At 69.7% G+C, this 56,465-nt stretch carries 53 protein-coding genes and 1 tRNA gene (2 of these 54 cut by a window edge); 36 read left to right on the forward strand and 18 right to left on the reverse strand.

What is annotated here, in order from left to right; translation table 11 throughout:
• On the forward strand, positions 1-277 hold the end of the coding sequence (locus H8B08_RS08610) for a class I SAM-dependent methyltransferase (RefSeq protein WP_187449787.1). 818 nt of this gene lie to the left of the window's left edge; only the last 277 of its 1,095 coding nucleotides appear in the window; the start codon falls outside the window, past its left edge; its stop codon occupies positions 275-277.
• Here the strand turns inward: H8B08_RS08610 and H8B08_RS08615 are convergent.
• Together H8B08_RS08615 and H8B08_RS08620 are read right to left on the reverse strand one after the other, a co-directional pair.
• The gene (locus H8B08_RS08615) at positions 274-1,353 is read right to left on the reverse strand and encodes a PA0069 family radical SAM protein (RefSeq protein ID WP_187449788.1); all 1,080 of its coding nucleotides are present in this window, start codon (positions 1,351-1,353) and stop codon (positions 274-276) included. The two genes, H8B08_RS08610 and H8B08_RS08615, sit on opposite strands and share 4 nt — an antisense overlap.
• A 53-nt stretch (positions 1,354-1,406) precedes the next feature.
• Positions 1,407-2,342, reverse strand: coding sequence for a TraB/GumN family protein (locus H8B08_RS08620; RefSeq protein WP_187449789.1), 936 nt, complete (start codon positions 2,340-2,342; stop codon positions 1,407-1,409).
• Between the two features lie 140 nt (positions 2,343-2,482).
• Between H8B08_RS08620 and H8B08_RS08625 the strand changes: the two genes are divergently transcribed.
• The 4 genes from H8B08_RS08625 to H8B08_RS08640 are packed head-to-tail and all read left to right on the forward strand — an operon-like array spanning position 2,483 to position 4,546.
• The gene (locus H8B08_RS08625) at positions 2,483-2,932 is read left to right on the forward strand and encodes an SRPBCC family protein (RefSeq protein ID WP_187449790.1); all 450 of its coding nucleotides are present in this window, start codon (positions 2,483-2,485) and stop codon (positions 2,930-2,932) included.
• Positions 2,919-3,260 (forward strand): helix-turn-helix transcriptional regulator, encoded by a 342-nt coding sequence (locus H8B08_RS08630; protein WP_187449791.1) that lies wholly within the window; start codon positions 2,919-2,921, stop codon positions 3,258-3,260. Before H8B08_RS08625 ends, H8B08_RS08630 begins: the two co-directional genes overlap by 14 nt.
• Before the next feature lie 30 nt (positions 3,261-3,290).
• Complete coding sequence (locus H8B08_RS08635; RefSeq protein ID WP_187449792.1) at positions 3,291-3,974, forward strand: TIGR04283 family arsenosugar biosynthesis glycosyltransferase; 684 nt, start codon at positions 3,291-3,293, stop codon at positions 3,972-3,974.
• Positions 3,971-4,546, forward strand: coding sequence for a DUF2064 domain-containing protein (locus H8B08_RS08640; RefSeq protein WP_187449793.1), 576 nt, complete (start codon positions 3,971-3,973; stop codon positions 4,544-4,546). Before H8B08_RS08635 ends, H8B08_RS08640 begins: the two co-directional genes overlap by 4 nt.
• Here H8B08_RS08640 and H8B08_RS08645 read toward each other — a convergent pair whose 3' ends face one another.
• Positions 4,547-6,211: a lytic transglycosylase domain-containing protein gene (locus H8B08_RS08645; RefSeq protein WP_187449794.1), complete on the reverse strand. Its 1,665-nt coding sequence runs from the start codon at positions 6,209-6,211 to the stop codon at positions 4,547-4,549.
• Between the two features lie 84 nt (positions 6,212-6,295).
• The gene (locus H8B08_RS08650; RefSeq protein ID WP_187449795.1) at positions 6,296-7,099 is read right to left on the reverse strand and encodes a uracil-DNA glycosylase; all 804 of its coding nucleotides are present in this window, start codon (positions 7,097-7,099) and stop codon (positions 6,296-6,298) included.
• A 123-nt stretch (positions 7,100-7,222) separates the two neighbouring features.
• Between H8B08_RS08650 and H8B08_RS08655 the strand changes: the two genes are divergently transcribed.
• The 10 genes from H8B08_RS08655 to H8B08_RS08700 all read left to right on the forward strand — a co-directional run bounded on the left by H8B08_RS08655 (position 7,223) and on the right by H8B08_RS08700 (position 20,740).
• Positions 7,223-8,896, forward strand: a complete 1,674-nt coding sequence (locus tag H8B08_RS08655; RefSeq protein ID WP_187449796.1) for an electron transfer flavoprotein-ubiquinone oxidoreductase — start codon at positions 7,223-7,225, stop codon at positions 8,894-8,896.
• 38 nt (positions 8,897-8,934) lie between these two features.
• The gene (locus tag H8B08_RS08660; protein WP_187449797.1) at positions 8,935-10,617 is read left to right on the forward strand and encodes a tetratricopeptide repeat protein; all 1,683 of its coding nucleotides are present in this window, start codon (positions 8,935-8,937) and stop codon (positions 10,615-10,617) included.
• The gene (locus H8B08_RS08665; protein ID WP_187449798.1) at positions 10,614-11,483 is read left to right on the forward strand and encodes a 4-(cytidine 5'-diphospho)-2-C-methyl-D-erythritol kinase; all 870 of its coding nucleotides are present in this window, start codon (positions 10,614-10,616) and stop codon (positions 11,481-11,483) included. Before H8B08_RS08660 ends, H8B08_RS08665 begins: the two co-directional genes overlap by 4 nt.
• A 105-nt stretch (positions 11,484-11,588) precedes the next feature.
• The gene (locus H8B08_RS08670; RefSeq protein ID WP_187449799.1) at positions 11,589-12,128 is read left to right on the forward strand and encodes a hypothetical protein; all 540 of its coding nucleotides are present in this window, start codon (positions 11,589-11,591) and stop codon (positions 12,126-12,128) included.
• 126 nt (positions 12,129-12,254) lie between these two features.
• Positions 12,255-12,959 carry a fasciclin domain-containing protein gene (locus tag H8B08_RS08675; RefSeq protein ID WP_187449800.1) on the forward strand — a complete coding sequence of 235 codons (705 nt, stop codon included), beginning with the start codon at positions 12,255-12,257 and terminating at the stop codon, positions 12,957-12,959.
• A gap of 87 nt (positions 12,960-13,046) precedes the next feature.
• Positions 13,047-13,940 carry a glycine--tRNA ligase subunit alpha gene (locus tag H8B08_RS08680; RefSeq protein ID WP_187449801.1) on the forward strand — a complete coding sequence of 298 codons (894 nt, stop codon included), beginning with the start codon at positions 13,047-13,049 and terminating at the stop codon, positions 13,938-13,940.
• Positions 13,937-14,305: a hypothetical protein gene (locus H8B08_RS08685; RefSeq protein ID WP_187449802.1), complete on the forward strand. Its 369-nt coding sequence runs from the start codon at positions 13,937-13,939 to the stop codon at positions 14,303-14,305. The genes H8B08_RS08680 and H8B08_RS08685 overlap by 4 nt, the downstream gene beginning before the upstream one ends.
• 1 nt (position 14,306) lies before the next feature.
• Positions 14,307-16,484 carry a glycine--tRNA ligase subunit beta gene (glyS, locus tag H8B08_RS08690; protein WP_187449803.1) on the forward strand — a complete coding sequence of 726 codons (2,178 nt, stop codon included), beginning with the start codon at positions 14,307-14,309 and terminating at the stop codon, positions 16,482-16,484.
• 41 nt (positions 16,485-16,525) lie between these two features.
• Complete coding sequence (gene ppdK / locus H8B08_RS08695; protein ID WP_187449804.1) at positions 16,526-19,213, forward strand: pyruvate, phosphate dikinase; 2,688 nt, start codon at positions 16,526-16,528, stop codon at positions 19,211-19,213.
• 279 nt (positions 19,214-19,492) lie between these two features.
• Positions 19,493-20,740 carry a M48 family metallopeptidase gene (locus H8B08_RS08700; protein ID WP_222934372.1) on the forward strand — a complete coding sequence of 416 codons (1,248 nt, stop codon included), beginning with the start codon at positions 19,493-19,495 and terminating at the stop codon, positions 20,738-20,740.
• A 60-nt stretch (positions 20,741-20,800) separates the two neighbouring features.
• On the opposite strand, the gene H8B08_RS08705 is transcribed toward H8B08_RS08700, so the two are convergent.
• The 4 genes from H8B08_RS08705 to H8B08_RS08720 form a co-directional block, all read right to left on the reverse strand.
• Positions 20,801-21,919 carry a beta-ketoacyl-ACP synthase III gene (locus H8B08_RS08705; RefSeq protein WP_187449806.1) on the reverse strand — a complete coding sequence of 373 codons (1,119 nt, stop codon included), beginning with the start codon at positions 21,917-21,919 and terminating at the stop codon, positions 20,801-20,803.
• A 102-nt stretch (positions 21,920-22,021) separates the two neighbouring features.
• Entirely contained in the window at positions 22,022-22,996 is a 975-nt protein-coding gene (locus H8B08_RS08710; protein ID WP_370545442.1) for an NAD regulator, read from the reverse strand.
• On the reverse strand, positions 22,993-23,505 hold the full coding sequence (locus H8B08_RS08715) for a tyrosine phosphatase family protein (protein WP_187449807.1): 513 nt from the start codon (positions 23,503-23,505) through the stop codon (positions 22,993-22,995). Before H8B08_RS08715 ends, H8B08_RS08710 begins: the two co-directional genes overlap by 4 nt.
• A 3-nt stretch (positions 23,506-23,508) precedes the next feature.
• Entirely contained in the window at positions 23,509-24,156 is a 648-nt protein-coding gene (locus H8B08_RS08720; RefSeq protein ID WP_370545443.1) for a YfbR-like 5'-deoxynucleotidase, read from the reverse strand.
• Between the two features lie 77 nt (positions 24,157-24,233).
• On the opposite strand from H8B08_RS08720, the gene H8B08_RS08725 reads away from it, so the two are divergent.
• The 9 genes from H8B08_RS08725 to rplA all read left to right on the forward strand — a co-directional run bounded on the left by H8B08_RS08725 (position 24,234) and on the right by rplA (position 29,479).
• Positions 24,234-25,040 carry a universal stress protein gene (locus tag H8B08_RS08725; RefSeq protein WP_187449808.1) on the forward strand — a complete coding sequence of 269 codons (807 nt, stop codon included), beginning with the start codon at positions 24,234-24,236 and terminating at the stop codon, positions 25,038-25,040.
• A 24-nt stretch (positions 25,041-25,064) separates the two neighbouring features.
• Positions 25,065-25,439 (forward strand): hypothetical protein, encoded by a 375-nt coding sequence (locus tag H8B08_RS08730; protein ID WP_163260911.1) that lies wholly within the window; start codon positions 25,065-25,067, stop codon positions 25,437-25,439.
• Between the two features lie 89 nt (positions 25,440-25,528).
• Positions 25,529-26,311 (forward strand): SPFH domain-containing protein, encoded by a 783-nt coding sequence (locus tag H8B08_RS08735; RefSeq protein ID WP_187449809.1) that lies wholly within the window; start codon positions 25,529-25,531, stop codon positions 26,309-26,311.
• A gap of 70 nt (positions 26,312-26,381) precedes the next feature.
• Positions 26,382-27,011: a YitT family protein gene (locus H8B08_RS08740; protein ID WP_187449810.1), complete on the forward strand. Its 630-nt coding sequence runs from the start codon at positions 26,382-26,384 to the stop codon at positions 27,009-27,011.
• Positions 27,012-27,186: 175 nt separating this feature from the next.
• Positions 27,187-27,262, forward strand: a tRNA-Trp gene (locus H8B08_RS08745).
• Between the two features lie 102 nt (positions 27,263-27,364).
• A complete protein-coding gene (gene secE / locus H8B08_RS08750) occupies positions 27,365-27,667 on the forward strand; it encodes a preprotein translocase subunit SecE (RefSeq protein WP_187449811.1) in 303 nt (100 codons plus the stop codon).
• A gap of 10 nt (positions 27,668-27,677) precedes the next feature.
• On the forward strand, positions 27,678-28,250 hold the full coding sequence (nusG, locus tag H8B08_RS08755) for a transcription termination/antitermination protein NusG (RefSeq protein WP_163260907.1): 573 nt from the start codon (positions 27,678-27,680) through the stop codon (positions 28,248-28,250).
• Positions 28,251-28,353: 103 nt separating this feature from the next.
• Positions 28,354-28,785 carry a 50S ribosomal protein L11 gene (gene rplK / locus H8B08_RS08760; protein WP_163260906.1) on the forward strand — a complete coding sequence of 144 codons (432 nt, stop codon included), beginning with the start codon at positions 28,354-28,356 and terminating at the stop codon, positions 28,783-28,785.
• A 4-nt stretch (positions 28,786-28,789) separates the two neighbouring features.
• Entirely contained in the window at positions 28,790-29,479 is a 690-nt protein-coding gene (gene rplA / locus H8B08_RS08765; protein ID WP_187449812.1) for a 50S ribosomal protein L1, read from the forward strand.
• A 70-nt stretch (positions 29,480-29,549) separates the two neighbouring features.
• Here the strand turns inward: rplA and H8B08_RS08770 are convergent, their stop codons facing one another.
• On the reverse strand, positions 29,550-30,797 hold the full coding sequence (locus H8B08_RS08770) for an arginine deiminase (RefSeq protein WP_187449813.1): 1,248 nt from the start codon (positions 30,795-30,797) through the stop codon (positions 29,550-29,552).
• A gap of 33 nt (positions 30,798-30,830) precedes the next feature.
• Entirely contained in the window at positions 30,831-31,544 is a 714-nt protein-coding gene (locus H8B08_RS08775) for a glutathione S-transferase (RefSeq protein ID WP_187449814.1), read from the reverse strand.
• A gap of 2 nt (positions 31,545-31,546) precedes the next feature.
• Here H8B08_RS08775 and H8B08_RS08780 point away from each other — a divergent pair, with 2 nt between their 5' ends.
• The 6 genes from H8B08_RS08780 to rpoC all read left to right on the forward strand — a co-directional run bounded on the left by H8B08_RS08780 (position 31,547) and on the right by rpoC (position 42,732).
• Positions 31,547-32,110: a hypothetical protein gene (locus H8B08_RS08780; RefSeq protein WP_187449815.1), complete on the forward strand. Its 564-nt coding sequence runs from the start codon at positions 31,547-31,549 to the stop codon at positions 32,108-32,110.
• 326 nt (positions 32,111-32,436) lie between these two features.
• A complete protein-coding gene (gene rplJ, locus H8B08_RS08785) occupies positions 32,437-32,952 on the forward strand; it encodes a 50S ribosomal protein L10 (protein ID WP_187449816.1) in 516 nt (171 codons plus the stop codon).
• Positions 32,953-33,000: 48 nt separating this feature from the next.
• Entirely contained in the window at positions 33,001-33,384 is a 384-nt protein-coding gene (rplL, locus tag H8B08_RS08790) for a 50S ribosomal protein L7/L12 (RefSeq protein ID WP_163260899.1), read from the forward strand.
• Between the two features lie 185 nt (positions 33,385-33,569).
• Positions 33,570-34,007 (forward strand): energy transducer TonB, encoded by a 438-nt coding sequence (locus H8B08_RS08795; RefSeq protein WP_187449817.1) that lies wholly within the window; start codon positions 33,570-33,572, stop codon positions 34,005-34,007.
• 351 nt (positions 34,008-34,358) lie between these two features.
• Positions 34,359-38,432, forward strand: a complete 4,074-nt coding sequence (rpoB, locus tag H8B08_RS08800) for a DNA-directed RNA polymerase subunit beta (RefSeq protein ID WP_187449818.1) — start codon at positions 34,359-34,361, stop codon at positions 38,430-38,432.
• A 106-nt stretch (positions 38,433-38,538) separates the two neighbouring features.
• Positions 38,539-42,732, forward strand: a complete 4,194-nt coding sequence (gene rpoC / locus H8B08_RS08805) for a DNA-directed RNA polymerase subunit beta' (RefSeq protein WP_187449819.1) — start codon at positions 38,539-38,541, stop codon at positions 42,730-42,732.
• 92 nt (positions 42,733-42,824) lie between these two features.
• Here rpoC and H8B08_RS08810 read toward each other — a convergent pair whose 3' ends face one another.
• Positions 42,825-43,634 (reverse strand): glycosyltransferase family 25 protein, encoded by an 810-nt coding sequence (locus H8B08_RS08810; protein WP_187449820.1) that lies wholly within the window; start codon positions 43,632-43,634, stop codon positions 42,825-42,827.
• Positions 43,635-43,827: 193 nt separating this feature from the next.
• On the opposite strand from H8B08_RS08810, the gene H8B08_RS08815 reads away from it, so the two are divergent.
• Entirely contained in the window at positions 43,828-44,613 is a 786-nt protein-coding gene (locus H8B08_RS08815) for a glycosyltransferase family 25 protein (RefSeq protein WP_187449821.1), read from the forward strand.
• A gap of 7 nt (positions 44,614-44,620) precedes the next feature.
• Here H8B08_RS08815 and H8B08_RS08820 read toward each other — a convergent pair whose 3' ends face one another.
• Both H8B08_RS08820 and H8B08_RS08825 read right to left on the reverse strand, forming a co-directional pair.
• Positions 44,621-45,682, reverse strand: a complete 1,062-nt coding sequence (locus H8B08_RS08820) for a glycosyltransferase family 4 protein (RefSeq protein ID WP_187449822.1) — start codon at positions 45,680-45,682, stop codon at positions 44,621-44,623.
• Positions 45,683-45,699: 17 nt separating this feature from the next.
• Positions 45,700-46,764, reverse strand: coding sequence for a glycosyltransferase (locus tag H8B08_RS08825; protein WP_187449823.1), 1,065 nt, complete (start codon positions 46,762-46,764; stop codon positions 45,700-45,702).
• A 210-nt stretch (positions 46,765-46,974) separates the two neighbouring features.
• On the opposite strand from H8B08_RS08825, the gene H8B08_RS08830 reads away from it, so the two are divergent.
• Both H8B08_RS08830 and H8B08_RS08835 read left to right on the forward strand, forming a co-directional pair.
• Positions 46,975-48,090 (forward strand): histidine kinase dimerization/phosphoacceptor domain -containing protein, encoded by a 1,116-nt coding sequence (locus H8B08_RS08830; RefSeq protein ID WP_187449824.1) that lies wholly within the window; start codon positions 46,975-46,977, stop codon positions 48,088-48,090.
• On the forward strand, positions 48,087-48,524 hold the full coding sequence (locus H8B08_RS08835; RefSeq protein WP_187449825.1) for a response regulator: 438 nt from the start codon (positions 48,087-48,089) through the stop codon (positions 48,522-48,524). Before H8B08_RS08830 ends, H8B08_RS08835 begins: the two co-directional genes overlap by 4 nt.
• A 7-nt stretch (positions 48,525-48,531) precedes the next feature.
• Here the strand turns inward: H8B08_RS08835 and H8B08_RS08840 are convergent, their stop codons facing one another.
• From H8B08_RS08840 to H8B08_RS08860, 5 genes are read right to left on the reverse strand one after another with little or no spacing between them, the layout of a single operon-like run.
• Positions 48,532-49,275 (reverse strand): class I SAM-dependent methyltransferase, encoded by a 744-nt coding sequence (locus tag H8B08_RS08840; protein ID WP_187449826.1) that lies wholly within the window; start codon positions 49,273-49,275, stop codon positions 48,532-48,534.
• Complete coding sequence (locus H8B08_RS08845; protein WP_222934374.1) at positions 49,272-50,498, reverse strand: ABC transporter permease; 1,227 nt, start codon at positions 50,496-50,498, stop codon at positions 49,272-49,274. Before H8B08_RS08845 ends, H8B08_RS08840 begins: the two co-directional genes overlap by 4 nt.
• Positions 50,495-51,175: an ABC transporter ATP-binding protein gene (locus H8B08_RS08850; protein ID WP_370545444.1), complete on the reverse strand. Its 681-nt coding sequence runs from the start codon at positions 51,173-51,175 to the stop codon at positions 50,495-50,497. Before H8B08_RS08850 ends, H8B08_RS08845 begins: the two co-directional genes overlap by 4 nt.
• Positions 51,176-51,185: 10 nt before the next feature.
• Positions 51,186-52,754 carry an efflux RND transporter periplasmic adaptor subunit gene (locus H8B08_RS08855; RefSeq protein ID WP_187449827.1) on the reverse strand — a complete coding sequence of 523 codons (1,569 nt, stop codon included), beginning with the start codon at positions 52,752-52,754 and terminating at the stop codon, positions 51,186-51,188.
• A gap of 7 nt (positions 52,755-52,761) precedes the next feature.
• Entirely contained in the window at positions 52,762-53,475 is a 714-nt protein-coding gene (locus H8B08_RS08860; RefSeq protein ID WP_187449828.1) for a hypothetical protein, read from the reverse strand.
• A gap of 323 nt (positions 53,476-53,798) precedes the next feature.
• Here H8B08_RS08860 and rpsL point away from each other — a divergent pair, with 323 nt between their 5' ends.
• The 3 genes from rpsL to fusA form a co-directional block, all read left to right on the forward strand.
• Positions 53,799-54,170: a 30S ribosomal protein S12 gene (gene rpsL, locus H8B08_RS08865; RefSeq protein ID WP_163261398.1), complete on the forward strand. Its 372-nt coding sequence runs from the start codon at positions 53,799-53,801 to the stop codon at positions 54,168-54,170.
• Positions 54,171-54,196: 26 nt separating this feature from the next.
• A complete protein-coding gene (gene rpsG, locus H8B08_RS08870) occupies positions 54,197-54,670 on the forward strand; it encodes a 30S ribosomal protein S7 (RefSeq protein WP_187449829.1) in 474 nt (157 codons plus the stop codon).
• A 105-nt stretch (positions 54,671-54,775) separates the two neighbouring features.
• Positions 54,776-56,465 carry the 5' portion of an elongation factor G gene (fusA, locus tag H8B08_RS08875; protein WP_187449830.1) on the forward strand. It continues 389 nt past the right edge of the window, so only the first 1,690 of its 2,079 coding nucleotides appear in the window; the start codon lies at positions 54,776-54,778; the stop codon falls past the right edge of the window.

Raw genomic sequence — 56,465 nt, forward strand, 5'->3', positions numbered from 1 at the left:
CGCCGAGATCGCGCGGGGGCTGAAGCCGGGCGGCCTTCTGGCGCTCGCCGACTCCGTCCAGCCGCAGGACGAGCCGGGACTGGCGCGGCTGCTGGAGGCCTTTCCGGCCTTCTTCCACGAGCCGTACTACGCCAGCTGGCAGGCGACCGACGTCGAGGCGCTGTTCGGCGAGGCGGGCCTCAGCCCGGCCGGGTCCGACAAGGCGTTCCTGACTAAGGCGTGGCTGTTCGAGAAATCTCCTCCCCCGCTGCGCAGGGGAGGAGACGGGAGCGCCTAACCGAACAGGCTCATCTGGTCCCCGGCCTTGGGCGGCACGCGGAACTGGCTGGTGTCGGCCTCGATGGTCCGCTCTCGGTTCAGGCCGTAGCGCTTGCAGGCCAGGGCGAAGCGTTTGGCCAGCAGGTCGGCGACCGGGCCGGTCCCTTTCATGCGCGTGCCCCACTGGGCGTCGTAATCGCGCCCGCCGCGGGTCTGGCGGACCAGGGACATCACCCGTGCCGCGCGGTCGGGGCGGGCCTCCTCCAGCCACTCGCGGAACAGGTCCTTGATCTCCAGCGGCAAGCGCAGCGTCACGAACATGGCCCGGGTCGCGCCGGCCTCGGCCGCGCGCTCCAGGACGCTTTCCATCTCGTGGTCGTTCAGACCCGGAATGGCCGGGGCGAAGCCGACCCCGACCGGCACGCCGGCGTCGGCCAGCCGCTTGATCGCCTCGAGCCGCTTTTCCGGCGTGGCTGCGCGCGGCTCCATGGCCCGGGCCAGCTTGCGATCCAGCGTGGTGATCGAGACGTAGGCCCCGGCCAGCTTGCGCTCGGCCATGCGCGAGAGGATGTCGACGTCGCGCACGATCAGCGCCGACTTGGTGATGACGCTGAGCGGGTGGTTGTAGCGGTCCAGCACCTCCAGCACCTGGCGGGTGATGCCGAGCTTGCGCTCGATCGGCTGGTAGGGGTCGGTGTTGCCGCCGATGTGCACTTTCTCGCACTTGTAGCCGGGCTTGGAGAGCTCCTTCTCCAGCAGCGCCGCCGCCTCGGGCTTGAAGAACAGCTTGCTCTCGAAATCCAGGCCCGGCGACAGGCCCATATAGGCGTGGGCGGGACGCGCGTAGCAGTAGGTGCAGCCGTGTTCGCAGCCCCTGTAGGGATTGATCGACCGGTCGAAGCCGATGTCGGGGCTGTCGTTGCGGGTCAGGATGGTCTTGGCCCGCTCGGGGCTCAGCAGGGTCTCGATCTGCTTCGGCTCGTCGTCGTCGGGCAGCCAGCCGTCGTCGAACGCCTCGCGCTTGTCGCTTTCATAGCGGCCGGTGGCGTTGGAGCGGGCGCCGCGCCCGCGGGGCAGGGCAGGGTGGATGGCCATGCCCGCACTCTACGCCCGCCTCGGGAACGAAACAAGAACGGATGGTGCGGCGATCAGCCCTCGCCCGGGCCGGTCACCTTGAGGCCGCGCGCCTTCAGCGCGGCGATCACGCCGTCCTCGGCCAGCAGCCGGCGCAGGGGCACGACCGCGACCGCGTGGCCGGGGGTGTTCAGGGCGTTCGCGATGGCGGCGGTCTGGTCGTTCAGGGCGCGTTTGCGCAGCTCGACGCCGCCGGACAGCAGCAGCAGGCAGCGGTCGAACTTGCGCGGCGCGCTGATGGCGGCGGCGACGTCGCCGCGGGCCCAGCCCTCGGCGGCGCGCCTGGCCGGCGCGTCGCCGGCCTCGAGGTCGTCGAGGATGGCCCCGAGGCATTGGTGTTGGACGGCCGGGGTCAGGTTCGCCAGTACGCGTTGTACGGCCGGCACGGCCTCGTATCGGGTGCTGCGCACCTTGGCCTTGGCCTTCTTGGCCGACTTGCGGATCTGGGGTTCGACGCTGGTCCAGCCGCGACCCGTGTCGCTCGCCAGCCGCGCGCCGGCGACCAGCGGGATCCACTCCGCGTAGCGGCTCGCCGGCCGCCCGGCGCGTTCGCGCGCCGAGACGAAACGCGCGCGCAGGTCCGCCGGCAGGTTGGCCTCCATCGGCGTCTCGGTGCGCAGCTGCTTGCGAAGCTTCACCAAGGCCGGGACGTCGCCGAGCCCGGCCGCCAGGCTGACCCCGTCGATCAGGGTGTGGGCGCCCTTCAGCCGGTTTTCCAGTACGGCGTGATCCCATGTCATGCCGGGCGGCAGCTGCCCGTCGGGGGCGCCCAGGATGTAGACCGTGCTGTCGCCGTCGGTGACCTTCCACCAGGCCGGGCCGGGCAGGCGGGCCCTGACGATCAGGTCTTCCACGACGGCGGCGTCGGGATCCTCCAGCGTCTGGGCGGCGGCGGGACCCGCGGACAGCATGAGGACGACGGCGAGGGCGGCGAGCGAGCGGACGATCACGGGCGACTCCGGCGATTGGCCGAGCATTGGTCTGCGAGCTTGCGGCGAAAGCGTGACCGTAGGAAATTCGAAATCGCGCAACCATTCAGTTGCGGGATTGTCTGGATCGGGCTATCAACCCCGCAACCAGGAGGTTGCTGATGTCCGACCGCATCGAAAAGACCGTGGACCTGAACGCCCCGCTCGAGCGTGTGTGGCGGGCCCTGACCGACGCCGACCAGTTCGGCCAGTGGTTCCGGGTGAAGGTGGAAGGCCCGTTCGTGCCGGGCGAGATCGCGCGCGGACAGATCACCCATCCGGGTTACGAGCACGTGGTCTGGCAGGCGCGGATCGTGCGGATGGACGAGGCGGCGCGGGTGTTCGCCTACACTTGGCACCCCTACGCCGTGGATCCGAAGGTCGACTATTCGCAGGAGACGCCGACCCTGGTCGAGTTCAGCCTGGAGCCCACGGACAGCGGCACGCGCCTGACCGTCGTGGAGTCCGGCTTTGACGCGGTCCCGGCTCACCGCCGCGCCGAGGCCTTCCGCATGAACGACGGCGGCTGGGCCGCCCAGATGCAGAACATCCGCGCCCATGTCGAAGCCTAACGTCCGGCTGCGCGAGCGGGACCCGGCGCCGGTGTTCGCGGCGCTGGGCGACCGCACGCGCCTGGGCCTGCTGGCCCGGCTCAGCGACGGCCAGGCGCGCTCGATCTCGGCCCTGTCGTCCGACACCAGCCTGACCCGCCAGGCGGTCACCAAGCACCTGCATGTGCTGGAGGAGGCGGGCCTGGTCAGCAGCCTGCGCGTCGGCCGCGAGAGCCGCTTCACCTACCGGCCCGAGCCGATCGCCGACGCGCGCTCCTACCTCGACGAGGTGTCGGCGCAGTGGGACGGCGCGCTGGGGCGGCTGCGCGCGCTGGTGGAGAGCGATTGACCGGAGCCGCAGCCGCGCTTTGATCCCGGCGTGATCTCGGTGGTGATTCCGACCCTGAACGCCGGACCGCGGCTGGCGGAGACGCTGGCGGCGCTGGTTCCCGGCGTGGTCGAAGGCCTGATCCGCGAGGTGGTGATCGCCGACGCCGGCTGGACCGACGAGACGCGCGCGCTCGCCGACGCCTCAGGCGCTCGGCTGGTCGAGGCCGAGCGGGGCCGGGGCGCGCAGCTGCGCGCCGGCTGCGCCGCGGCGAAGGGGCCGTGGCTTCTCATCTTGCACGCCGACACGCGGCTGGAGCCGGGCTGGATCGAGGCGGTGCGCGACCACCTGCAGGCCTGGCCTGACCGGGCCGGCTACTTCCGCCTGGGCTTCGACGACGCGGGCGCGGCGGCTCGCCTGTGGGCGGCCGGGGTCGCCGTGCGCAACCGGCTGTTCGGCCTGGTCTACGGCGACCAGGGGCTGCTGCTGCCGCAGGCCCTCTACGACAAGGTTGGCGGCTATCCCGACTGGCCGCTGCTGGAGGACGTCGAGATCGTGCGCCGGCTCGGGCGCGGGCGGCTTCGGCCGCTGGCGGCCCGGGCGGTGACCAGCGCCGAACGGTTCCGGCGCGAGGGCTGGCTGGCCCGCACCGCGGGCAACTGGGCGATCCTGGCTCGCTTCCTGGTCGGGGCAGACCCGCGAGACCTCGCGAAACGCTACGAGCGCGGCCGATGAGCCGCCCAACCGTGATCGTCTTCGCCCGCGCGCCGGCCATCGGGGTCGGCAAGTCGCGGCTGGCGCGCGACGTCGGCGCGGTGGAGGCGTGGCGCGCCTACCGGACCATGACCGCACGACTGCTGCGGCGGTTGGCGGACCCGCGCTGGCGGGTGGTGGTGCGGATCACGCCCGACGCGGCAGGCCTGTCGGGCTTCGTTTGCGAAGGGCAGGGCGGCGGCGACCTTGGGGCGCGGCTGGAGCGGGCGATCCGGGCGCATGCGCGCGGGCCGGTGGCGGTGATCGGCACGGACGCGCCGGACGTCACGCCCGCGCGGATCGCCCGCGCCTTCGACGCGGCGCGTCCGACCGGCGCGGCCATAGGTCCCGCGGAGGATGGCGGCTTCTGGATTCTGGCCCTGTCGCCGTCGAAGGCGCGGCGCATCGCCTTTCCGGGCGTGCGGTGGTCGACGCCGGACGCCTTTGCGGACACGCGGGCGGCGCTGGCCGGAGAAGCGGCGGTGCTGGAGGTTTTGGCGGACGTGGACGACGGGCCGGCGCTCAGGGCCTGGCGGCGGCGCGCGCGGCTGTGATCACTTCTCGCCGTTGATCAGGGCGGCGGTGGCGAGGGGCTGCGGCGCCCCTTGGGTGTCCAGGCGCATGTCGACGCGCTTGGCGCCGGCGGCGACCGCGTCCAGCGACTTGGTGTCCTGGCCCATGATCCGACGATAGGCCCAGTAGGCGGCCATCACCTCTTCGACGTACACGCGGGTCTGCGGGACCTGAATGCTCTCGATGAAGGTCAGGACGTCGGCGTCGGGGCCGAGCTGCTTGGCCGGATCCATGACCCGCAGCGGGCCGCCGTTGTAGGCGGCGATCACGCGCAGCATGTCGTTGCCGACCGGGCCCTGGCTGGCCAGGTAGGCGATGTAGGCCTGCCCGACGCGCAGGTTGGTGGCCGGGTCGAGCAGCAGTTCGGGCTTCTTGGCCAGCTTGTCGTCGCCGGTCAGCCAGGCGGCGGTCGACGGCATGACCTGCATCAGGCCGTAGGCGCCGACGTTGCTCTGGGCGGACGGATCGAAGCGGCTCTCGCGGCGCATCAGGGCGTAGAGCAGGGCCTTGTCGACCGTGAACGGCACGTCGACGCCCAGATCGGGCATCGGATAGTCGCGCGCGTCCACCACGTCGCGGGTTCGGCTGGCCGACAGCTGGTCGTTCAGCGCCATGGCCAGCGCGGTCCAGTCGGCGCGCTCCGGCTCGGTGCGGGCGGCCGCCATGCCGGCGCGCAGCTCCAGGCCCGCGTCCATGGTCTGGCCCAGCTGGGCCAGGGCCACGGCGCGCTTGGCGCGCGGGTTGGTCTTGATCAGCTGCTGCAGGGCGGGCGTGGCGAGGTCACCGCCAGCCGCGGCGGTCTTCATGACCACCGGCTGGGCGGCTTGCGCCAGGTAAGGCTGGGGGCCGGTGCGCAGCGCCGGCTCGAGGCCCAGCTGCCGCTCGGCGATCATGCCGTAGAAGGTGTGCGGGAACTGCGCGGCCACGCGCAGCAGCTCCGGCGCGTCCTGGGGCGTTCCCCGGGCGACCGCCGAGCGGGCGGCCCAGTAGGCGCCGCCGGAGCGCACCCACGGGTCCTCGGTGACGTCCAGGGCGATCATTTCGAAGCGGCGGAAGGCCTCTTCGTAGTCGCGCTGGCGCCAGGCGGCGAGGCCCGCCACCCACCAGTCGCCGGTCTCGGTGGCCAGCTTGCGCGCGTTGGTCAGGTCGCCGGCGTTCAGCGCCTCACGGGCGGCCTTCGGGGTCAGCGGCTCGAACCGCTCGCCGGTCTGCACCGCGTTGAGGACCGCGTCGATGCTCTCCCAGGTGCGCTGGCCCGCTGGGGTGACCGTGGTCGGAGCGACCCCGTCGATCGAGGTCTCGGTGGGCTTGCGCTTGGCCGCGAGCGCACGCACGCGCTGGGCGCCGGGCAGGTCGGCGTACTTGTCCAGCCACGCCATCAGCTCGGCGTAGGTGGCGGTGTAGGCGGTCGGGTGGAAGAGCTTCTGGAACTCGACGAAGCCGAGCAGGCTCTTGTCGGAGACCCTGGCGGTGTTCTGTTCGGCGGAGGCGAAGTCGCCGCGTTTCACGGCGTCGAAGGCGGCGGCGTACAGCTGGGCGTCCCAGGGCGACAGGGCCTTGGGCGCTTCCGCGGCGCGCGCAGGGGCGCCGGCGACGACGAACATCAGGGCGGAAAGCGCGATCGCCGCGCTCCGTACCGACTTCATCCGAACCCCTCTGAGCCGACCCGAACCCCGTCCCGGGCCTCAGGCTCGTTACCACCTACGGCGTGACCTTTCAGGTTGTAACGCTCAGGAGGCGAGCGGATCAAGCCGTGCGGTCAGCGACAAAAGATCAGCCCAAGCTTTCTTCTTGGCTAACGGCTGGCGCAACAGGAACGCCGGATGCAGCGTCGGTAGAGCGGGCAGAGCCAGCGCGCCGTCCTCGGCGCGCCACTCGCCCCAGCGGCCGCGCAGGCTGAGAATTCCTTCGTCTTTTTTCAGAACCGAGCGCGCGGAGGCGGCGCCGACCACGAGCAATAGTCGCGGCCGGGTCAGGCTGATCGTCCGTTCCAGGAACGGCGCGCACACGTCCTGCTCCTGCGGCGAGGGCGGTCGGTCGCCCGGCGGGCGCCAGAACACCGTGTGGGTGATCAGCGCCCGTTCGGTCAGGCCGGCGGCGGCCAGCATGCGGTCCAGCAAGCGACCCGGCGCGCCGGCGAAGGGCCGGCCCTGCGCCTCGTCGTCGGCGCTGGGCGCCTCGCCGATCACCACGACGTCGGGCGTCGTGCTGCCGCGCATGAAGACCGGCCGTTTGGCGCCTTCGTAGGCCAGCGGGCAGGTTTCGAAGCTGGCGAGGGCGGCTTCCAGTTGTTCCAGGCTCTGGGCGTCCGCGGCGAGGCGTCGCGCCTCGAGCAGGGCGTCGGACAGGTCCGGCGCGCCGCGCAGGACCGGAGACACCGCCTGCAGCACGGGTTTGGCCGGTTCCGGGCGGGGCGGGGCGAGGGTGCGGTCGACCGGTTCGTCGGCGAACGCGGCTTCGACGCCCGCGTCCCGCCAGAAGGCGAACAGGCTTTCGAGCGCGCGGAGATCGACGGGGTCTGGAGAGGAATGCACAGGCGCTTACATGGACAGCAAAGCGGTCGGCCTTGACCGCCCTTGCGTCACATTCGGATAAAGCCGCTGAACGATCAACCGGCGCGCCTGCTTCGCGCGCCCTTTCAGACTGAAAGTACGACGATGGCCGACCAGCCGGCGCGCGAGTCCATGGAATACGACGTCGTCATCGTGGGGGCGGGCCCGGCCGGCCTGGCCGCAGCGATCCGCCTCAAGCAACTCGCCGCAGAGGCGGGCACGGAGACCTCCGTGGCCGTTCTGGAAAAGGGTTCGGAAGTCGGCGCGCACATCCTGTCCGGCGCGGTGATCGACCCGGTCGGCCTGACCGAGCTGTTCCCCGACTGGAAGGAACGCGGCGCGCCGCTGGAGACGCCCGTCCGCAAGGACAAGTTCCTGGTGCTGGGCCCGCAGGGCGAGCTGGACATCTCCTGGCTGCCCACCCCGCCGTGGATGAAGAATCACGGCTGCTACATCGCCTCGCTCGGCAACCTGTGCCGCTGGCTCGCGCAGCAGGCCGAGGCGCTGGGCGTCGAGATCTATCCGGGCATGTCCGCCTCGGAGCTGGTGTTCGACGAGGCCGGCGCGGTGAAGGGCGTCGTGGCTGGGGTGTTCGGCGTCGACCGGGAAGGTCACGAGAAGCCCGACTACCAGCCCGGTATCGAGCTGCACGGCAAGTACACCTTCCTGGGCGAGGGCGCGCGCGGTTCGCTGTCGAAGATCGCGATGGCCAAGTACGACCTGTGCGCCGGCCGCGAGCCGCAGAAGTACGGCCTCGGCGTCAAGGAGCTGTGGCAGGTCCCCGCCGACAAGTTCCAGCCGGGCCTGGTGCAGCACACCCTGGGCTGGCCGCTGGACGACCAGACCGGCGGCGGCTCGTGGATGTACCATTTCGGCGACAACTACGTGTCGATCGGCTTCGTGGTGCACCTGAACTACAAGAACCCGTACCTGTCGCCGTTCGAGGAGTTCCAGCGCTTCAAGCTGCACCCCTCGATCCGCCACCACCTGGAGGGCGGCCGGCGTGTGTCCTACGGGGCGCGGGCGATCGTCGAGGGCGGCTACCAGTCGGTGCCGAAACTCAGCTTCCCGGGCGGCGCCCTGATCGGCGACTCCGCCGGCTTCGTGAACGTGCCGCGCATCAAGGGCAGCCATAACGCCATCTCGACCGGCCGCCTCGCGGCCGACGCCGCCTTCGCCGCCCTGCAGGCCGGCCGCGCCGGCGACGAGCTGGTCGCGTACCAGAGCGCCTACGAGGGCTCGCGCGTGGCCAAGGAGCTGCGCTCTGTGCGCAACGTGAAGCCGCTGCTGTCCAAGCTGGGCAACACCTGGGGCATGCTGGCCGGCGGCGTCGACATGATGACCAACTGGCTGCTGGGCGGCTTCTCGTTCTTCGGCACCATGAAGCACGGCAAGACCGACGCGGCCTCCACGGGCCTGGCGGCGGACTACAAGCCGATCGCCTATCCCAAGCCCGACGGCGTGCTGACCTTCGACCGGCTGTCCTCGGTGTTCATCTCGAACACCAACCACGAGGAGGATCAGCCCAGCCACCTGAAGCTGATCGATCCGAACATCCCGATCGAGATCAACCTGCCGAAATACGCCGAGCCGGCGCAGCGCTATTGCCCCGCGGCGGTTTACGAGGTCCTCTACGACGAGACGGGCCACAATCCGCGCTTCCAGATCAACGCCCAGAACTGCGTTCACTGTAAGACCTGCGACATCAAGGACCCGTCGCAGAACATCGTCTGGACCACGCCGGAGGGCGGCGGCGGTCCTAACTATCCGAACATGTGATCCGACGGGTCGCGGTTCGCACCAGGGGGCGCCTCGCCATGCTTCGTTCGGTTTCCATCGCCGCGCTCCTCGCCCTCCTTGTCCAGGGCGGCACGGCGATCGCCGCCCCGGTTGACGTGGGCGCGACGATCTCGGACGGCGGCTCGGTCTACGGCCGCTATCTGGCGGGGCGGGCAGCCATGCAGCGCGGCGACAGCGGCCAGGCGGCCCGCTACCTCGCCGCCGCCGCCGCGGCGGATCCCGACGACGCCGGCGTGCGCGAGCGGGCCTTCCTGGCCGCGCTGATGAGCGGCGACGTCTCGCGGGCGGCGACCCTGGTTCCGTCCGGGGAGGAGGGGCCGGCCGGCGTCCGCAGCCTGGGCCAGATGACCTGGGCGGTCGAAGCCCTGGCGGCCGGGCACGGCCCCCAGGCCGACGCCGCCTTCAGGGACGCGAACATCTCCTTCCCGCACACCATGGGCGGGACCCTGCTGAAGCCCTGGCTGGCCGCCGCCGCCGGCGACTGGGACCGGGCGCTGCAGGAGCCGCAGACCGATCGCCTGACCCAGCTGTTCTCCCAGCTGGGCCGCGCGCGCCTGCTGGAGGCGCGCGGTCGCAAGAAGGAAGCCGAGGCGGCCTATCAGCAGCTGGCCGGGGACACCGCCGGCGCCTCGCTGTTCCGCATCCACTACGGCGAGTTCCTGGAGCGCGCCGGCCGCCGCAACGACGCGATCGCGGTCTACGACGCCGGCCTAGCCGAGACCCCGTCCGACGGCTCGCTGCAGCGGGCCCGCGCGCGCGCCATCAAGCGCGGCCGCCCGCCGGCGCCGCTCACCGTCAAGCAGGGCGCGGCCGAAGCGCTTTGGATGACCGCCGCCGCCCTGACCGCCGAACGGCAGATGGAGCTGGGCCTGGCCTATCTGCGGTTGTCGCTGCGGCTGGATCCGGAAATGGACGAGGCCAAGATGATGGTCGGCGACGCCATGAGCGCCGTCGACGACGAGGAGGCGGCGCGCGAGGCCTGGGCCACGGTCAAGGTCGGCTCGCCCCACTATGTCGACGCGCGCAGCCGCCTCGCCTGGAGCTTCCAGGCCGCGGGTGAAAGCGAGACGGCCGTGTCCCTGGCCCGCGAGACGGTGGCCAGCACGCCCGGCGACACGACCTCGGAGCTGGCCCTGGCCGACGTCCTGCGCGCGGCCGGGCATGCGCAGGAGTCCGTCGGCGTGCTCGACCGTCTGGCCACGCGCAGCAACCCGGACTGGCGCGTGTTCTACATGCGCGGCGTGGTGCTGGAGCGGCTCGGCCGCTGGGACGACGCGCAGGTCGACCTCAAGCACGCCCTGGACCTGCGGCCGGACGATCCGGAGCTGCTGAACTATCTCGGCTACAGCTGGATCGACCGCGGCGTGCGGGTTCAGGAAGGCATGGCCCTGATCGAGAAGGCGGTCGCCCAGCGTCCGACCTCCGGCGCCATTCAGGACTCCCTGGCCTGGGGCCACTATCGGCTGGGCGAGTACCCCAAGGCGGTCGAGCTGCTGGAACGCGCGGTGGTGCTGGAGCCCGGCGATCCGGCCGTCAACGACCACCTCGGCGACGCCTACTGGCGGGTCGGGCGCAAGCGCGAGGCCGGCTTCCAGTGGAAGCGCGTGCTGACCCTCAATCCCGACCCGACCCTGCGCGCCGCCGTCGAAGGCAAGATCGAGAAGGGCATCGACGGCGAGCCGGCGGCGGCGGCGAAGTGAGCCGCAGCGCGTTCGCGCCGGCCAAGGTCAACCTGTTCCTTCACGTCGGCGCGCCGGACGCCGAGGGCTACCACCCGCTGAGCAGCCTGGTGGTGTTCGCCGACGTGGGCGACCAGATCAGCGTCGAGCCGGCGGAAGACCCGGCCTTCCTGGTGGACGGTCCCTTCGCCGGCGGACTGGCGGGGGAGGGCGACAACCTGGTTCTGCGCGCCGTGCGCGGGCTGGAGCGCGCCGCGGGCGGGAGCTTCCCGCCGCTGCGCCTGGTGCTGCGCAAGGAGCTGCCGATCGCCGCCGGGCTGGGCGGCGGGTCCAGCGACGCCGGGGCGGCGCTGCGCCTGCTGCGCGAGGCCCTTCAACTGAAGCTGTCCGACGACGCGCTGACCGAGATCGCCGCGGGCCTGGGCGCCGACGGGCCGATGTGCCTCTGGCGCGAAGCCGCGATCGCCGAAGGACGGGGCGAACGGCTGTCGGCGCCGCCCGGCCTGCCGGAAATCCACGCCGTGCTGGTCAATCCGGGCGTGCCCTCGCCGACCGGGCCGGTCTATCGCGCCTACGACGCGGCCGGGGCGCCGGGCGGGGCGGACCGTCCCCCGCTCCCCGACGCGTTCGACAGCGTCGAAGAGCTGGCGGCCGTGCTGGGCGCCTGCCGCAACGACCTGGAGGCGCCGGCCGTCGCCCTGGCGCCGGCCATCGGCGCCGCCTTGCACGTTCTGCGCGGCCAGCCGGAGGTGCTGCTGGCGCGGATGTCGGGCTCAGGGGCGACCTGTTTCGCGCTGTGCGGCGGCGAACTGGAGGCGGCGAGCCTGGCCGAACGCCTCGGGGCCGAGCGGCCCGACTGGTGGGTCCGGGCCTGCCGCCTGGCTTGAGCCTTCAAGGAGTGACGCTCCGCTGGGGCAACTTCGCCGACACCCGGTGCGTTATGCGGGGGTGAACAAGCGGAGTCGGGGATCTTTCCGGAAGGGACCTCCTCAATGCTCAAGCTGAAACTGCTTACGGCCGCAGCCGCCGCCGCCCTCCTGGCTAGCGCGGCGGCAGCCCAGACGGCGTCGCAGAGCGCCCCGCCTGACGACACGGCCCAGTCCTCCGCGGCCTCGGCCGCCAGGGACCAGGCCATGAAGGACACCATGCCGCCGTCGTCCTCGACGGCCGGGCAGAACTCACCGTCCGAGACACCTTCCAGCCAGGCCATGCCGTCTAGCCGGACCACGCCCTCGACGAGCGGCAGCAGCGTTTCCTCCGGCCAGCAATCCGCGGCGGCCGAGCAGACGTCCGGCCGGGCGCCGACGTCCAAGGAGGGGATGTCCGACCGCACGACCCGCGCCTGGGTCGACATGGACCTCGAAGAGACCACGGTCGGCACGTCGCGCCTGTTCGTCGGCACCATCACCGACAGCGCCGGGCAGTCGATGCAGATCATCACCAATGGACCGGTGCCGGACAACGCCACCAACCGGGCCGAATTCCCGCCGCTGAGCGCCGCCGGCCGCCGCACGAGGCCGCAGGGCAACTGACGACGCTGCGCTGCAGCGAAATTCTTCGGAGGGCGGGAACATCACCCGCCCTCCGCGTGTCTCTGTCGCCGGGGTTTTCGGGGATCGCGCCCGCGCTGTCGGGCTCCCAGACAGGGATGCTTTCGTATGAAGTCGACTGTCCTGTTCGGCGCTTGCGCCGCCTTCGTCCTTGCGGCCGCCGCCGCGTCCGCCCAGACCGAAACCACCGCCGCCACGATGCCGGCCGATCCTGCCGCGCCCGCGAAGCCAGCGCAGGCGCCGTGGCCGGAGAAGTCGGCCGCCACCGCCGACCCGGCCTCGCCCGAGGCCCTCGCCGCCGCCGTGATGGCGACCCCGGCCGCCGCGATGGCCGCGCCCTCGGCCGCCGGCGCGGCGGTCACGGCGCCCGCCGCCAAGGCCGACGTGATCGAGGCGATGCGCGCCCAGGGTCAGTTCGGCACCCTTCTCAAGGCGATCGAGGCCGCCAACCTGACCGAGCGGCTGAAGAGTTCGCCGGGCGTCACCGTGTTCGCCCCGACCGACGCCGCCTTCGCCGCCCTGCCGGCTGGCGCGATGGAAAAGCTGCTTCAGCCTGAGAACGCTGAGCAGTTGCGCAAGGTGGTGCTCTATCTGACCGTGGACGAGAAGGTCGCGCCGGCCCAGCTGGCCAGCCACAAGGGCGCGCTGAAGACCGAAGCCGACGCCGAAATGACCCTGGGCGCGGCCGGCGGGCGCGTCACCGCCGACGAGGCCACAGTCACCAAGGACATCAGCGCCGGCAACGGCACCGTCTATGCGATCGACAAGGTGATCGCGCCGGAAGGCGTGGAGCTGGGCGCCGCCGCGAACTGACGTTCTTCCATCTGAGCCGGGCGCTTGCCGCCCGAGACGGCGGGCCCTATGGTCCGCCGTCTTTTTTTGCGCCCGCGAAGAACCCCCGTGTCCGCCAAAGAACCTCTCTCGTTTCAGGATCTGATCCTGACGCTGCATCGCTATTGGAGCGAGCAGGGCTGCCTGATCCTGCAGCCCTACGACGTGGAGGTGGGGGCGGGGACGCTGCACCCGGCCACCGTGCTGCGCGCGCTGGGGCCGAAGGAGTGGAAGGCCGCCTACGTTCAGCCCTCGCGCCGCCCGGCCGACGGCCGCTACGGCGAGAACCCCAACCGGCTGCAGCACTACTATCAGTATCAGGTGATCCTGAAGCCGAACCCGGCCGACCTGCAGGAGCTCTACCTGGGTTCGCTGGCGGCCATCGGCATCGACCCGCTGCTGCATGACATCCGCTTCGTCGAGGACGACTGGGAAAATCCGACGGTGGGCGCCTGGGGCCTGGGCTGGGAAGTCTGGTGCGACGGCATGGAGGTCACCCAGTACACCTACTTCCAGCAGGTGGGCGGGCTGGACGTCTTCCCGGTGGCTGGCGAGCTGACCTACGGCCTGGAGCGCCTGGCCATGTACGTGCAGGGCGTGGACAACGTCTACGACCTGAAATTCAACAACGCCGGCGTCACCTACGGCGAGGTCTTCCTCGAGAACGAGCGGCAGAACTCCGCCTTCAACTTCGAGGCCTCGGACGTCGAGACCCTGAAGCGGCAGTTCGAGGACATGGAGCGCGACGTGCCGCGCATCCTGAACCACCGCGGCCCGCAGGGGCAGAAGCTGGTGTTGCCGGCCTATGACCGGGTGCTGAAGGCCAGCCACCTGTTCAACCTGATGGACGCGCGCGGGGCCATCGCGGTGGCCGAGCGGCAGAGCTACATCGGCCGCATCCGCGACCTCTGCAAGATGTGCGCGGAGGCCTGGGTCGCCCAACAATCGGAGCCGGCGGCGTGACCCAGATGAGCTATCTGGATTTCCCGCTGGGCGAGGCCTCCCTGGAGGCGCGGGCCCAGGACCCGGGACATCCGGCCGCCTTCTTCTGCTCGGGCGTCGGCCAGATCGCCGGCTCCGAGGTGCACAAGGCCAACCTGTTCCTGGTGCGCCGCAGCGGCGACGATCCGACCGACTGCGGCGAGCTGGAGCTGCGCGACCGCGCCTGGAGCGGCCGGCTGCTGTTCGAGCCGGCCGCCTTCGGCCTTCTGATGCGCGCCTTCTTCGCCCCGGCCGAGACCAAGCTCTCGGTCCAGTTCTTCGCCCACCCCGACGGCGACGCCCTGAAAGTGCGTCAGCTGTCGTTCGGCGTGACCCGGCTGACCTGACATGCCCCAGCTTCTGCTCGAACTGTTTTCCGAAGAGATCCCGGCGCGGATGCAGGCGAACGCCGCGCGCGACCTGGAGCGTATGGTCGTCGAGCGGCTGAAGGAGGCCGGCCTCGGCTACGAGCGCCTGCAGACCTTCGCAGGCCCGCGCCGCCTGACCCTGGTCGCCGACGGCCTGCCGGCCGCCCAGGAGGACCGGGTCGAGGAGCGTAAAGGTCCCCGCGCCAACGCGCCGGAGCAGGCCCTGGCCGGCTTCCTGCGCTCGACCGGCATGACCCGCGAGCAGCTGGAGGAGCGCGACGGCGTGCTCTTCGCCCGCATCGAGAAGAGGGGGCGCCCGACCCCTGAAATCGTTGCGGAAATCGTCGAGGCGGTAGTGCGCGGCTTCCCCTGGCCGAAGTCGATGACCTGGGGGCGGGGCAGCCTGCGCTGGGTGCGCCCGCTGCGCCGCATCCTGTGCGTGTTCGACGGCCAGATCGTGCCGCTCTCGATCGACGGGATCGTCGCCGGCGACGTGACCGAAGGCCACCGCTTCATGGGCTCGAAGGCGCCGTTCCGGGCGCTGGACTTCGCCGCCTACCGCAACGGCCTGGCCGAGAACTTCGTGGTGCTGGACGCCGCCGAGCGCAAGGCGCGCATCCTGGAGACGGCGCGGTCGCTGTGCGCCGCGCGAGGCGTCGAACTGGTCGAGGACGAGGGCCTGCTGGACGAGGTCTCGGGCCTCGCCGAATGGCCCGTGCCGATCCTGGGCGTCATGGATCCGGCCTTCCTGGATCTGCCGCCTGAGGTGATCCGCACCTCCATGCGCACGCACCAGAAGTACTTCGCCGTGCGCGAGCCCGGCTCGAACCGGCTGGCCCCGCACTTCATCGCCGTGGCCAACATCGAGGCCAAGGACGGCGGCGCCGCGATGGCCACGGGCTACGCCCGGGTGCTGTCGGCCCGCCTGAACGACGCGCGCTTCTTCTGGAACGAGGACCGCAAGATCCCGCTGGAGGACCGGCTGGAGAAGCTGAAGGGCGTCACCTTCCACGCCAAGCTCGGCACCATGTACCAGCGCGTGGAGCGGATCACCGCCCTGGCCCGTGAGATCGCGCCGCTGGTCCACGCCGATCCGGCGCTGGCCGCCACCGCCGCGGGGTTGGCCAAGGCGGACCTGGCCACCGGCATGGTCGGCGAGTTCCCGGAGCTGCAGGGGGTCATGGGCGGCTACTACGCCCGCCAGGAGCCCTACAGCGACGCGGTCCACCATGACGCGCCGCAAGGCTTCAACGACGGGACCGAGGATCCGCTGTCCTCGACCGACATTCTCGCCGTGGCCCAGTGTCCGCACCCGGCCGAGACCCGGGCCTGGTACGACGGCCTGAGCCGCGACTGCGTCGAGGACGTCGCCGTCGCCATCCGCGACCACTACAAGCCGCAGGGTCCGGCCGACGCCGTGCCGCTGGCCCCGGTCAGCGTGGCCGTGGCTCTGGCCGACAAGCTCGACACCCTGGTCGGCTTCTTCGCCATCGACGAGAAGCCCACCGGTTCGAAGGACCCGTTCGCCCTGCGCCGCGCCGCCCTGGGCGTTATCCGCATCGCGCTGGAGACGCGGGCGCGGTTCTCGCTGCGGAGCCTGGTCGAGCAGGCCGGCAAGGCGGACGCGCAGGAACTGGCCGCCTTCTTCGCCGACCGCCTGAAGGTGCTGCTGCGCGACGAGGGCAAGCGCTACGACCTGGTCGACGCGGTTTTCGCCCTGGGCGACGACGACCTGGTGCGCATCGTCGCGCGGGTGGAGGCGCTGGACGGCTTCCTGCACACCGAGGACGGCAAGAACCTGCTGGCCGGCTACCGCCGCGCTGTGAACATCCTCAAGGCCGAGGCCAAGAAGGCGCCCGCCGAGGAGGCGAGCTACGCCGCCGCGGTCGACGCCGGCCTGCTGGGCGAGGCCGAAGAGAAGGCGCTGGCCGAAGCTTTGGCGAAGGCGCTCGGCGAGCTGGAACAGAGGCTCGGCCATGAGGATTTCAAGAGCGCGATGGCGGCGCTGTCGGGCCTGCGCGGCCCGGTGGACGCCTTCTTCGACAAAGTGCTGGTCAACGACCCCGATCCGGCGGTGCGGTTGAACCGGCTACGCCTGTTGTCTCAAATCCGTGACGCGGCTAATCGCGTCGCCGACTTCTCGCTGATCGCGGGCTGAGGCCCGCGGACGCCTTCAAGGCGGAGCTTAGAGGACTGCTTATGCTGGACGCTGCGAGCACCACCCGCTGGGTTTATTCGTTCGGGGGCGGCGGCGCCGACGGCGACGCCTCGATGAAGAACCTGCTGGGCGGCAAGGGCGCCAATCTGGCCGAGATGAGCGCGCTGGGCCTGCCGGTCCCGCCGGGCTTCACCATCACCACCGAGGCCTGCGTCTGGTACTACGCCAACGGCAAGAGCTATCCGGCGGCGCTGGAGGCCCAGGTCCGCGAAGGCCTGTCCAAGGTCGAGAAGCTGACCGGCAAGGTGTTCGGCGATCCGGCCAATCCGCTGCTGGTCTCGGTGCGCTCCGGCGCCCGCGCGTCCATGCCGGGCATGATGGACACCGTCCTGAACCTGGGCCTGAACGACGAGACGGTCGAGGGCCTGGCCAAGCTGTCGGGCGACCGCCGCTTCGCCTTCGACAGCTATCGCCGCTTCATCCAGATGTACTCCAACGTGGTGCTGGGCCTGGGCCACGACACCTTCGAGGAGATCCTGGACGACCATAAGGACCGCCTGCACGTCAGCGTCGACACGGCGCTGTCGGCGGAGGACTGGGAGGCGGTGGTCGCCGACTACAAGGCCGCGGTGCGCCGCGAGCTGGGCCGCGACTTCCCGCAGGCCCCGAACGACCAGCTGTGGGGCGCCGTCGGCGCCGTGTTCGCCAGCTGGATGAACGACCGGGCCAAGTTCTACCGCCGCATGCACGACATCCCCGAGAGCTGGGGCACGGCGGTGAACGTGCAGTCCATGGTGTTCGGCAACATGGGGGAGACCTCGGCCACGGGGGTCGCCTTTACCCGCAACCCCTCCACCGGCGAGAACCGCCTGTACGGCGAGTTTCTGATCAACGCCCAGGGCGAGGACGTGGTCGCCGGCATCCGTACGCCGCAGAGCCTGACCAAGGCCGGCCGCGAGGAGATGGGCGAGACGACGCCCTCGATGGAAGAGGCGATGCCGGAGGTGTTCGCCCAGTTCGTCGCGGTCGTGAACAAGCTCGAACGGCACTACCGCGACATGCAGGACATCGAGTTCACGGTGGAGCAGGGCAAGCTCTACATGCTGCAGACTCGCAACGGCAAACGCACCGCCAAGGCGTCGCTGAAGATCGCCGTCGACCAGGCCGGCGAGGGCCTGATCACCGAGGACGAGGCCGTCCTGCGCGTCGAGCCGGCCTCGCTGGACCAGCTGCTGCACCCGACCATCGATCCCAACGCCGCGCGCGACGTGATCGCCGCCGGCCTGCCGGCCTCGCCCGGCGCGGCCACCGGCAAGATCGTGTTCGACGCCGACGAGGCCGAGCGCCTGGGCACCATGGGCGAGGCGGTGATCCTTGTGCGCGAGGAGACCTCGCCGGAGGACATCCACGGCATGCACGCGGCCAAGGGCATCATCACCGCCCGCGGGGGGATGACCAGCCACGCCGCCGTCGTCGCCCGCGGCATGGGCCGTCCCTGCGTCTCCGGCGCGGGCGAAGTGCACATCGACGAGGCGAAGGGCGAGTTCCACGCACGGGGCCGCACCTTCAAGGCCGGCGAGGTGATCACCATCGACGGCTCCAAGGGCGAGGTCCTGGCCGGCGCGGTGAAGATGGTCGAACCGGAGCTGTCCGGCGACTTCGCCACCCTGATGACCTGGGCCGACCGGGCGCGCCGCCTGAAGGTGCGCGCCAACGCGGAGACCCCGCTGGACGCCCGCACCGCGCGCGGCTTCGGGGCCGAGGGCGTGGGCCTGTGCCGCACCGAGCACATGTTCTTCGACGCCGACCGGATCGCCGCCGTCCGCGAGATGATCCTGGCTGACGACGAGCAGGGCCGCCGCAAGGCGCTGGACAAGATCCTGCCGTTCCAGCGCGCCGACTTCGTCGAGCTGTTCGAGATCATGGACGGCCTGCCGGTCACGGTGCGCCTCCTGGACCCGCCGCTGCACGAGTTCCTGCCGCACTCCGAGGAGGACGTGCGAGCGGTCGCCCAGGCCACCGGCCTGTCGGCCGAGAAGCTGATGCGCCGCGCCCGCGAGCTGCAGGAGACCAACCCGATGCTGGGCTGGCGCGGCTGCCGCCTGGGCGTGACCTTCCCCGAGATCTACGAGATGCAGGTCCGGGCCATCGTCGAGGCCGCCTGCGCCGGCAAGCGCGGCGGCAAGACCGCCCAGGTCGAGATCATGCACCCCCTGGTCGCCAAGGCCGAGGAGATGAAGCTGCTGCGCGAGATGACCGACCGCGTGGCCAAGCAGGTGCAGCAGGAGCAGGGCGTCGAGATCGAGTACATGGTCGGCACCATGATCGAGCTGCCGCGCGCGGCGCTGACCGCCGACAAGCTGGCCGAGAACGCCGAGTTCTTCTCGTTCGGCACCAACGACCTGACCCAGACCACCTTCGGCATCAGCCGCGACGACTCCGGCCGCTTCCTGAACGCCTACATCGAGAAGGGCGTGTTTGAGAAAGACCCGTTCGTCTCGCTGGACCAGGAAGGCGTGGGCGACCTGATCCGCATTGCGACCGAGCGCGGCCGCCAGACCCGCCCGAACGTCAAGCTCGGCATCTGCGGCGAGCACGGCGGGGACCCGGCGTCGATCGACTTCTGCGAACGGGTCGGCCTCGACTATGTCAGCTGTTCGCCCTACCGGGTGCCGATCGCCCGGCTGGCCGCCGCCCAGGCGGCGCTCAAGGCCCGCAAGGCCGCGTAAGACAAAGGGCCCCGAAAGGGGCCCTTTTTTCGTCTCCGCCAATAGCTGCGCGGAGGGCGTACGCCGTGCTTCCGGACCAGGGGGCCACAGAGCCTCGACACGCGTCCTCCGCGCTTCCTCCAATTCGTCTCCGCTGCTCTCGCTCCGGAGTTGAAGGCTTCGATTCAACCCTCCGAGCGCTGACGGGTTCCTGACTTTTGCCGGAATTTTCCCCTTGGCTCCTTGGCGGCGCGGGTTTTGCACAGCAAAGCTATGCACTTCGGTCGGGGAGATCCTGTGATGGCGAGTTTCGACGCGGCGGCGGCCACCGCCCAGTACCTGGCGCAATTGTCGCCGGAGGCCCACGCGAAGGCCGTGGCCTACACCCAGGGCGGCCACTGGCTGTTGCTGGGCAATTTCCTGGTGTCCGTGGTGGTGGCGTTCGTGGTGCTGCGTTCGGGCGTGCTCGCCCGCATCCGCGACGGCCTGGAGAAGCGGCGGCCCCGGCCGGTGCTGTTCTCGTTCGTCGGCGCGGTGGTGTTCCTAGGCCTGGACTGGCTGCTCAGCCTGCCGTGGTCGGCCTACGCTTCGTGGTGGCGCGAGAAGTCCTACGGCCTGAACAACCAGACCTGGGACGCGTGGCTGAGCGAGGCGGCGATCGGCGCCGCGATCTCCACCCTCATGACCGCGATCTTCCTGGTCGTGCTCTACGCTCTGATCCGCAAGGCGCCCAGGACCTGGTGGGCCTGGGGCGGGGCGCTCAGCGCCGCCTTCATCCTGTTCAGCGTGCTGATCGCGCCGATCTACATCGAGCCGCTGTTCAACACCTATAAGGAGGCCGCGCCCGGCCCGGTGCGCGACGCGGTGGTCCAGCTGGCCCATGAGAACGGCGTGCCGACCGACAAGGTCTTCGTGTTTGACGGCAGCCGTCAGTCGAACCGCTATACCGCCAACGTCTCGGGCCTGGGCTCGACCGCCCGCATCGCCATGAGCGACGCCATGCTGACCCGCGCCACCCTGCCGGAAGTGCGCGGCGTGGTCGGCCACGAGATCGGCCACTACAAGCAGATGCACGTGATCTGGTTCACCGTCGCCTTCGCCATCCTGTCGGCGCTGGGCTTCTGGCTGGTGCACGCGCTGTTCCCGGTCGTCGCCCGCCTGCTGGGCGCCGGCGACGTGAAGGGTGTCGCCGACCCGGCCGGCCTGCCGGTGATCTGGGCGGTGCTGGCCCTGCTGGGCCTGCTGGGCACGCCGGTGTTCAACACCATCTTCCGCACCGCCGAGGCCGACGCCGACCGCTATTCGCTGGAGCACGCCAACGAGCCCGACGGCCTGGCCGCCGCCCTGGTCAAGACGGTGGAGTATCGCGCGTCCTCGCCGGGCAAGCTGGAGGAGGTGCTGTTCTATGACCACCCCAGCGTCGAGAACCGCGTGCGCCGCGCCATGGAGTGGAAGGCGGCGCACCCGAAGCCGGAGCCGGCTCCGCAGGCCGTTCCGGCGGCGACGCCGGCCCCTCCGCCGGCCGAACCGGCGCCGGCCAAGTCCTGACGTGAAAAGGGGCTCGCGACACGGTCGCGAGCCCCGATTTCTTCCGGCGTCAGGCCGTCGTCAGGCGCGCTTCTTCACGAACACCGTGCCGGCCGAGTAGCCCGCGCCGAAGCTGCAGATCAGGCCGGTGTCGCCCGCCGCGAAGCCGTCGTTGTGCAGGTGGAAGGCGATGATCGAGCCCGCCGACGACGTGTTGGCGTACCTGTCCAGGATGATGACGTTTTCGCCCGGGGCGGGGTCGCGGCCCAGCACCTTGCGGCCGATCATCTCGTTCATGTTGATGTTGGCCTGGTGCAGCCACATCCGCTTCAGGGCGCCGGGCTCCAGGCCGAGGGCGGCGGCGTGGTCGACGATCATCTCGCTGACCATCGGCACCACTTCCTTGAAGACCTTGCGGCCCTGCTGGACGAACAGCTTGTCGGGCAGGTCGCGGCCTTCCGGCGCGCCCCGGTTCAGGAAGCCGGCGTTGTTGCGGATGTTGTTGGAGAACTGGGTCTTCAGGCGCGTGCCCAGGATCTCCCAGCCGCTCTCGGCTTGCCCGGCGTCCTCGACGATCACCGCGGTGGCCACGTCGCCGAAGATGAAGTGGCTGTCGCGGTCGCGGAAGTTCAGGTGGGCCGAGCAGATCTCCGGGTTGACCATCAGCACCGCCTTGGCCGAGCCCGAGGCGATGAAGTCGGCGGCCGTCTTGATGCCGAAGGTGGCCGAGGAGCAGGCCACGTTCATGTCGAAGGCGAAGCCTTCGATGCCCAGCGCGTTCTGGACCTCGATGGCCATGGCCGGGTAGGCGCGCTGCATGTTGGAGGCGGCGCACAGCACCGCGCCGATCTCGGAGACCGGCTTGCCCCAGCGGGCGATGGCGTCCTTGGCGGCGGCCACGGCGATCTCGGCCAGCAGCGACAGTTCGTCGTTCGAGCGCTCCGGGATCACCGGGCGCATGATGGCGGGGTCCAGCACGCCGGACTTCTGCACGACGTAGCGCGACTTGATGCCCGAGGCCTTCTCGATGAATTCGGCCGAGGAGGGCTGCAGCGGCTCGACCTCGCCCAGCGCGATGTGCGCGGCGTGGTCGGCGTTGAAGCGCTCGACATAGGCGTTGTAGCTCGCGACCAGCTCCTCGTTGCTGATGCTTTCAGACGGGGTGTAGAGGCCGGTGGCGGCGATGACGGCTTGACGCAACGGAAAGGGCTCCGAACGCGGATTCGCGTGGCCGAGCATTAGCACGGCGCGGGGAGCGTGGGAGGCGCCGGTTTGGCGCAGGCCGGCCGGTGGCGGACGCGCTCAGCGCAACGGCAGCGGCAGTCCAAGCGCCGGACCGGCGGCGGCGCGCTCACGCTCGAAGCGGAACAGCTCGGCCGGGCGTCCGCCGGTGTCGAGGTCGAGCCGGCCGAGCGGCTCGACCAGGCCGGTGCGCTCCACCGCGCGGCGGAAGTTCTGCTTGTGCAGCGGCACGCCCGAGATCGCCTCGACCGTCTTCTGCAGCTCCGAGAGCGTGAATTCCGGCCGGGTCAGCTCGAACACCACGGGGCGGTATTTCAGCTTGCCCCGCAGCCGCCCCAGGCCCGTGGCGAGGATGCGGCGGTGGTCGGAGACCATGGGCTGGCCGAGGCCCGGAACCGGCGCGGCGGCGACCGGAACGTGGGCGCCGGCGGCGAGCGCGCGGTCGCGCGCGGCCTCCGCCGCCAGACCGGCCTCGTAGAGCAGTTCGTAGCGGTCCAGCACCCGCTCTTCGTTCCAGGCCGCCTCGTCCAGCGCGAACAGGTGGCGGGCGCGGGCGCGGCGGCGTTCGGCTTCCGCCGCCGGGGCCTGGTCCGCCCAGGCCGCCAGGGCCGGGGCTATGGCCGCGTCGATCACCGCCGGTCGGCCGGCGCGCCAGTCTTCCCACGGGAAGAAGCGCGACCAGGACGACCAGCCGGTGTCCGGCGCGGCGTGCTCGGGCGGGGAGGGGGCCAGGGCGAGATAGCCGACCGAGACCACGCGCGCGGCGCCGGCGCCGACGTCGGCCAGCGGCGCGTCGCGGCCCTGGTCGCCGAAGGTGTAGAGCTGCTCGACATAGCCGAGCTCGAAGCCGGTCTGCTCGGTCACGAAGGCCCGCAGCGCCAGTTCGAAGGTGCGGTGGCCGGCCGGGTCGAAGGGACCGAACGGCAGGCCGGGCAGGCCGGCGCCCTGGGGCGCGACGGTCAGCACCGCGGCTTCCCCGTCGCGCACGGCGACGACGACGGCCGACAGGCCGATGACGACCGCCGTGCCGCTCACCAGTCCGCCTTGAGATCGAACGGGCGTCCTTCGTGGGCCAGCTCGCCGCGGCCGATGGCGTGGGCGGCGTCGATCATCCGGCCCTGGCGGGCCATCAGCATGTCGGCCAGCTCCACGATGCGCGGGTTGGGCGTGGCGTAGCGCGACTTGCGCCGGATCTCGAAGGCGATCTCGTGCTCGGAGGCGTGCGGATTGCGCTGGCAGGCCAAGACGAAGGCCGCGGCGCTGGAGCGGCTGATGCCGGCCCAGCAGTGCACCACGATCGGCGCGCTCGCGTTCCAGCCAGCCCCGAAGCTCAGCAGCTGACGCACCACCGTGGCGTCCGGCGGGTTCAGGCCTTCGACGTAGTCGGACACGTCGTGGCAGCCCAAGCGCAGGTGGCGTTCGGGCGCGATGCCTTCAGGCGTCTCGATCTCGTGGTCGGGGTCGAGCAGGGTGACCAGATGCGACGGCTTGCGCGTGCGCGCGATGGTGTCGACGTAGCTCAGCGGACAGACGATGATCGTCATCGCTTACTCCGTCTGGTGCGCCGCCGGCGACGGGGCCAGTCCCGCGGCCTCGGCCAGGGTCTGATACCGTTGCAGGTAACGCGCCTGGGCCTGGGCCGGCGCCAGCGGCTCGATCGTCAGGGCGTAGCCCGCCGGCGGTCGGCCGAAGAATCGCACGGATTCCGGCTCGCTGAAACCGGCCAGTTGCGTCGCTTCGTAGAAGGCGCAGGCGAGGTCGGCCTTCTTGATCAGTGTCTTGATCTCGGCCGGCACCTTTGGCGGCAGACCGAAGCGCAGGTGAATGGCGCCTTCCAGACGAGTCTCGAAGCTCTTGTAGTCCAACCCCAGCGCCGCCTTGAACGGCGAGATCATGTCGCCGATCACGTACTCCGACGCGTCGTGGAGCAGGGCGGCCAGCCGCCAGCGCGGCTCCAGCCCCGGCGACAGGTGGGCGGCGATTTCCTCCACCACCAGGCTGTGCTGGGCGACCGAGAAGGCGTGCTCGCCGACGGTCTGGCCGTTCCAGCGGGCCACCCGGGCCAGGCCGTGCGCGATGTCCTCGATCTCAATGTCGAGCGGGGAGGGGTCGAGCAGGTCGAGCCGGCGGCCGGACAGCATGCGCTGCCAGGCGCGCGGCGGTTCGGTGCGGGACGTACGCAGCCCTTTCACCAAGTTGTTTGTTCCTTCTCCGTGAGGCCGAGCAACTGGCTCATCGTGCGGCGAAGATCAATGCAGGAAGGCGGCCAGTGATGGAATGGGGACGTGTGACGGCGCCGCTGTCCGGCGGCGACCAGGACCGCCCGGCGCTCGAGACCGCTGCGATGATCGCGGAACGGTTTGAGGCGGAGGTGGCCGGGGTCTATTGCCCGCCCGACCCGGCGGAACTGACGCCCTGGCTGGGCGAAGGCTTCGTCGGCGGCGTGCAGGTCGCGGCGATCGAAAGCCTCAGGGACGCCGCCGTCGAAGGCGAGCGCCATGCGCGCGCCGCCTTCGAGGACCTGGCCTATCCCCGCAAGACCTTCACCGCCCTGGTCTCGCCGGTGTGGCGGGGCCTGTCCGGGGAGGTGCGGCTGTCCGACCTGGTGGTGTTCGACGACGGCGCGGCGCGGGGCAAGGGCCCGTTCAGCGGGGCCTTCGAACAGGTGCTGATCGAGGAGCGGGCGGCGGTGTTCGTGAACCGCGGCGGCGACCCGTTCGGGACGGCGGTGGTGGCCTGGGAAGGCGGCGAGCCGGCCAGCCGCGCCGCGCGGCGGGCCGCGCCGATCCTGCGCCGCTGCGAGCGGGTGCTGATCGTCGGCGCGCCGCTGTCCGACCGGCCCTGCGACCTGCGCAGCCTGCAGGCCTATTACGCCGCGCGCCGGATCGAGGCGGAGATCCGTCCGCTGGAGCGCGGCGGCGATCCGATCGAGGGCGTGCTGGCCGTGGCGGAGGTCGAGAACGCCTCGCTGCTGGTGGCGGGCGCCTTCGGCCATTCGCGGCTTCGCGAGTTCATATTCGGCGGCGCGACGCGGGCGATCCTGCAATCGGCGAAACCGTCGCTGTTCCTGGCGCATTAAGAGAGAAAAGGAGGAGAGAAGGCCATGTCCCTGTCCCGCATCGTCATGCGCCTCGCGCGCAACCCCGGCACGGAGTTCGCCGACGGCGACGACCGCCGCGGCTACACCCTGGTCGCGCCGTTGACCGAGGATGGGAAGCTGAACGAAGTCGAGTTCCGCTCGTTCCGGGACCGTTGCACCGTGCGCCGCTTCGCGCCGGACGAGGATCCGGCCGAAGGCCGCCTGGCGCGGCGCGGGGACAACTGGTTCTTCGATTACGAGGAGGGGACCGACGTCGACGACGAGCCGGTCTACAAGCTGGGCCAGCACCGCTTCGTGCTGGGGGAATACGTCACCGTCGCCGACGAGGAGGGCCGCTTCCTCACCTACAAGGTCACAGACGCGCAACCGACCAATTGACGCTTAGAAGTTGAATTTCGGGCCGGGTGTGGGGGACAGGCCACGCCCGGCTCAGCTATCTCTACCGGCGTTCTTCGAAGGGGAAGCCGGTGGATCAGCTCGACACCGTGTGGGGGTATGTGCTGGCGAACGTGCCGATCGCGATCGGCGTCCTCGTCTTCGTGATCCTGGGCTTCCGGATCAACCAGGAATACCAGCGCAGCGTCGTCTACCGGCTGGGGCGCTATAAGCGCACGTCGGGGCCGGGCGTGTTCTGGATCATTCCCCTGCTCGAACGGTCGGTGAAGGTCGACGTGCGCATCAACACCGTCACCCTGCAGCCGCAGGATGCGGTGACCCGCGACGGCGTGCCGGTGAAGGTCAACGCGGTGCTCTGGTACAAGGTCGACAACCCGGCCGCGACCGTGAACGCCGTGCAGGACCCCCACGTCGCCATCGTGCAGGCGGCCGAGACCACGCTGCGCGACGCCATCGGCCAGCACGACCTTGACGACCTGCTGAAACATCGCACCCAGCTGAACACCCACCTGCTCGGCACGCTCGAGGCGGCGGCCAAGAAGTGGGGCGTCGACATCGACGCGGTGGAGCTTCGCGACCTCGACATCCCCGAGCAGATGCAGCGCGCCATCGCCCGCGAGGCCGAGGCCAGCCGCGAAGCGCGCGCCCGCCTGATCAAGGCGCAAGGGGAGGCCAACGCTTCCGAGACGCTGGTCGAGGCCGCCAAGGCGATCATGACCGCGCCGGCCGCGCTGGAGATTCGCCGGCTGCAGGCGCTCACCGAGATCGGGGTGGAGCACAACTCCACCATCATCGTGGCCATGCCCACCGAGCTGACCCAGTTGGCCGCCCGCATGGCGACTCCGCAAACGTAAGGACCGGGCGACGCCCTCCTGCGGCCGCCCGGGCTATCGAAGTCGCGGCCCGACCCGGCTAGATACGGCGATGGACCTCCGCCGCCTCGCCCGCCTGTATGTCGGCCTCATCCTGTTCGGGGTCTCGACCGCCCTGATGGTCCGCTCGCGCCTGGGTCTGATGTCGTGGAGCGTCTTCCACGAAGGCCTGTCCCTCCAGACGGGCCTGAGCATGGGCCTGATCGTCAATCTGGTCGGCGTCGTGGTCCTGCTGGCCTGGATCCCGCTGCGGCAACGGCCCGGGCTGGGCACGATCAGCAACGTCGTGGTCATCGGCGTGGCGCTCGACGCCGCCCTGGCGGTGGTGCCGAAGGTCGATCCGCTGGCCTGGAGGATCGCTCTGATGGCGCTGGGAATCGTCCTGAACGGCTATGCGACGGCGGCCTACATCAGCGCCGGCTATGGAGCGGGCCCGCGCGACGGCGTCACCCTGGGCCTGGCCAAGATCACCGGCCTGTCGATCAAGCGGGCCCGCATGTGCGTCGAACTGGGCGTGCTGGCCTGCGGCTGGCTGCTGGGCGGGGCCGTGGGCGTAGGGACGATTCTCCACGCGCTGACGATCGGGCCGATGATGCAGGCCTGGATGCAGCTCTTCGCGCGCCTAGACGCGCGGACGAGCGCCGCGCGGTCACAAGCTGCGCTGGAAGCGAAGCGGGCGTGAGGCAAGGCCTCCGGGCCCGCGGCGACGCGTCATTGTCATTACGAAGAAAAGTCGAATGCAGAGGGCGGGGCGGTGCTTGCTTCCCCAGGTTCGCCTTGCTATGTCGCACGGCTCTGGCGAAGGCCGCCTGCGTCGATGGGCTCGGAAGTCCAACGGCGCGCGGTCGTCTGCCTGAAGGAGTGTAGCTCAGCTGGTAGAGCATCGGTCTCCAAAACCGAGGGCCGGGGGTTCGAGTCCCTCCACTCCTGCCACTATTTCCGCCGGGGGACGGTTCGCAGTCGCGGACCGTCCCTCGACGACTTTTTGACAGGGACCTGGACGCTCCAGGTTCGGAAGGGTGCGACGGAACGTCGATGGCTAAGCAACAGGCTCCGACCGCGCTGAACCGCGGGGCGCGCGCCGCCTCCGGTCGGGGCGCGCCGCAAAAGCCGGTGATCGACGCGGAGGCGCCTGCGCGCAAGAAGCGCGTCAGCCCCGCGCAATACTTCCGCGAAGTGCGCGCCGAAGCCCGCAAGATCACTTGGACCAGCCGCAAGGAGACCTGGATCACCTCGGTGATGGTCTTCATCATGGTCCTGCTCGCGACCCTGTTCTTCTGGGTCGTGGACTTCCTGATGGGCTTTGGGGTCGCCCAGGTCCTGAAGATTGGCGGCTGAGGAGGCACGCGTGACGGACGTCGCAGTCGAGGCCCGCCCGGTCTCTAATCCGAACCACAAGTGGTACATCGTCCACGCCTACTCGAACTTCGAGAAGAAGGTGGCCGAGACCATCCGCGAGCAGGCCAAGGCCCAGGGGCTGGACGACAAGTTCAGCGAGATCCTGGTGCCGACCGAGGACGTGGTGGAGATTCGCCGCGGCCGTAAGGTCAACTCGGAGCGCAAGTTCTTCCCCGGCTACGTGCTGGTGAAGATGGAGCTGACCGACGAGGCCTACCACCTGGTCAAGAACACCCCGAAGGTGACCGGCTTCCTGGGCTCGGGCGCGCGGCCGATTCCGGTCAGCGAGCGCGAAGTCCAGCGCATCGTCGGCGCCATCGAGGAGGGCGTCGAGCGCCCGAAGCCGACCATCCATTTCGACATCGGGGAAAAGGTGAAGGTCACCGACGGCCCCTTTGCGAGCTTCGACGGCGTTGTGGAAAGCGTCGACGAAGAACGGGCCCGCCTGCGCGTCAGCGTTTCGATCTTCGGACGCGCCACGCCGGTGGACCTGGAGTACGGGCAGGTCGAGAAGACGGTCTAACCACCGTCCTCGAAGCCGCCTGAAACCCGTGGAAGGGGCGCCACCCCGCACCACGGCTCACCGCTCCGCAAGGACGTCCCTTGGGAGCATTTAGGAGAGAACCATGGCCAAGAAGATTCTCGGCTACATCAAGCTGCAGGTGAAGGCCGGCTCCGCCACGCCGTCGCCGCCGATCGGTCCGGCGCTGGGTCAGCGCGGCGTGAACATCATGGGCTTCTGTAAGGAGTTCAACGCCCGCACCGAGAACGTCGAAAAGGGCACGCCCCTGCCGACCGTCATCACGGTGTACCAGGACAAGTCGTTCACCTTCGTCACCAAGACGCCGCCGGCCACCTTCTACCTGAAGCAGGCCGCCAAGATCACGTCGGGCTCGCAGAAGCCGGGCCGTGACTCGGCCGGCAAGGTGACCATGGCCCAGTGCCGTGACATCGCCGAAAAGAAGATGAAGGACCTGAACGCGAACGATCTGGATCAAGCGACCAAGATCATCGCCGGCTCGGCCCGCTCGATGGGCCTGCAAGTGGTGGAGGGCTGATCCGATGGCTAAGCAACCCAAGCGCGTTCAGTCGTTCGTCGTCGACCGCAACAAGACCTACGCCCTGGGCGAGGCGATCGCGACCGTGAAGTCCAACGCCAAGGCGAAGTTCGACGAAAGCATCGAGATCGCCGTCAACCTGGGCGTCGACCCGCGTCACGCCGACCAGCAGGTCCGGGGCGTGGTCAACCTGCCGTCGGGCACCGGCCGTGACGTTCGCGTCGCCGTGTTCGCCAAGGGCCCGAAGGCCGACGAAGCCACCGCGGCGGGCGCCGAAGTGGTGGGCGCCGAGGACCTGGTCGAAAAGGTCCAGGGCGGCTTCATGGACTTCGACCGCGTGATCGCCACGCCGGACATGATGGCCCTGGTCGGCCGTCTGGGTAAGGTGCTGGGCCCGCGCGGCCTGATGCCGAACCCGAAGGTCGGCACCGTGACCATGAACGTCGGTCAGGCCGTGAAGGACGCCAAGGGCGGCGCCGTCGAGTTCCGCGTCGAGAAGGCGGGCATCGTGCACGCCGGCATCGGCAAGGCCTCCTTCACCCAGGAAGCCCTGGAGCTGAACGTCCGCGCCTTCGTGGACGCTCTGCAGAAGGCCAAGCCGTCGGGCGCCAAGGGCACCTACGTGAAGAAGATCTCGCTCAGCTCGACCATGGGCCCGGGCCTGAAGCTGGATCCGGCCTCGCTGACCGCCTAAGCGCGACGCGAGTTCGATCGAAACGAGAAGGGCGAGGCTCCGGCCTCGCCCTTTTTGTTTGCGCGCGACGCTAGAACTCCACCGCGTCACGCAGCAGCGGGCAGGTCATGCAGTGCGCGCCGCCCCGGCCGCGTCCCAGCTCCGCCCCGGAGATGACGATCACTTCGATCCCGGCCCTGCGCAGCAGGTTGTTGACGTGGGTGTTGCGGTCGTAGGCGTAGACCACGCCGGGCGACTGGCAGACCACGTTGGCGCCGCTGTCCCACTGGGTGCGCTCGCGCAGGTAGGCGCTGCCGCCGGTCTCCACCACGCGCATCTGCTTGACGCCCAGAGCGTCGGCCACGGTGTCGACGAACGGCTTGTCGTCCTTGCGCAGGTCCAGCTGCCCGGGCCGGTCGCCCGGCCGGTAGGAGTAGGCGTGGATGCGCTCCATGATGTCCGGATAGACCACGACGCAGTCCCGGTCGGCGAAGGTGAAGACGGTGTCCAGGTGCATGGCGGCGCGCAGCTTGGGCATGGCCGCCACGATCACCCGCTCGGCCGCGCCGGCCTCGAACAGCTTCAGGGCCAGCTGGCTGATGGCCTGGCGCGAGGAGCGTTCGCTCATGCCGATCAGGACGGCGCCCTTGCCGATCGGCATGACGTCGCCGCCCTCGAGCGTGGCCAGGCCCCAGTCCACGGTCGGGTCGCCCCACCAGACGTTCACCTTGCCGGCGAAGTCGGGATGGAACCGGTAGATCGCCGCCGTGAGCAGGGTCTCCTCGTGGCGGGCTTCCCAGAACAGCGGGTTCAGCGTGGCGCCGCCATAGATCCAGCAGGTGGTGTCGCGGGTGTAGAGGGTGTTGGGCAGCGGCGGGAGCAGGTACTCGGCCACGCCCGCGGCTTCCCGGATCAGCTGCAGGGTGGAGCCGCCGATCTCGACCGGGAATTCGTCGGTCGACAGCCCGCCGATCAGGATTTCCGCCAGCTCGCGGTCGGGGAGCCCGTCGAGATAGCTGCGCACTTCCGCGACCAGTTCCGGGCCGACCTGGTTGGCGACCACCTGATGGTCGAGGATCCACTTGCGCGCCTCGCGCACGCCGACGGTGGCGGCCAGCAGGTCGTGCATCTCCAGGACCTCGACCCCGCGGTCGCGCATCTTCTGGACGAAATCGAAGTGGTCGCGCTTCGCGGCTTCGACCCACAGCACGTCGTCGAACAGCAGGGCGTCGCAGTTGCTGGGCGTCAGGCGCAGGTGAGCCCGGCCCGGCGCGCAGACCATCACCCTGCGCAGCTCGCCCACCTCGGAGTGGACGCCGAAAGCTCCGTCAGCCGCCATGGTCGCCTCCGTGATCGCGCCGGGGTCCCGCCCTTAAGCGTCAAGCTCCGGATAGTTGCGGAAGATGTCCTCCTCGTTGGGCGCCAGGCGCCGGTCGCTGGCCAGGTAGGCCGCGATCCGCGGCCGCGCCTTCACCCGCTCGTGCACCGCCACGACCTTCGGCGTCGTCGCCAGGGCGCGACCGGCGGCCTTGGGAAAGGCGTAGGTCAGGCCCTCGACCACCTGGAACAGCGACAGGTCCGGATAGGTGAGGGTCTCGCCCACCAGCCAGCCGTCGCCGGCCGCGTTCTGCGTCAGGATGCGTTCGAACCAGCCCAGGAACTTGGGGATACGCGCGTCGCGGAACTCCCCGGCCCGACGCGCCGCCTCGGCCTTCTGGTCCTCGTAGTAGAGACCCGCGCCCAGCGGGTGGTGCACGTCATGGGCCTCGACCACCAGGTCGGCGACGGTCAGCTGAATCTGGTGCGCCCACAGCCGGTCGGTCTCGCCGGCGGGGGCCAGGCCGAGACGGCCGCCCAGATAGAGCAGGATGTTCGCCGTCTGGCCGATCACGACGTCGCCGTCCTTCAGGAACGGCGGCGCGAACGAGGGGTGGGCGACCGTCCGGCCGGTCATCAGCTCCATCATCGGCCGCACGCCGCGCTCGCGCGCGACGTCGACGTAGGGCGCGCCGGCGTCCTCCAGGGCCAGGCGGACGAATTCGCCGCGCCCCTGGATGGTCGGCCAGTAGTAGAGCTCGTAGGCCATGAATGCCTCCTGCCGCCGTCCGGCAACTGGAGCAGGGCGGGGCGGTTCCTCTGGCGCGCACGCCGAAGCTGAGCCATAACGGCGGTATGTCGACCGAAGCACTGCGCCCGGCCCGCAATCCGGCCTTCACCGTGATCACCGCCGGCCTGCTGGGCGGGGCGGGGGACATCACCTACGCCATCGTGTTCCACGGCCTGCGCGGCATCGCGCCGGAGCGGATCTTCCAATCGGTGGCCAGCGGCCTCTTCGGACGCGCCTCCTTCCAGGGCGGCATGGCCACCGCGGCGGCCGGGGCGGCGCTGCACTTCTTCATCTCGATCGTCGCGGCGGGCGTGTTCTATCTGGCGGCCACGCGGGTCCGCGCTCTGGTGCGCCAGCCGCTGATCTTCGGTCCGCTGTTCGGCCTGGCCATGTGGCTGGCCATGAACTTCGTGATCGTGCCGCTGTCGGCCGCCCGGACCCCGACCTTCGACGACACCTTCCGGGTGATGACGGACATCATGTCCCACGTCTTCCTGTTCGGCCTGCCCATCGCCCTGGTCACCCGGGCCGGCCTGAAGGACTGAACCTGGCGGCCTTCGCCGTCGGCGGTTGAAATTCTCCCGAGTCCGATGTAGTAGCCGCGGCTTCCGGCGAGAGGCTCGTCCTGTCGCCGGTCCTGTCCGAGAACTGCGGGGTCCAGGGGTCGCCTGGTCCGTAACGGGGAAGAGCCCTTCCTCGCCGTTGGGAGACGGGGCGTGAGGTACGAATCCGAATTCCGCCTTCAGCGGAGCGGTTCGCGCCGATCATCCTAGGACAGGCTGAACGGTGAGCGCGCGGGAGCATTCCCTCGCCGAGCCGTCGTTCGGCCGCCGGAATGGTCCGGCTGCTGCAACCGAGTACGGAGACCGCAATGGACCGCGCACAAAAGGCCGAGTCGATCGAGGCGCTGAAGGGCGTCTTCGCCGACGCCGGCGCCGTGGTCGTGACCCACTACATGGGTCTGACCGTTGCGGAAATGACCGACCTTCGTGGCCGCCTCCGCAAGGAAGGCGCCCAAATCAAGGTGGTGAAGAACACTCTGGCCCAGAAGGCTCTGGGCGGCTCGATCGGCGAGGAGGGCGACGCCCTCTTCAAGGGTCCCGTCGCCATCGCCTTCGCGCCGGATCCCGTCTCCGCCGCCAAGGTCGTGACCGAATACGCCAAGGGCAACGACAAGCTCAAAGTCGTTGGCGGCTTCATGGGTCAAACGGTGCTGAACGACCAGGGTGTGAAGGCTCTCGCCTCGCTGCCCTCGCTCGATCAGATCCGGGCCACGCTCATCGGCCTCGTTCAGGCTCCGGCGACCAAGGTCGCGGGCGTCCTGGCGGCCCCGGCTGGCCAAATCGCGCGCGTTCTCAAGGCTCACGCCGACAAGAACGCCGCCTAATCGGTCATCTCCGCGATCCACACTCAATTCCGCTGAAGGAACTACCAAATGTCGAAGCTCGAAAAGCTGGTTGACGACCTGTCCGCCCTGACCGTCCTGGAAGCCGCTGAGCTGTCCAAGCTGCTCGAAGAAAAGTGGGGCGTGTCGGCCGCCGCTCCGGTCGCCATGGCCATGCCGGCCGGCGGTGGCGCGGCTCCGGCCGAAGCTGCTGAAGAGCAGACCGAGTTCACCGTCGTCCTGACCGACGGCGGCGACAAGAAGATCAACGTGATTAAGGAAATCCGCGCGATCCGTTCGGACCTGGGCCTGAAGGAAGCCAAGGACCTGGTGGAAGGCGCCCCGCAGACCGTCAAGGAGAACATCTCCAAGAACGAAGCGGCCGAAATCGCGAAGAAGCTGGAAGAAGCCGGCGCCAAGGTCCAGATCAAGTAATCTGGCTTGCGTCAGTTCTGACGTTTCGACGGGCTCGGAGGGCGACCTCCGGGCCCGTTTTCTTTGCGCGGCCGGGCCCCGCCGGCGGCCCGAAGGTGTCCGATAGTTCATGCAACCTGCGCTCGCAGGTCGTGTTGATTCAGGCGGGGACGACGTAAGGCCTCATCATCCGGAGGAGGCACGCCATGCGTCGAGTACTCGCCTCAGCCCTGGTTGCATTTTCGCTTTCCGCATCCGCGGTCGCCGCGGCGCCCGCCGATCTGGACGCCTGGGTGAACACGGCCCAGCAACGCCTTGACAAGGTTCTGGGAGAGCCCGTCGGGTTCTCCAGCCCCGGCACGCGCATCGGCGAAGTGCGGATGCGCGTCGACGCTCAGGGAAACCTTTCCGGCTTCGAACTGATCAGGTCCACGGGTTCGACGGCCAACGACGAGGTCGTGATGGACGCGGCCCGGGACATGGGACGCCTGCCGCCGCCGCCGGCCTCGGTGATGGGCCATCCGGTCGTGGTGCGGGTGTCGTTCATCACCCCGACCAGCATCCAGGAGCGCTACGGCCTGCCGGAGCTGAAACCCTACGTCTACATCGAAGAGACCTCGGTTTCGGCGCCGCAACCGAAGTAGCCGCGCCCTGGCCGGTCCGAAGTCCGCCCCGCCCCGCCCGCGCCGCCGGCGGGGCGGGGTCAGGGCTGCGCGATTTTGTTCCCGGCGGGCCTTCCCATCGCCGTGAAAGCGATTATAAGTCGCCCCCCGCACGAATCTAAAAATTCGCGCGCTTAGCGCCGAGGCTCGATCCGCCGCCCTCCGATCGAGCGAAGGCGCGCTTCGCGTGAGCGAAGCTTTCCAGCGTCCGTCGGACCCGCGCCCCGAGCCAGGTCCGAGCCGAGGGTGGACGCAGGGATGAAACGGCGCGCCGCCCTCATTGCGCGCGCCTGGATTTTTGGCGCAGTTCGCCGCTGCGCCGAGGGAGCGACGATGGTCCAATCGTTCACCGGCAAGAAGCGCATCCGCAAGTCGTTCGGCCGCATCGCCGAAGCCGTGCAGATGCCGAACCTCATCGAGGTTCAGCGGTCCTCTTATGAGCAGTTCCTGCAGCGCGACGTCCGCCCGGGCCTGCGCACGGACGAAGGCCTCGAGGCCGTCTTCAAGTCGGTGTTCCCGATCAAGGACTTCAACGAGCGCGCCACGCTCGAGTACGTCTCCTTCGAGTTCGAAGAGCCGAAGTACGACGTCGAGGAGTGCATCCAGCGCGACATGACCTTCGCGGCGCCGCTGAAGGTCAAGCTGCGCCTGATCGTGTTCGAAAGCGACGAAGAGACCGGCGCCCGCTCCGTGAAGGACATCAAGGAGCAGGACGTCTACATGGGCGACATTCCGCTCATGACCGACAAGGGCACCTTCATCGTCAACGGCACCGAGCGCGTCATCGTCTCGCAGATGCACCGTTCGCCGGGCGTGTTCTTCGACCACGACAAGGGCAAGACGCACGCTTCGGGCAAGCTGCTGTTCGCCGCGCGCATCATTCCGTACCGCGGCTCCTGGCTCGACTTCGAGTTCGACGCCAAGGACATCGTCTACGTCCGTATCGACCGCCGCCGTAAGCTGCCGGCCTCGACCTTCCTCTATGCGCTGGGCATGGACGGCGAAGAGGTGCTGCGCACCTTCTACGACGTGGTGCCCTACGAGAAGCGCGGCGAAGGCTGGGTCACGCCCTACAAGCCGGAACGCTGGCGCGGCGTGAAGCCGGACTTCGACCTGGTCGACGCCGACAGCGGCCAGGTGGTCGCCCAGGCCGGCCACAAGATCTCGGCCCGTGCGGCGAAGAAGCTGGCCGACCAGGGCGTCAAGGCGCTGCTGCTGGCCCCCGACGCGCTGGTCGGCAAGTACATGGCCGGCGACGCCGTCAACATGTCGACCGGCGAGATCTACGCCGAAGCCGGCGACGAGCTGGACGCCGCCGCCGTGAAGGCGCTGGAGGAGCAGGGCTTCACCACCGTCGACGTGCTGGACATCGACCACGTCACGGTCGGCGCCTACATGCGCAACACCCTGCGCGTGGACAAGAACCAGTCGCGTGAAGACGCCCTGTTCGACATCTACCGCGTCATGCGCCCGGGCGAGCCGCCGACGATCGAAGCGGCCGAGGCGATGTTCGCCGGCCTGTTCTTCGACGCCGAGCGCTACGACCTGTCGGCCGTCGGCCGGGTGAAGATGAACATGCGTCTGGAGACCCCGGAGGTTTCCGACGAGATCCGCGTGCTGCGCAAAGAGGACATCCTCGAAGTGCTGCGCCTGCTGGTCGGCCTGCGCGACGGCCGCGGCGAGATCGACGACATCGACAACCTCGGCAACCGCCGCGTCCGTTCGGTCGGCGAACTGCTCGAGAACCAGTACCGCGTCGGCCTGCTGCGCATGGAGCGGGCGATCAAGGAGCGCATGAGCTCGGTCGACATCGACACGGTCATGCCGCACGACCTGATCAACGCGAAGCCGGCGGCGGCCGCCGTCCGTGAATTCTTCGGCTCCTCGCAGCTGTCGCAGTTCATGGACCAGACCAACCCGCTGTCCGAGATCACCCACAAGCGCCGCCTGTCGGCGCTTGGCCCGGGCGGTCTGACCCGCGAGCGCGCCGGCTTCGAAGTGCGCGACGTGCACCCGACCCACTACGGCCGGATCTGCCCGATCGAAACGCCGGAAGGCCCGAACATCGGCCTGATCAACTCGCTGGCCACCCACGCCCGCGTGAACAAGTACGGCTTCATCGAGAGCCCGTACCGTCGCGTGAAGGACGGCAAGGCCACCGACGAGGTCGTCTACATCTCGGCCATGGAAGAGGCGAAGCACGTCATCGCCCAGGCCAACATCAAGCTCGAAGGCCGCGAGATCGTCGAGGACCTGGTCCCCGGCCGCATCAACGGCGAACCGACCCTGTTGACCAAGGACACGGTCGACATGATGGACGTGTCGCCCAAGCAGGTCGTCTCGGTCGCCGCGGCGCTGATCCCGTTCCTCGAGAACGACGACGCCAACCGCGCGCTGATGGGCGCCAACATGCAGCGTCAGGCCGTGCCGCTGATCGAAGCGGACGCGCCGCTGGTCGGCACCGGCATGGAAGCCGTGGTCGCCCGCGACTCCGGCGCCGTGGTCGTGGCCAAGCGTGACGGCGTCGTCGAGCAGATCGACGGCACCCGTATCGTCGTGCGCGCCACCAACGAGACCGACCCGACCAAGCCCGGCGTCGACATCTTCCGTCTGTCGAAGTTCCAGCGCTCCAACCAGAACACCTGCATCAACCAGCGTCCGCTGGTGCGGGTGGGCGACCGCGTGCGCGCCGGCGACGTGATCGCCGACGGCCCGTCCACGGAGCTGGGCGAGCTGGCCCTGGGCCGCAACGTGCTCGTCGCGTTCATGCCCTGGAACGGCTACAACTTCGAAGATTCCATCCTGATCTCCGAGCGCATCGTCCGCGACGACGTGTTCACCTCCATCCACCTCGAGGAGTTCGAGGTGATGGCCCGCGACACCAAGCTGGGCCCGGAAGAGATCACCCGCGACATCCCCAACGTCGGCGAGGAAGCCCTGCGCAACCTCGACGAAGCGGGCATCGTGGCGATCGGCGCCGAAGTCCAGCCGGGCGACATCCTGGTCGGCAAGGTCACCCCGAAGGGCGAAAGCCCGATGACCCCGGAAGAGAAGCTGCTGCGCGCCATCTTCGGCGAGAAGGCTTCGGACGTCCGCGACACCTCGCTGCGTCTGCCGCCGGGCGTGGCCGGCACCGTCGTCGAAGTGCGCGTGTTCAACCGCCACGGCGTCGACAAGGACGAGCGCGCGCTCGCCATCGAACGCGCCGAGATCGAGCGTCTGGGCAAGGACCGCGACGACGAGCTGGCCATCCTGGAGCGCAACGCCTACGGCCGTCTGCGCGACCTGCTGGTCGGCAAGAACGCCCTGTCCGGCCCGAAGGGCCTGGGCCGCGGCGAAGTTTCGGCCGAGAAGCTGGCTGAAATTTCCAAGGGCCTGTGGTGGCAGGTCGCCCTCGACGACGAGAAGTCGATGGGCGAGATCGAGGCCATGAAGCGCCAGTTCGACGAGGCCAAGAAGCGTCTCGACCGTCGCTTCGAGGACAAGGTCGAGAAGCTGCAGCGCGGCGACGAGCTGCCGCCGGGCGTCATGAAGATGGTCAAGGTCTTCGTGGCCGTGAAGCGCAAGCTTCAGCCGGGCGACAAGATGGCCGGCCGTCACGGCAACAAGGGGGTCATCTCCAAGATCCTGCCGATCGAGGACATGCCCTACCTGCAGGACGGCACCAACGTCGACATCGTGCTGAACCCGCTGGGCGTGCCTTCGCGCATGAACGTCGGTCAGATCTTCGAGACGCACCTGGGCTGGGCCTGCGCGGGCCTCGGCAAGCAGATCCAGGAGCTGCTCGAGGACTGGCAGAACGGCGGCCAGAAGCAGGCGCTGATCGACCACCTGCGCGACGTCTACGGCCCCGACGAGGTGCTGCCGGACGACGAAGCCGAGCTGGTCGAGCTGGCCCGCAACCTGTCCAAGGGCGTTCCGATCGCCACCCCGGTGTTCGACGGCGCGCACATCAGCGACATCGAGAATCTGCTCGAGAAGGCGGGCCGCAACCGCACCGGTCAGTCGGTGCTGTTCGACGGCCAGACCGGCGAGCAGTTCAAGCGCCCGGTCACGGTCGGCTACATCTACATGCTGAAGCTGCACCACCTGGTCGACGACAAGATCCACGCCCGTTCGATCGGCCCGTACTCGCTGGTCACCCAGCAGCCGCTGGGCGGTAAGGCGCAGTTCGGCGGTCAGCGCTTCGGGGAAATGGAAGTGTGGGCGCTCGAAGCCTACGGCGCCGCCTACACCCTGCAGGAAATGCTGACGGTGAAGTCGGACGACGTGGCGGGCCGCACCAAGGTCTACGAGGCGATCGTCCGCGGCGACGACAGCTTCGAGGCCGGCATTCCGGAGAGCTTCAACGTGCTCGTGAAGGAAATGCGCTCGCTGGGCCTGAACGTGGAGCTGGAGAACAGCTGATCGTCTTAGCCCCTCCCTCGCGCCAGCGGGGGAGGGGCCGATCGCTCTTCAGCCCCTCATTGAAATACGCGGAGCCGAGGCTCCGCACTGACGAACTGGATATTCGATGAACCAGGAAGTCCTGAACATCTTCAACCCGGTCCAGGCCGCCCCGACCTTCGACCAGATCCGCATCTCGCTGGCTTCGCCCGAGAAGATCCGGTCGTGGTCGTTCGGCGAGATCAAGAAGCCGGAGACCATCAACTACCGGACCTTCAAGCCGGAGCGCGACGGCCTGTTCTGCGCCCGCATCTTCGGTCCGACCAAGGACTACGAGTGCTTGTGCGGCAAGTACAAGCGCATGAAGTACAAGGGCATCATCTGCGAGAAGTGCGGGGTCGAAGTGACCCTGGCGCGCGTTCGCCGTGAGCGCATGGGCCACATCGAGCTGGCCTCGCCGGTCGCCCACATCTGGTTCCTGAAGTCGCTGCCGTCGCGCATCGCTCTGATGCTGGACATGGCGCTGAAGGAAGTGGAGCGCGTGCTCTACTTCGAGAACTACATCGTCACCGAGCCGGGCCTGACCCCGCTGAAGCAGAACCAGCTGCTGACGGAAGACGAGTACTACCGCTACCAGGAAGAGTTCGGCGACGACAGCTTCACCGCTGAGATCGGCGCCGAGGCCGTGCGCAACATGCTCATGGCGATCGACCTGCAGAAGGAAGCCGAGCGTCACCGCGCCGAGCTGGCCGACAACCCGTCGGAGATGAAGGCCAAGAAGGCGTCCAAGCGCCTGAAGCTGATCGAGGCCTTCCTCGAGAGCGGCAACAAGCCGGAGTGGATGATCCTGACGATCGTCCCGGTCATCCCGCCGGAACTGCGCCCGCTGGTGCCGCTGGACGGCGGCCGCTTCGCGACCTCGGACCTGAACGACCTGTACCGCCGGGTCATCAACCGTAACAACCGCCTCAAGCGCCTGATCGAGCTGCGCGCGCCGGACATCATCATCCGCAACGAAAAGCGGATGCTGCAGGAAGCCGTCGACGCCCTGTTCGACAACGGCCGCCGCGGCCGCGTGATCACCGGCGCCAACAAGCGTCCGCTGAAGTCGCTGGCCGACATGCTGAAGGGCAAGCAGGGCCGCTTCCGTCAGAACCTGCTGGGCAAGCGCGTCGACTACTCGGGCCGTTCGGTCATCGTGGTCGGTCCCGAGCTGAAGCTGCACGAGTGCGGCCTGCCCAAGAAGATGGCGCTGGAGCTGTTCAAGCCGTTCATCTACGCGCGTCTGGACGCCAAGGGCCTGTCGGGCACCGTCAAGCAGTCCAAGCGCATGGTCGAGCGCGAGCAGCCGCAGGTCTGGGACGTGCTGGAAGAGGTGATCCGGGAACACCCGGTGATGCTGAACCGCGCCCCGACCCTGCACCGTCTGGGCATCCAGGCGTTCGAGCCGAAGCTGATCGAAGGCAAGGCCATCCAGCTGCACCCGCTGGTCTGCGCCGCCTTCAACGCCGACTTCGACGGCGACCAGATGGCCGTGCACGTCCCGCTGTCGCTTGAAGCGCAGCTGGAAGCGCGCGTGCTGATGATGTCGACCAACAACATCCTCAGCCCCGCCAACGGCCGCCCGATCATCGTTCCGTCGCAGGACATCGTGCTGGGCCTGTATTACCTGTCGCTGGCCCGTGACAACGAGCCGGGCGAGGGCAAGCTGTTCGCCAACATGGGCGAGATCGACGCGGCGCTCGACGCCCGCGTGATCACGCTGCATTCGAAGGTGAAGGCCCGCTACACCGAGATGAACGAGCACGGCGAGGTGGTCACCCGCGTGATCGACACCACGCCGGGGCGGATGAAGATCGCCGCCCTGCTGCCGCGTCACCCGGCGATCAACCACAAGCTGCTCGAGAAGAACCTCACCAAGAAGGAGATCGGCAACCTGATCGACGTGGTCTATCGCCACTGCGGTCAGAAGGCGACGGTCATCTTCGCCGACCAGATCATGGGTCTGGGCTTCCGTGAGGCGGCCAAGGCCGGCATCTCCTTCGGCAAGGACGACATCGTCATCCCCGAGCGCAAGACCGTGCTCGTCGACGAGACCCGCAAGCTGGTCGAGGAGTACGAGCAGCAGTACGCCGACGGCCTGATCACCAAGGGCGAGAAGTACAACAAGGTCGTCGACGCCTGGGCCAAGGCCACCGACCGCGTCGCCGACGAGATGATGGCCGAGATCGCCACCAAGCGGAAAACCGAGGACGGCCGCGAAATGGAGATCAACTCGATCTTCATGATGGCCAACTCGGGCGCCCGTGGCTCGCAGGCCCAGATGAAGCAGCTCGGCGGCATGCGCGGCCTGATGGCCAAGCCGTCCGGCGAGATCATCGAGACCCCGATCGTCTCGAACTTCAAGGAAGGCCTGACCGTGCTGGAGTACTTCAACTCCACCCACGGCGCCCGTAAGGGTCTGGCCGACACCGCCCTGAAGACCGCCAACTCGGGCTACCTGACCCGTCGTCTGGTCGACGTGGCCCAGGACTGCATCATCACCGAAGAAGACTGCGGCTCGACCCGGGGCATCACCCTGCGCGCCGTGGTCGAGGGCGGCGACGTGCTGGTCTCGCTGGGCCAGCGCATCCTGGGCCGCTGCGCGGCCGAGGACGTCAAGGATCCGTCCACCGGCGCCGTCGTGGTGCCGGCCGACGGCTACTTCGACGAGACCGCCATCGAGCTGGTCGAGCGCGCCGCGGTGCAGTCGGTGAAGGTCCGCTCGGTGCTGACCTGCGAAAGCGACGTCGGCGTCTGCGGGGCCTGCTACGGCCGCGACCTGGCGCGCGGCACGCGGGTGAACATCGGTGAAGCCGTGGGCGTCATCGCCGCCCAGTCGATCGGCGAGCCGGGCACCCAGCTGACCATGCGTACCTTCCACATCGGCGGCACCGCCCAGGTGGCGGAGCAGTCGTTCTTCGAAGCCACCAATGAAGGCGTGGTGCGCATGGCGGGCGGCGCGACCGTCACCGGCGCCCACGGCGACCTGGTGTCGATGAGCCGCAACCTGACCGTGACCGTCCAGGTCGACGGCAAGGACCGCGAGTCCTACCGCGTCCCGTACGGCGCCCGTATCCGGGTGAAGGACGGCGATCCGGTGAAGAAGGGCCAGCGCCTGGCCGAGTGGGACCCGTACACCGCCCCGATCCTCACCGAAGTGGGCGGCAAGGTTCGCTTCGAGGACCTGGTCGACGGCCTGTCCGTGAAGGAAGAGACCGACGAAGCCACCGGCATCGCCCAGCGCGTGGTGGCCGACTGGCGCGCCTCGCCGCGCGGTTCGGACCTGCGTCCGGCCGTGGGCGTGCTCGCCGCTGACGGCTCCTACCTGCGCACGGCGTCCGGCGCCGAGGCCCGCTACCTCCTGCCCGTCGGCGCCATCCTGTCGGTGGCCGACGGCGACGAGACGCGTCCCGGCGACGTGCTGGCCCGTCTGCCCACCGAAGGCGCCAAGACCCGGGACATCACCGGCGGTCTGCCGCGCGTGGCCGAACTCTTCGAAGCCCGCCGTCCGAAGGACTGCGCGGTCATCGCGGAAATGGACGGTCGCGTCGAATTCGGTCGGGACTACAAGAACAAGCGCCGCATCAAGATCACCCCGGAAGACGGCGGTGAGGCGGTCGAGTTCCTGATCCCGAAGGGCAAGCACATCTCGGTGCACGACGGCGATCTGATCGCGAAGGGCGATTACATCATCGACGGCAACCCGGATCCGCACGACATCCTGCGCATCCAGGGCATCGAAGCGCTGGCCGAGTTCCTGGTGAACGAGATCCAGGAGGTCTACCGACTGCAGGGCGTGCCGATCAACGACAAGCACATCGAGACGATCGTTCGTCAGATGCTGCAGAAGGTGGAGATCCTCGACGCCGGCGACACCGGCCTGATCAAGGGCGACCACCTGGACAAGGTCGAGGTCGACGCCGAGAGCAAGAAGGCGGAAGCCCGTGGCGGCCGTCCGGCCCTCACCCAGCCGGTCCTGCTCGGCATCACCAAGGCGTCGCTGCAGACGCGCTCGTTCATCTCCGCGGCTTCGTTCCAGGAGACCACGCGCGTGCTCACCGACGCTTCGGTCAACGGCAAGATCGATACGCTGGAAGGCCTCAAGGAGAACGTCATCGTCGGCCGCCTCATCCCGGCCGGCACGGGCTCCTACCTGCGGGGCATGCAGCGGATCGCCGCCAAGCGCGACGAGCAGCTGGTCCAGCAGCGCGAAGAGACCATGGAGCCGCTGCCGGTCGAGATCGCTCTCGAAGCCGCGGCGGAGACCCCGGAGGCCTAAGGCCTGCGGACGCTTCAACGACGAAAGGCCCGGGAGGCGACTCCCGGGCCTTTTTCATTGCTGGTGGGGCGCGGGCCGTTCTCGCGTGCGGCTCAGGCGGATTGGGGGCGGCGTCGGGCGTTGAGCCTCTTCGACCACCGCGCGGCGGCCCTGGTGGCGGTCGTGCGGATCCACAAGCGCGGGCCCAGATTGCCAAGGTTGTAGACCAGACGAGCGATCCGGCCGGCCGGGTCGACGTGCGGATGCGTGCCGACCCGCGTCATTTCCCTGCTCTCGGCGATCGCATCGATGCTCGAACCGTCGAGAACGTTCTGGCGCACGGGGTCGGGCGACACGCCGTAGGTCGTCATGCGGCAGTTCCAGACCCGGTGCAGGTCGTGGTCGATCGGATCGACCAGGGTGCGGCCCCGCGCCCACTCGACGTATTTGACCGCTCCTTTGTGGCTGACCAGGTAAGCGCCGTTTCCCATCGGCACGCTCACGTACTTCACCAGGTCCAGGCCTGGGGCGAGCGAGGCGACCCGCACGCGGCCGCCGCTCCCCAGGCCCGCCAGCCGCACCAGGTCCCAGTCCGCGGGCAGGCGGTCCACGGCGTCCAGCACCTTGAGCAGGTCGGCGTCCAGGGCGAGGTCGTCTTCGAGCACCAGCGTGGCTGCGGCGCCGGTCGTGACGACCTCTTCCATGATCGCCAGATGGCTGGCGTAGCAGCCGATCTCGCCTATCGAGAGCGGGCGCGCCGTCGCGGGCGCATCGCGGAAATAGCGGGCGAGGGCCGGCGGCAGGGCGTCGCCGCGGACCGCGGCGAACCGCTCGAAGGGCAGGCCGAGCCGCCCTAGCTGGGCGCTCATCCAGTCGAGCCGGTCGGCGTCCCGATCCAGATTGATGAGTACGATGCGGACCATGGAAGCTTCTCTGACTGGTGAAGCAAGCACGACCGTTCCGGGCCTGTCACTAGCCGACCGCGGTCTCTGCGGCTCCTTGCGGCGAAGTCGTTCGCCGCGCCGCCTTCGGCGTGCCGGGGGCGCTATTCGCCGAATGTCTGTGGTTCGACGCGGGCGCGCTGGTAGCTGAACCGTGGAACGCCGGAGCTGGCCCATGGCGCCGATTTTCCTGATCAATCTGGACCGCGACACCGATCGGCTGCGCCTGATGGACGAGCAGTTCGCGCGCCTGGGGCTGGCCTACGAGCGGTTCTCGGCGGTTCGCGGCGACGCGCTGGGCGCGGCCGCCCGCTGGTTTCACCTGGTGGACGGCGTGTCCCCGACCCTGACCAGCGGCGAGGTGGGCTGCTACGCCAGCCACCTGACCGTCATGGAGATGCTGATCGAGCGCGGCGCGCCCGCCGCCCTGGTCTGCGAGGACGACTGCCGCCTGAGCGAGCATCTTCCGAGGCTGCTGGCCGAGGTGGACGCCTTGCCCGAAAGCTGGGAGCTGGTCCGGCTGGCCACCCTGCCGGTCAAGCAGGCGGTCGTGCGGGCGGCGCGCATCGGGGGCGGGGAGCTGGTGAAATACTCCCGCATTCCGGTCGGCGCCGGCGCCTATCTGATCAGCCGCCGCGGGGCGGAAAAGTACCTGGCCTGGGCGGCGAAGGCGCCGCTGGTCCATCCGTATGACGAGGATCTCGCGCGCCCCTGGATCTGCGGGCTGTCGACCTACGGCTTCGCGCCCACGCCGATCCGGCAGAACGTCCTGCCCGCGTCCAGTATCGGCGACCGGCCCTGGCGTCCGCGCAACCGTCACCGCCTGGAGCCGCTCGAACGTGCGGTCGACGCCCTGGCCGACCTGGGCCTGGGCGGCTGGCTCGTGGCTGCGGCCAGCAACGTGCGGGCCCGGTTGTCGCGCGCGCACCGTCGCCGGATCACCGCGCGCGTCGGCGCCTGACGCGGGGCTAGGCGGCCTCGGCGCGGGCCAGCGGTTTCGCCGTCTCGCCGATCACCGACCGGTAGAAGCGCTCGATGCGCTCGGCCGCGGCTTCGCCTTGATAAGCCTGCAGATCGTAGCGCACGCGCCCCGGGCGGGCACTGATCAGCTCGGCCAGGGCGCTCTGCAAGGCGGCGCGGTCGTCCGCCCGAACCACGACCGCGGCGGTGCGCTGCAGGATCTCGCCCAGCCCTCCGGCGTCGGTCCCCAGGATCGGCGCGCCCGCCGCCATGGCTTCCAGGGCGGAGATGCCGAACGGCTCGATGCGCGAGGGCATGACGAACAGGTCCAGCGCCCGGTACCAGGGGGCGGGGTCGACCACGTGCCCGACGAAGGAGATCCGCGGGTCGCCCGCGGCTAGCGCCTCGAGCGCGGCGCGTTCCGGACCGTCCCCGAGCACGGCCAGCCGGGCGCCCACGGGGGCCTCGGCGCGGAAGGCTTCGATCAGCAGGTCGACGCCCTTAACCCGGTGGAGGCGTCCGACACAGCCGAGCAGCAGATCGTCCGGACCGGCGCCGACCCGCCGGCGCGCGGCCTCGACTTCGCCGGGCCGGACGTCGGCGCGCCGGGGCAGCCAGTTGGAGATCGTTTCCGCCCGTCCGGCGTAACCGGCCATGTCCTGGCGTTGCCACTCGGCGATCCGGATCACGCCGTCCAGACGCGCGCTTTCCTTGGCCCGGTAGCGATTGTGCAGGCTCGTCACCGCCGGCGGCCGCCGCCGCATCGCGCCGACGGCGCGGGCCGAACGGCCGACGTGCGCGTGAAGAATGTCCGGCTTGAAGCGGGCGACCGCGCCCCCGATCGAGAACGGCTCGAACGGACGCCAGGCCAGGTAGCGGGGAATGTCGCCGGGCAAGTGGTCGTGGATCGACGGACCGCCTCCGGCCTTCTGCGGCCGCACGACGAAGCCGACGCGGTGTCCGGCGTCGCGCTGCCGAAGCGCGAGGTCGAGGCAATAGGTGCCCGCGCCGCCGAAACCGGCGTGCAGAAGCACATGGAGTATGCTCAGCGGCGGCCCGTTGCGCGACATGGGAGATCCGGCGACGCTCAGGTGGATGCGGGGGCCGGGGCAGGGGCGTGGCCGGCGCGTCGGCGCCGGTCGACGACGTCCTGGTAGAAGCGCTCGATCCGGGCCACGGCGCGGTCGCCTTCGTACCGGGTCAGGTCATAGGCGACACGCCTGGGAAAGGCGCCCGTCGACATCGCCGCGAAGGTTTCCGCCAGGGCGCGCGCCAGCTCGCCCTCGTCGCCCGGAGGCACGAGCCGCGCCGGCGTTTCCGACAGGATTTCGGAGAGCCCGCCCGCGCGGGTCGCCACGATCGGAGCGCCGCGCGCCATGGCCTCCAGGGCCACCAGGCCGAACGGTTCGGCGCGAGAGGGCATGACCAGCAGGTCGGCGGCTTCGTACCAGGCGGCGGGATTCCTCACGTGTCCGGCGAAGGTGATCCGACCGTCGCCGGCCGCCAGCGCCTCAAGCGCAGGCCGCAGGACGCCGTCGCCGAGGATCGCCAGGCGGGCGTGCGCCGGGGCGACGGCGCGGAACGCGGCGATCAGCAGGTCCACGCCCTTGACCGGAGCCAACCGGCCTACGAACACGAGCAGCGGTGCGCCGTGGGCGTCGGCCGCGCTGCGCGCCAGGGCGACCTCCTCGGCCGTGCAATCGGCCAGGTTCGGCAGCCAGTTGGGGACGGTGATCGACAGCCCCTTGAAGCCGGCCATGGCCGCCGCCTGCCACTCCGCGACCCTGATCACGCCGCCGAGGCCGCCGCTCTCCGCGCGCCGATACTTGATGTGCAGCGTCCCGACCGTCGGCGGCAGCAGCGGCGTGGAGGCGACGATCTTCGAGGTCCGCCCGCCGTGCGCGTGGACGACGTCGGCCTTCAGCGCCCGCGCCGCCCGAAGGATCGTCAGCGGCGCGAAGAGACGAGATGTCTCGAAGATCCGCAGGTCGTCCGGCGCGTGGTCATGAAACGAGGCCGGAAGCCTGGGATCACGCGGCTTGACGACGGCGCCCACCGTGTCGCCCGAAGCGATCTGCCGTCGGGCGAGATCGGCCAGATAGCGTTCCGTGCCGCCGAACCCCTCGGCGAGCATCACGTGGAGTATGTTCATTGGCGCCCGAACCGTTGCGATGGCCGCGAGGCTCGCGGGCTATCGCGCCCGGGCGGGCACGGCCTCGGCGATGCGGCGGGACCGGCTGCCGGTGCGACCGGAAGGATTGAGCGCGTTCACCGAACCGCCATATTTTGGCTTTGGGCGGAAACCATCATGGGGCTCCGTCGTTAGGCCGTGGGTCGGGTGCGGGGGCGTTTCGAGTAGCGAATGGACAACCAGATCGAGCGCGAGCGTGTCGGCCGTGATCTGGCCGAGCGGCACGGCGAGAACGATCTGTTCGCCGCGGCGCTTCGTGGCGCGTGCAAGGCCATGCTGCTCGCCGACGCCCGTCGACCTGGCAAGCCGATCGTGTTCGCCAATGACGCTTTCCTGCAGCTGACCGGCTATGCGCGGGACGAGGTCCTGGGTCGCAGCTGCAGCTTCCTGCAGGGGCCGGGCACCGACCAGGAGAGCGTCGAGGCGATCCGGCGCGCGCTCGCCGAGGGCCGCGCCCTGTCGATCGAGATCCTCAACTACCGCAAGGACGGCACGGCGTTCTGGAACGCCGTCTCGCTGAGCCCGGTCGCCGATGCCAGCGGTGCGCCGGAGTACTATTTCGCGGTTCTCTCCGACGTCAGCGACAAGCGCGAGGCCGAGCTGGCGCTCAAGGAGGCCTACGAGGGCCTGGAGCGCGCGGTGGACGACCGTACGCTCGACCTGCAGACCGCCCTCGACCAGAAGACCATGCTGCTCCACGAGGTGGACCACCGGGTCAAAAACAACCTCCAGCTCATCTCCTCGCTGATCCAGCTGCAGCTGCGGCGCAGCGCCGAGCCTGTGGTGAAGGAGGCGTTGCGCGGGGTGCTGGACCGGGTGGGCGCGATCTCGACCGTCCACCGGCGGCTGTTCCAAAGCGACGACGTGCGCCGGTTCGACGTGGCGGAGTTCGTCGCCGACCTCATCGAGGACCTGAGCTCCGGCGCGGCCGAGCGCGGCATCCGCTTCGAGCTGGACCTGGAGCCCGTCTTCGTTTCGTCCGGCAAGGCCGCGCCGGTGTCGCTGATCGTCAACGAACTGGTCGCCAACGCCATGAAGCACGCCTACCCGGAGGGGAAGGGCGGGCTGATCCGGGTCGCGGTCCGGCGCGAAGGCGAGAAGGAGCGCATCGTCGTCCAGGACGACGGCGTCGGCTTCGACATGGGCGACGCCAAGACCGTCAGCGGCGGTCGCCACATCATCGAGTTGCTGTCGCGCCAGCTGCGCGCGACCACCACCTGGGAAGGCGCGAACCCCGGTACGCGGGCGGTCGTGCTGCTGCCCAGCGAAGGGGAAGGGGCCGGATGAGGGTCCTGATCGTCGAGGACGAGGTGCTGGTCGCCGCCGAGCTCGCCTGGCTGGTCGAGGACCTCGGCCACGACGTGGTCGGCGAGGCGGCCACTTCGGCCGACGCCCTGCGCCTGGCCGGCGACACGCGTCCCGACCTGGCCCTGGTCGACATCCACCTCTACGACGGCCCGACGGGGGTGGAGGTGGCCCGCCGGATTTCCGCGGAGTCCGGCGCGACGGTGCTGTTCATGACCGCCAACCAGAAACGGGTGCCGGCGGATTTCGCCGGCGCGGCCGGCCTGGTGCCCAAGCCCTATTCGATCCACGGCATGCAGGAGGCGATCGCCTTCGTCGAGCAATGCATGGCCGAGGGCCGCGCCATGGCCGAACCGCCCCACAGCCTCAAGGTCGCGCCGGCCTTCACCGAACGCCTGTGCGGCCGAAGCGCGTGAGCCCGGCTCAGACCGGCTTGGTGGCGCAATAGCCGATCAGGCTGCCGGGGAAGGGCAGGTCGCCGTAGCCGCTCAACACCTCGACGGTGAAGCCGGCCTCCTTCAGCGCGGCGACCACGAAGGAGCGCGGCCACAGGCGCTGGCGGTGGGTTTCCTCGGTGCGCCGCCAGACCCCCTCGATCCGGCGGAAGGCCACCACACGGCGCGCGAGGGTGTCGGCGTCGCGGTCCTCAGCCACCTCGAAGGCGACGTGCCAGTCCTCGCCCTCGGTCCAGCCGCGCCGCACGCTCTTGCCGACCCGCAGGGGCGCGGCCGCGTCGAACAGGAAGATTCCGCCCGGCGCCAGGGCGTCGTGCACCTTACGGAAGAAGGCGGTGAGCCGGTCGGGGCCGAGGTCGGCCCCGTCGTGCTGGTAATTGATCACCTCGCCGATGGCGCAGACCGCCGCGGCGCGGGGCAGGTCGACCTCGAAGGCCGAGGCCTGGATGAAGCGGGCGTCCGGCGCGCGCCGGCGCGCCAGATCCAGCAGCGGCGCGGACAGGTCGACACCCACCACCTCCAGTCCCCGGCTGCTTAGACGCTCGGCCAGCACGCCGCCGGCGCAGCCCAGGTCGACGACCGCGGCCTTCTCCGCGGGCATGCGGCGCAGCACCTCGTCGGCGGCGGCGCGGGCGAAGTCGGAAAAGCCCGCGTCGTGGACGTAGGCGATGTCGGCTCCGTAGAACTGGGTCGGCGTATCCGCCGGGGTCATTCGCGTCTCAGCGCCTCGATGGGGTCGAGCCGGGCGGCCCGCCACGCGGGATAGGCCCCGAACACTACGCCCACCAGCACCGAGAAGCCCAGCGACACCGGAGCCGCCCAGGCCGGCACCGCGGCCGGCCACTGGCCCACCCTGGCCAGCAGCAAAGCGCCGCTGACCCCGATCAACAGGCCGATCAGGCCGCCGCCCAGGGACAGCGCCACCGACTCCAGGGCGAACTGCATCAGGACGTCAGAACGGCGCGCGCCCAGCGCCATGCGCAGGCCGATCTCGCGGGTGCGTTCGGTGACCGAGACCAGCATGATGTTCATGATCCCGACCCCGCCGACCAGCAGCGAGACGGCGGCGACCGCCGCCAGCAGGACGGTGAAGGTCTGGGTGGCCTGCTGCCCGGCTTCCAGGATCGAGGCCATGTTCTGCACCTGGAAGTCGTCGTCGGCGCCCGGCGCGATCCGGTGGCGCTCGCGCAGCAACGCCTTGACGTCGTCCTCCATGGCGTAAAGCGCGTCCTCGTCGGCCGCCTTGACGTAGATCTGCTGGACGTTGTCGCCCTTCACGCGCCGGCCGAACAGGCGCGAGCGGGCCGCCTGCAGCGGGGTCAGCACGATGTCGTCCTGGTCCTGGCCGAAACCGCTCTGGCCCTTGCTGGCCAGGACGCCGATCACTTCGAACGGCGCCGTCCCGATCCGCACCCGCTGGCCGATCGGATCGAGACCCGGGAACAGCTCGTCGGCGACGGTCTGGCCCAGCACCGCGATCTTGCGGCCCTGCTGGGCCTCACGGTCGTCGAACATCCGGCCTGAAGCGATGGAGAGGTCGCGGGCGGCCAGGTAGTCCTGGGTGACGCCCTCCACCCGGGTGTTCCAGTTGGCGCCCTGGGCCACCACCTGCTGGCCGCCGCGCACGGCCGGCGAGACGGCGACGACGCCCTCGACCTGCTGGCGGATGGCGGCGGCGTCGCGGTCGCTCAGGCCCATGCCGGAGCCCGCCGCCTGGGCGGCGAAGCCGCGGCCCGCGCCAGGCGTGACCACCAGCAGGTTGGAGCCGAGCCCGGAAATGGCGCTGGTCACCTGCTGCTGCGCGCCCAGGCCGATGGCGGTCATCATCACCACGGCCGCGACGCCGATGACCACGCCCAGCGCGGTGAGGGCGCTGCGCATGGGGTGGGCGACGATGGCGCCGAGCGAAAAGCGGAACAGGTCGCCGGTCTTCACGCGCCGGCTCCGTCGTCCGAGACCACCCGGCCGTCGCGGAAGGCGATGCGCCGGCGCGCGCGGGCGGCCACGCCGGCGTCATGGGTGACCACCAGCAGGGTCAGGCCCTGGCGGTTCAGTTCGTCGAACAGGGTCAGCACCTCCTGGCCGGTGGCTTGGTCCAGCGCGCCGGTCGGCTCGTCGGCCAGCAGCAGGTCCGGGCCGTTGGCGAGCGCGCGGGCGATGGCCACGCGCTGCTGCTGGCCGCCGGACAGCTGGGTCGGGCGATGGTCCATGCGGCTTCCCAGCCCCACCCGGCCGAGCAGTTCGGCCGCCCGCTCGCGCCGCTCGCGCGGATCGACGCCGGCGTAGACCAGCGGCAGCTCCACGTTCTGCAGGGCCGACAGCCGCGGCAGGAGCTGGAAGCTCTGGAAGACGAAGCCGATCCGCCGGTTGCGGAAGTCGGCCAGCTGGTCGTCGTCGAACTCGCCGACCGCCTCGCGCTCGAAGCGATAGGTCCCGGCGCTGGGGCGGTCCAGGCCGCCCAGTATGTTCATCAGGGTCGACTTGCCCGAGCCCGACGGGCCGATCACCGCCACGTGCTCGCCCCGGGCGATGGAGAGGGTGACGTCGGCCAGCGCCGCCACCCGCTCCTCGCCCATGAGGTAGGTCTTCTGAAGCCCGCTTACTTCGATCACGGCGCGAGCCTCACATCGGCCCCGGGCCGCCGGGGCCGCCCGGACCGCCGCTACGGCCGCCGCGCAGCGCCGCCTGGGCCTTGGGACGCGGACCGCCCCCGGTGATCACCTGGTCGCCGACCTTCAGCTGGCCGCCGAGCACCTCGGTCGAGGTCCCGTCGGAGCCGCCGATCCGCACCGGCACGGCCACCGGCTTGTCGTCGCGCAGCACCCAGACCACGCCGCGCTGGCCGCCCGAGGCGGTGCGCGAGCGGAGCGCCTCCAGCTTCTCGATCTGGTCGGGGCGTAGCAGGGGACGGATCTTGTCGAAGGCGGCGTTCATCGCCTCGCGCATGGCGGTGCGGCGGTCGCCCGAGGCGGCCTGCGCCTTGGACCGCGCCTCGGTCAGGATCGGCGCGACCTGCGCCTTCTGCTTGACGTCGAGCTCCAGCGCCTCTGAGACGCGGTCGGCGTTCATGCCGCCGCCGCGCGGATTGCGGTCGGCGGCCGGGCCGCCCATCGGCAGCAGGCCGCCCTGGCGGGTCTTCTGACCGCCCTGAGCGTCGGCGGGGGTGAAGCGCAGCGCCGTGGTCGGCACCTTCAGGACGTCGGTGCGCCGCTCGATGACGATGTCGGCGTTGGCGGTCATGCCGGGCAGCAGCTTGCCGTTCGGATTGTCGGCCTGGGCGAGCACCACGTAGGCGACGACGTTCTGCTCGGTCTGGGGCTGCTTGCGGACCTGGGTGACCACGCCCCGGAAGGTCTCGTCCGGGTACGCGTCGACGGTGAAGCGCACGGCCTGGCCCTCGCGCACCTGGCCGATGTCGGCTTCGTCGACGAGGATCTTGGCCTGCACCCGCGACAGGTCCTGGGCCAGCACGAACAGGGTGGGCGCCTGCAGGCTGGCGGCGACCGTCTGGCCAGGCTCGATCTGGCGGTCGACGACGATTCCGTCGATGGGCGCGACCACCCGGGTGCGCTCCAGGTCGACGCGGGTGGCGTCCAGCGCGGCCTGCGACTGGTTCACCCGCGCCGCCTGGGCCCCGATCGCCGCCTGGGCCGAGCCGACCGCCGCGCGGGCGCGCTTCAGCTCGGCGTCCGCCTGATCGAGCGCGGCCTGGGCGGCGATGCCCTTGTCGGCGAGCGCCTTGGTGCGGTTGAAGGCGGCCTGCGCCACGGCCACGTCGGCTTGCGTCTGGGCCAGCGCCGCCCTCTGCTGGGCGACCTGGGCGTCCGCCGCCTTCACCTCGGCGCGACCCTGCGCCAGGCGCGACTGGTAGGTGGACGGATCGAGGATGGCCAGGGTCTGGCCGCGCTTCACCCGGTCGTTGAAGTCGACCAGCACCTGCTCGACCTGACCGGACAGCTGCGAGCCCACCTGCACCGTGACCAGCGCCTCCAGCGAGCCGGAGGCGGAGACCGTGCGGGTGAGGTCGCCGCGGGTGACCGACTCGGTGCGATAGGGCGCGGCGTCGGATTTGCGGCCGAGGCCGAGCGCGCCGAACAGCACGATCAGGGCCAGGGCGGCCAGCCCCCCCAGCCACAACAGGCGGCGATCGATCCGGCGGGAGAAGCGCGGGGCGGGCGAAGAAGCGGTCATTACGGGTTCAACGGCCGGTACGGCGCGATCCGTCGGCGAACAGGCTCTGGATCGGGGTGAGCGGCAGCTCGGCCGCGGTCAGCGCGCCGTCCTGGTCGGTGTCGAGCATGGCGAAGCGGCGGCTGGCGGCGGCCTTGAACTCGTCGCGGGTGACGCTCTGGGACAGGTCGGCGTCGGCGCCGCGCACCGGATGGGGCTCGTTCAGCAGGGCGTAGGGCGCGACGCCCTGGTAGCCGCCCCCGCGGTGGCCCTTGCCGCCCTTCTTGAAGTCGCCGCCCATGCCGCCCCCCTTGCGGTGACCGCCCATCCCGCCAGGGCCGCCCGGGAAGCCGGGTTCCGGTCCTGGACCCGCCGCCACCCGGGGCAGCATTTCGGGCACAATGGTCTCCTCGTAGACGCTGACCTCGTCGCCACGGATCAGGCCGTCCTTGCGGGTGTCCAGCACGTCGAAGAATCGGTCCGCGCCGGCCACGAACTCGACCCGGGTGATCCGCCCGTCGTGGTCCGCGTCGGTCTCGGCGAACCAGGCCTGGACCGGGTAGGCGGCGCCGGACGGGGCCCGGTAGGGCTGGCCCCAGGGGCTGACGAACAGCTGCGGCCGGGCAGGGCGGTCGCCCGGCGGCGGTCCGCCTTCCGGTCTGTGCGGCGAGAGGCCGTGGTGGGCGCAGGCGGCGAGGCCGGCGACGAGCAGGGCGGACAGCAGCGGGGAGGGGCGGGGCATGGGCGGGCTCGGCGAGGTGCGCCGAGCTTCAACGGATCCGCCTGCGCGATCCGTCGCGCATTAGGAAACATTGACGGAACCGACTCCCTCGCGTAAGGAGCGCGCTCTTTCGAGGTCCGGGTCGGGCGACCGATCCGTCTTCGTGGACAATTGGACGAATGGGCTGTCGCCCGCCGGAGCGCCCGAAGCGCGCGTTCCGGCACGTTTTGTTGTTTGCGTGGAAGGCTCTCGAGCAGTCAACCCGGGCGGGGATGTCCCCGTCCAAAAGAAGGACCGAGGCGCCCCGGCCGAAAGGCACACGCCTCCCCGATCAAGAGAGCTTCATGCCTACGATCAACCAGTTGATCCGCAAGCCCCGCGCGCCGAAGCCGTCGCGCAACAAGGTGCCCGCGCTGAAGGGCAGCCCGCAACGTCGCGGCGTCTGCACCCGCGTGTACACGACCACCCCGAAGAAGCCGAACTCGGCTCTCCGTAAGGTCGCCAAGGTGCGCCTGACCTCGGGCATCGAAGCGGTGTGCTACATCCCCGGCGAAGGCCACAACCTGCAGGAGCACTCGGTCGTGCTCATCCGCGGTGGCCGCGTGAAGGACTTGCCCGGCGTTCGCTACCACATCCTCCGCGGCGTGCTCGACACGCAGGGCGTGAAGGATCGTAAGCAGCGTCGCTCGCACTACGGCGCCAAGCGTCCGAAATAATCTAAGCGCGAAGAGGATACACAAGCATGTCGCGTCGTCGTCGCGCAGAGAAGCGTCAGGTTCTGCCGGATCCGAAGTTCGGAGACCTGGTCGTCACGAAGTTCATGAACTACGTGATGTACGAAGGCAAAAAAGCCGTGGCCGAAAACATCGTCTACGGCGCCTTCGACATCCTGGCCGCCAAGCGCAAGGACGTTCAGCCGCTGGAAGCTTTCCACGCCGCGCTGGACAACGTCGCGCCGGCCGTGGAAGTGCGTTCCCGCCGGGTCGGCGGCGCCACCTACCAGGTGCCGGTCGAAGTCCGTCCGGACCGCCGCCGCGCCCTGGCCATCCGCTGGCTGGTCAACGCCGCGCGCAACCGCGGTGAAAACACCATGACCGAGAAGCTCGCCGCCGAGCTGCTCGACGCCTCCAACAACCGCGGCACCGCCGTGAAAAAGCGCGAAGACACCCACAAGATGGCGGAAGCCAACCGGGCGTTCTCGCACTACCGCTGGTAACGAGCTCCAGCGACCTTTGCGTGCTTTTCGGCGCGGGCGGTTTGGGATAAACCGCCCGCGTCGTTCGTCCATCTCCCCGAACGCCCCGCGAACCCGAGCTTAATTATGCCCCGTACGCACAAGATCGAGGACTACCGCAACTTCGGCATCATGGCCCACATCGACGCGGGCAAGACGACGACGACCGAGCGGATCCTTTACTACACCGGCAAGTCCCACAAGATCGGCGAAGTCCACGAGGGCGCCGCCACCATGGACTGGATGGAACAGGAGCAGGAGCGCGGCATCACCATCACGTCGGCCGCGACGACCGCTTTCTGGAACGGCAAGCGCCTGAACATCATCGACACCCCCGGGCACGTCGACTTCACCATCGAAGTCGAGCGCTCGCTGCGCGTGCTCGACGGCGCCGTGACGGTGCTGGACGGCAACGCCGGCGTCGAGCCGCAGACCGAGACGGTCTGGCGTCAGGCCGACAAGTACAACGTGCCGCGCATCATCTTCATCAACAAGATGGACAAGCTGGGCGCCGACTTCGACAAGTCCGTCGAGTCGATCCGCGACCGCCTGGGCGTGAAGGCCGTTCCGATCCAGTTCCCGATCGGCGCCGAGTCCGCCCTGCGCGGCCTGGTCGACCTGGTCCGCATGAAGGCGGTGGTCTGGGCCGACGACGGCCTGGGCGCGAAGTACGAGGATCAAGAGATCCCGGCCGACCTGCAGGCCAAGGCGGCTGAAGCCCGCCAGTACCTGATCGACAACGCCGTCGAACTCGACGACGACGCCATGGAAGCCTACCTGGGCGGCGAAGAGCCGTCGGAGGAAGTGCTGAAGAAGTGCCTCCGCAAGGCGGTGCTGACCGGCGCCTTCTACCCGATCCTGTGCGGCTCGGCCTTCAAGAACAAGGGCGTGCAGCCCCTGCTCGACGCCGTCGTCGACTACCTGCCGTCGCCGGTGGACATCCCGCCGACCCAAGGCATCGACTACAAGACCGAGCAACCGGTCGAGCGTAAGGCTTCGGACGAAGAGCCGCTGTCGATCCTGGCCTTCAAGATCATGGACGACCCGTTCGTCGGCTCGCTGACCTTCTGCCGCATCTACTCGGGCAAGGTCGAAGCCGGCATGGGCCTGCTGAACGCCACGCGCGACAAGCGCGAGCGCGTCGGCCGCATGCTGCTGATGCACTCGAACAACCGCGAGGACATCAAGGAAGCCTACGCCGGCGACATCATCGCCTTGGCTGGCCTGAAGGACACCCGGACCGGCGACACCCTGTGCGACCCGCTGAAGTCGCCGGTGATCCTGGAAAAGATGGAATTCCCGGCCCCGGTTATTGAAATCGCCATCGAGCCGAAGTCGAAGGCCGACCAGGAGAAGCTGGGCGTCGCCCTGGCCAAGCTGGTGGCCGAAGACCCGTCCTTCACAGTCCACACCGACCAGGAGTCGGGCCAGACGATCATGAAGGGCATGGGCGAGCTGCACCTGGACATCAAGGTCGACATCCTGAAGCGCACCTACAAGGTGGAAGCCAACATCGGCGCGCCGCAGGTGGCCTACCGTGAATCCCTGGGTAAGCGGGCCGAGATCGACTACACCCACAAGAAGCAGACCGGCGGTACCGGCCAGTTCGCCCGCGTGAAGCTGGTGTTCGAGCCGACCGAAGCGGGCACGGGCTTCCAGTTCGAGTCGACCATCGTCGGCGGCTCGGTGCCGAAGGAATACGTCCCGGGCGTCCAGAAGGGCATCGAGTCGGCCAAGGAAAACGGCCTGCTGGCCGGCTTCCCGCTGATCGACTTCA

Origin of the sequence: Caulobacter sp. 17J80-11 (assembly GCF_014349105.1) — a bacterium.
Classification (GTDB): Bacteria; Pseudomonadota; Alphaproteobacteria; order Caulobacterales; family Caulobacteraceae; genus 17J80-11.

Coding starts and splice junctions, on each gene's coding strand:
- H8B08_RS08700 (WP_222934372.1), top strand. CDS start 19,493: ATGGCGAGTTTCGACGCGGCGGCGGCCACCGCCCAGTACCTGGCGCAA.
- H8B08_RS08830 (WP_187449824.1), top strand. CDS start 46,975: ATGGACAACCAGATCGAGCGCGAGCGTGTCGGCCGTGATCTGGCCGAG.
- H8B08_RS08775 (WP_187449814.1), bottom strand. CDS start 31,544: ATGGCCTACGAGCTCTACTACTGGCCGACCATCCAGGGGCGCGGCGAA.
- rplA (WP_187449812.1), top strand. CDS start 28,790: ATGGCTAAGCAACCCAAGCGCGTTCAGTCGTTCGTCGTCGACCGCAAC.
- rpsG (WP_187449829.1), top strand. CDS start 54,197: ATGTCGCGTCGTCGTCGCGCAGAGAAGCGTCAGGTTCTGCCGGATCCG.
- H8B08_RS08835 (WP_187449825.1), top strand. CDS start 48,087: ATGAGGGTCCTGATCGTCGAGGACGAGGTGCTGGTCGCCGCCGAGCTC.
- H8B08_RS08795 (WP_187449817.1), top strand. CDS start 33,570: ATGCGTCGAGTACTCGCCTCAGCCCTGGTTGCATTTTCGCTTTCCGCA.
- rpoC (WP_187449819.1), top strand. CDS start 38,539: ATGAACCAGGAAGTCCTGAACATCTTCAACCCGGTCCAGGCCGCCCCG.
- rpsL (WP_163261398.1), top strand. CDS start 53,799: ATGCCTACGATCAACCAGTTGATCCGCAAGCCCCGCGCGCCGAAGCCG.
- H8B08_RS08725 (WP_187449808.1), top strand. CDS start 24,234: ATGGAATGGGGACGTGTGACGGCGCCGCTGTCCGGCGGCGACCAGGAC.
- H8B08_RS08840 (WP_187449826.1), bottom strand. CDS start 49,275: ATGACCCCGGCGGATACGCCGACCCAGTTCTACGGAGCCGACATCGCC.
- H8B08_RS08855 (WP_187449827.1), bottom strand. CDS start 52,754: ATGACCGCTTCTTCGCCCGCCCCGCGCTTCTCCCGCCGGATCGATCGC.
- H8B08_RS08675 (WP_187449800.1), top strand. CDS start 12,255: ATGAAGTCGACTGTCCTGTTCGGCGCTTGCGCCGCCTTCGTCCTTGCG.
- H8B08_RS08770 (WP_187449813.1), bottom strand. CDS start 30,797: ATGGCGGCTGACGGAGCTTTCGGCGTCCACTCCGAGGTGGGCGAGCTG.
- rplJ (WP_187449816.1), top strand. CDS start 32,437: ATGGACCGCGCACAAAAGGCCGAGTCGATCGAGGCGCTGAAGGGCGTC.
- H8B08_RS08820 (WP_187449822.1), bottom strand. CDS start 45,682: ATGTCGCGCAACGGGCCGCCGCTGAGCATACTCCATGTGCTTCTGCAC.
- H8B08_RS08655 (WP_187449796.1), top strand. CDS start 7,223: ATGGCCGACCAGCCGGCGCGCGAGTCCATGGAATACGACGTCGTCATC.
- rplK (WP_163260906.1), top strand. CDS start 28,354: ATGGCCAAGAAGATTCTCGGCTACATCAAGCTGCAGGTGAAGGCCGGC.
- H8B08_RS08810 (WP_187449820.1), bottom strand. CDS start 43,634: ATGGTCCGCATCGTACTCATCAATCTGGATCGGGACGCCGACCGGCTC.
- H8B08_RS08615 (WP_187449788.1), bottom strand. CDS start 1,353: ATGGCCATCCACCCTGCCCTGCCCCGCGGGCGCGGCGCCCGCTCCAAC.
- H8B08_RS08740 (WP_187449810.1), top strand. CDS start 26,382: ATGGACCTCCGCCGCCTCGCCCGCCTGTATGTCGGCCTCATCCTGTTC.
- H8B08_RS08825 (WP_187449823.1), bottom strand. CDS start 46,764: ATGAACATACTCCACGTGATGCTCGCCGAGGGGTTCGGCGGCACGGAA.
- H8B08_RS08815 (WP_187449821.1), top strand. CDS start 43,828: ATGGCGCCGATTTTCCTGATCAATCTGGACCGCGACACCGATCGGCTG.
- H8B08_RS08780 (WP_187449815.1), top strand. CDS start 31,547: ATGCCTCCTGCCGCCGTCCGGCAACTGGAGCAGGGCGGGGCGGTTCCT.
- H8B08_RS08645 (WP_187449794.1), bottom strand. CDS start 6,211: ATGAAGTCGGTACGGAGCGCGGCGATCGCGCTTTCCGCCCTGATGTTC.
- H8B08_RS08640 (WP_187449793.1), top strand. CDS start 3,971: ATGAGCCGCCCAACCGTGATCGTCTTCGCCCGCGCGCCGGCCATCGGG.
- H8B08_RS08730 (WP_163260911.1), top strand. CDS start 25,065: ATGTCCCTGTCCCGCATCGTCATGCGCCTCGCGCGCAACCCCGGCACG.
- rplL (WP_163260899.1), top strand. CDS start 33,001: ATGTCGAAGCTCGAAAAGCTGGTTGACGACCTGTCCGCCCTGACCGTC.
- glyS (WP_187449803.1), top strand. CDS start 14,307: ATGCCCCAGCTTCTGCTCGAACTGTTTTCCGAAGAGATCCCGGCGCGG.
- H8B08_RS08715 (WP_187449807.1), bottom strand. CDS start 23,505: ATGACGATCATCGTCTGTCCGCTGAGCTACGTCGACACCATCGCGCGC.
- secE (WP_187449811.1), top strand. CDS start 27,365: ATGGCTAAGCAACAGGCTCCGACCGCGCTGAACCGCGGGGCGCGCGCC.
- H8B08_RS08625 (WP_187449790.1), top strand. CDS start 2,483: ATGTCCGACCGCATCGAAAAGACCGTGGACCTGAACGCCCCGCTCGAG.
- H8B08_RS08630 (WP_187449791.1), top strand. CDS start 2,919: ATGTCGAAGCCTAACGTCCGGCTGCGCGAGCGGGACCCGGCGCCGGTG.
- H8B08_RS08660 (WP_187449797.1), top strand. CDS start 8,935: ATGCTTCGTTCGGTTTCCATCGCCGCGCTCCTCGCCCTCCTTGTCCAG.
- ppdK (WP_187449804.1), top strand. CDS start 16,526: ATGCTGGACGCTGCGAGCACCACCCGCTGGGTTTATTCGTTCGGGGGC.
- H8B08_RS08860 (WP_187449828.1), bottom strand. CDS start 53,475: ATGCCCCGCCCCTCCCCGCTGCTGTCCGCCCTGCTCGTCGCCGGCCTC.
- rpoB (WP_187449818.1), top strand. CDS start 34,359: ATGGTCCAATCGTTCACCGGCAAGAAGCGCATCCGCAAGTCGTTCGGC.
- H8B08_RS08670 (WP_187449799.1), top strand. CDS start 11,589: ATGCTCAAGCTGAAACTGCTTACGGCCGCAGCCGCCGCCGCCCTCCTG.